Consider the following 55614-nt stretch of genomic DNA (forward strand, 5'->3'; position numbering starts at 1 on the left):
TGGTGCGGCTGCGGGATGGATCGGCCGAGATCGGCTATGCCATTGGCGAGGCGCTCGACATCGTCGAACTGCCCGAAACCGTTGTACCGGCGCATGATGCCGGGCCAATCGCTGGCGTCGTGGCCATCGATGGCGATCAAATCGAAGTGATCGATCTGCACTGGCTGTTTGCGAGCCACGCCGATGCTGGCACCGTCAGCGACGCGCCGCTGTGCCTGTTCGATGGCCCCGAAACCGCCTGGATGACAACGTTCCTGAAACCCGTGCTGGAAGGGGCGGGATATCGCGTCGCGACCGCATTGCGACCGGGCGAGATGCCGCGCGTCGTGGTGCGCATGAGCGACGACCCCACCGGCAGTGCCGCGACGGTTCCCGTGGTCCGTCTGCGCCGCGACGCCGACGGCGACGACGACAGCATTTTCCGCTATGATCGGCCGGCGTTGCTGGCGGCGGTCGCGCGCTCGACGGGAGGTCGATAATGGCGTTGTTCCTGATAGCACAAATCGCGGGGCGGCCGGTGGCGATCGAATCCAGCCAGGTGGAGTCGGTCGTCGACATCGGCACCGTCATTCCGGTCCCCCGCGCAGAGCGTCAGGTGCGTGGCCTCGCCGCATTGCGCAGCCGCGTCGTGACGGTCATCGACACGCGCGCCGCGCTGGGGTTGGACGCTGCGGAGGTCGATGCGGGCCGCGCGATCATCACCATCGTCGAAGGCCATTATTACGCAATTCTCGTCGATGCGCTCGATGATGTCGCCCCCTTCGAACTCGCCCCGCTATCGGCCGGAATCCTGCTCGACAAAGGATGGCTGAAGGTCGGGCGCGGGATTGTCGAACGCGAGGGCGAGCCGATCCTGGCGATCGCGCTCGATGGGCTAATTCCGGGGGCGCTGGCGCTGGCAGCGTGAAAACCTTCAGATTAACGCGACGCTTACGCATTTCGGGCAGGGTCGTCCCAAGCGGACTTTAATAGGGTGAATTCATGAAGACGTGCCTCGTCGTCGACGATTCGAAAGTGATCCGCAAGGTCGCGCGCCATATCCTGGAAACGCTCAACTTTCGCGTCAGCGAAGCGGGCGACGGGCGCGAAGCGCTGGACGCGTGCCTGGTGTCGGCACCCGATGTGGTCCTGCTCGATTGGAACATGCCCGTCATGAGCGGCATGGACTTCCTGCGTGCATTGCGTGACAGCGCCATCCCGACGCGGCCCAAGGTGGTGTTCTGCACCACCGAGAACGGCATGGCCCACATCCGCGCGGCGATCGAAGCCGGAGCGGACGAGTATGTCATGAAACCGTTCGACCGCGAGACACTGGAAAGCAAACTTCAGATCGTGGGTATGGCCTGACAGGTCTGTCCCCATGCGCACCCGCCCCGAACTAAAGCCGAAACCTCCAAGGATGGGCGACGCACGCCCGCTGGTCCTGATCGTCGATGATTCGGCGGTGGCCCGCGCGGTGATTGCGCGCGCGGTCGAGACTGACGGGCATTTTCTGGTTGCGGGAGCGGTTTCGAGTGCCGCGGTTGCGTTGGAGTTTCTCAAGCGGACCCGTGTCGACGGCATCGTGCTCGATCTTGAAATGCCGGGTGTCTCCGGCTTGGCAGCCTTGCCGGGGCTGATCGCCGCCGGTCAGGGGGCCAAGGTGCTGATCGTCTCGTCTGCGGCCAGCGAAGGAGCTGCGGCGACGATCGAGGCGCTGGCGCTTGGGGCGGCGGACACGTTGGTCAAGCCCGATATCGGTGAGTTCGCTGGTCGTTTCTCGGTCGCGATCAACGAGAAATTGACCCGCTTGTTAGCGAGCGACGATGCGCAGGCTATGCCCGCTCGGTCGGGCGCTGGAGCCGCAGAAGCGGGCCTTGCTCCGGGTTTTGACATTGTCGCGATCGGGGCATCGACCGGCGGCATTCATGCGCTCAGCCTGTTGCTGCGCGAGGTTCCGAAGGACCTTACCCTGCCAATTTTGATTACGCAGCATTTGCCTGAATCGTTCATGCCGTATTTCGCAGCCCAGATCGCGGTGCTGGCCAATCGCCCGTGTGACGTCGCGACCGATTGTATGCGGATTCGACCCGGGCGGATCATCGTCGCTCCTGGAAACGCCCATATCAGGGTGGTCAGCACTGGCGACGGCGGTGCAATCCGCTTGACCAGCGATCCCGCCAAAAGCGGGTGTATGCCTTCGGTCGATCCGATGTTTGAAAGCCTGGGGGAGGTCTATGGTCCGCGTGTACTGGGCGTCGTGTTGAGCGGTATGGGGCGCGATGGGAGCGATGGCGCACGGACCATTCGGACCCGCGGCGGAACCATCGTGGTGCAGGATCGCGAGAGTTCGGTGGTCTGGGGGATGCCGGGGGCGATTGCCAATGCCGGGGGTGCCAGCGCGGTGTTGCCGCCCGTGGAAATCGGTCGCCTGATTGCCGCGCGGCGGCGTCCGGCATGAGCTTGCCCAACCTCGATCTTGGCACCCCGCGCGGGCTGCTGCCGCGCGCCTCCTCGAAAGGCGCGATGGGCGTGCTGACCGCGATTCTCGAAGCGCGCACCGGTCAGCAACTCGCCGCCAATCGCGAATGGCGAGTGGAGACGGTGTTGAAGCCCGTTCTGCGCGATCTCGGCCTGGAGACGCTCGACGCGCTCGCCAGTGCGGCGCAACAATCACCCGCGATCGGTGACCGCGTCGCCGATGCGCTGCTCAATCAGGAAAGCTCCTTTTTTCGCGATGCCGCCGTGTTCGATATGGTTGCCGATGCGGTCGATAGTATCCGCGCGACCAAGCCGAGCAGACGCCCGCGGATATGGTCGGCGGGCTGCTCCTTTGGGCAGGAGCCGCTATCGCTCGCGATGTTGTTTGCCGAACGCGAACTTGACGTAGACCATTTGCTGCCGGAAATCATCGCATCCGACGTGTCGGAGGCGGCATTGTCGCGGGCGCGCTGCGGTCGCTATTCGCAATTCGAAATCCAGCGTGGCTTGCCGGTCCGGCGCATGGTGCGCTGGTTCGACGGCGATGGGGTCGACTGGGTTGCCAAGACCGAACTGGTTCGGCGAATCAACTACAGACGCCTCAATCTGGTCAGTGATCCTCCGCCGGTGGGCCGCTTTGACGTAATCCTATGTCGCAATGTTCTGCTCTATCTCACGATCGAATTGCGGCGGAAAATTCTCGATCGGCTGGCAACGGTTATGCGACCAGGCGGGTTGCTGGTGCTCGGAGCTGGCGAAACTGTGATCGGCCAGACAGAAGCGTTCCGGCCCAGCGCGCGCTATCGCGGCCTGTACGAACCAGCGGTGAGCGAAGGCTAATCGACGGTCGGGGTTCCTTACGCGCTGCGTCCGTGCTTAAGCGGTATTTCGGCTCGCGGGGAGGGACCATGACCATCATCGATACGCCGTCGCCCAATTTCGACGAGCGCACGTTGCCCGTCTCGATGATTGTGTTGCACTACACGGGCATGCAGACGGCGCAGGCGGCGATTGACCGGTTGCGCGACCCCGAGGCCAAGGTATCGGCGCACTATCTGATCGCCGAGGATGGCACGATCCTGCGGATGGTGGCGGAGGGCAAGCGCGCTTGGCACGCCGGCAAGTCGCGCTGGCGCGGGATCGAGGACGTCAATTCGGCCAGCATCGGGATCGAGATCGTCAACCCCGGCCATGAATTCGGCTATCGTCCGTTCCTGGAGGAGCAGATCGATGCTCTGATCCCGTTGGTGGCCGATATCACCGAGCGCCACGGCATCACGCGCGGCAATGTGGTGGGCCATTCCGACATTGCGCCGACACGCAAGCAGGATCCGGGCGAACTGTTCCCCTGGAACCGGCTCGCCAAATTGCGCCTCGCGCTGCCACGCCCGACCAAGAATTTGATGGATCCTCTGTGGAGCGATGCCGGTTTCCTGATCGCACTCGAACGCTTCGGCTATGATGTCAGCGACAAATTGGCGGCGGTGGTTGCCTTTCAGCGCCGTTTTCGCCCGGAATTGCTTGACGGGGTGATCGATGGCGAATGCCGCAGCATCCTGCTCGCGCTGCTGTTGCCAAAGCCGACCGGGGACGAATGAGTTTGTCTTTCGCGCGAGATTCGCGCTAGGGGCAGCTCCAGCCAGAGGGTCGGGCGGCCGCGGGGTGCGTTAAGCACCGCGAGGAAAGTCCGGGCTCCGCGGAACGACGGTGCCGGGTAACGCCCGGCGGGGGCGACCCCAGGGACAGTGCCACAGAGAGCAGACCGCCGATGTCCTCGTTCGATGAAAATCGGGCAAGGAACAGGCAAGGGTGAAAGGGTGCGGCAAGAGCGCACCGCGCGCCTGGTAACAGGGGCGGCATGGCAAACCCCACCGGGAGCAAGATCGAATAGGGATGGCATATGGGCCTCGTTCCGGCTCGTCATCCGGGTTGATTGCTTGAGGCGGCGTGCAAACGTCGTCCTAGAGGAATGGTCGCCTAACCTCGCAAGAGGGGGACAGAACCCGGCTTACAGACCCTCTGGCGTTTTTTTACGGGTCGCCGTTTTTTCATGGTGGTTTCACAAAAGCGTCATGGCGCTATCGCGCTTCGATGCTTAGATGGCCCGCTATGGCGCGTTCCTCCTCCCGATCAGCCGACTGGGGCTTTCCGCGCTGGCGCGCTTATGGCGAAGCCAGCATGGAAGCGGCGACCGTGCGGCTGTGCGACCGGCATGGCTGCACCGAAAAGGGCGATTGCCCGGCTCCCAAATCCCCCAACAGCCCCGAACGCTGGTATTTCTGCCAGGAACATGCCGGCGAATATAATCGTGGCTGGAACTATTTCGAAGGGCTGAGCGCCGAGGAGGCGGCCGAGCGCGAGCGCGCCGAGACGCAGACCGCCGAGGGCTATACCGCGTCGCGCCACCATCAATGGGCCGGGCCCGGCGACGGCAGCCGTTCGCGCGACGAGATTCGCGCGCTGGAAGTGCTGGAACTCGATGTCGATGCCGATTTCGAGACGGTGCGCGTGGCTTGGCGGCGATTGGCGAAATCGAACCACCCCGATGTCCGCCCCGGCGACAAGGAAGCCGCCGCGCGCTTCCTCGCGATCCAGGCCGCCTATGACGTGCTGAAGGCCGCCGAGGATGCGCGGACGTGGAAGCCGGGCGTTTGAAGACGGTCCGTTCGGACTGGGCCAACACCCTTCTGGTGTGCAAGAAATGTTCGAAGAAGCTGGGCGGCGGGTTCGGCCCCAAGGGGAAGACGCCGCTGGCCAAGGCTTTGCGTTCGGAACTTGGCGTGCGGAAAGGGCGCAAGGGTACGCTTGGCATCGTCGAGGTGAAGTGCCTCGGCATATGCCCGCGTGACAGCGTCACGGTAATCAACGGCGCTGCCCCTGGCGAATGGGCGCTGGTGCGCGCAGGTGTGCCGGTCGCGACCGTGGTGGAGGAACTTGGGCTGAGGCCGGACAGGGGGATGATATGACCTGGCACACTTGGTGGTTGTTCGCAGGCGCGGTGTTTCTGCTGTCGGGGACACCGGGTCCGAACATGCTCCACATCCTTTCGCGCAGCGTCGAAATGGGGATGGCGCGCAGCGTAGCGGCGATGACGGGATGCCTCACGGCGGTTGTGGCGGTGCTTTCGGCATCGGCGGCAGGCCTCACCACGCTGCTGCTCGCGCTGCCGGGTGCGTTCGAGGTGCTGCGTTATGCAGGCGTCGCCTATCTCATCTATCTCGGCATCAAGGCGTGGCGGACCGAGGTTGCTCCGCTGGACGTCGGGGATGGGACGCTCCCGCCCATAGTCTCGCTCGCAGGGCTATTTCGCGGCGGCTTTGCCATCGGCATCAGCAATCCCAAGCTGATCCTGTTTGCGGCGGCCTTTCTGCCGCAGTTCGTAACCCCGACGCAGCCACAGGTTCCGCAATTCGCGATTCTGGTGGCGACTTTCGCGGTCGTGGAGTCGTTCTGGTATGGCGTTTACGCGCTCGGCGGGCGGTCCCTGTCGCGCTATCTTGGTCGCCCGGCGATCAAGCGCGCCTTCAATTGCCTGACCGGCGTGATCTTCGTCGGTTTCGGGCTGGCGTTGCTGAAAACGAAGCCGTCCTGATCTACTCGGCTTGCTGCTCGGTTGCATAACGCGCCGCTGTCTCCTGGATCAGGGCGATCATGTTGGGAATACCCTGGGTGCGGTTGGAGCTGAGTTGCTTGCTCAGGTCGAATGGGGCGAGCGCTTGCGCAATGTTCGTTGCCAGGATTCTGGCGGGCGGCTGGTCCTGCACCGTCAGCAGGACGAGCGCGATGATGCCCTTGGTGATTGCCGCGTTCGAATCCGCCAGGAAATGCAGCGTGCCGTCGCCCTGCACCGTCGGATAGACCCAAACCGAAGCCGAACAGCCACGCACCAGGGTGGCGTCGGTCTTGAGCGGATCCGGCATCGCTTCCAACTCCCGGCCAAGGTCGATCAGCAGACGGTAACGGTCATCCGCTTCGAGGAAGCTGTATTCGGATTCGAGATCGGCGAGGCTTTGCATAATTGGGCTATAGTCTCGCGCAATCGGGTTCGTCACCTCTTCCTTCCCCCCCGGGACAGGCCCGGGGGCTGAGGTCAAAGATCCACGCCCGCAGCAATCGCTTCCAGCTTGCGGATGCGTTCCTTCAGATCGGCGATTTCGATGCGCGCGCTGGCATTGGGCAGCGTCGGCCCGGCATTGGGCTCGGCAAAGGCGTGGAGCTGCTGGTGCTTGAAGGCGAGCCACCCGCGCCAGCCGGTCAGCGCCGTGCCGCTCAGGATGGCGATGCCGGCGAGCCCGGCCGTGGCCATGGTGATGTAGAAGGTCGGGTCGGTCATCATCCCTACTCCTGGAAAGACGGACATTATGGGCGGTCGCGGAGCTTCTCGATCTCGCGATCGAGGCGGGCACCGCTGTCATTGTTGTCGGTGGCGAGGCGTTCGAGGACGGCGAGGCGGTCCTTCATCGCCTTCAGTTCATCGCGCAGGCGCTGGTTCTCGGCCTGGCTGGCGGCATCGTCGCGGAAGTGGACATCCTCGCCATGCTTGGTGCGGACCACGCCGTAGCGCGCCTGGAGCACGCGGCCGATGGTGACAACGACGATGATCGCGACGACCATTTCAAACGGGTTCATGGTAGAAACTCCCTGTTTCTCTTGAGGGGCGGAAGCCTCAGCCCGCGTCTGTGGCGGTTTCGCGAAGGCGGCGGCGGCGCGGGCGGTCGATGCTCTCGGTCGCCCAGCAACATCCCGCCGTGATGACGGCGAGCACGGTGAAGAAGATGATCATGATAGCCTCGAGTAAGAAGATTGGGGGAGGAAAGGGGTGACGTTCAGTTGAGCGGTGCGTCGCGGAGTTGTTCGATTTCGTGCGAGAGATCGACACCGCGATCGGTGATGATGCGTTCCAGCACGCGGACGCGCTGTTCGAGCCGTTCGGTCTGCGCGGCATATTGCGCGGTTTTTTCTGCGACCATCGTCGCTTCGACCTGCATCCGGCGTTCCTTGTGGGCGAGCCAGGGGCGGACGATGGTGCCACCGATGACGGCGGCGAGGGCAACGGAGATCCCCAGGATCGGGATAAGAAAGACAAACTGGAAGCCCATAGCGGTATCCTCCGTTGGAGCAGCGGGATCAGTTGGTTTCGATCCGCAATTGTTCGATTTCGCGTGCGGTGCGGACGGCGGGATCAATCGTGATCCGTTCGAGCACCGCGAGACGCTGCCGCAGGGCGTCGAGTTCTAGCATGCGGCGGTCGTCCTCTTCGCGCTGGAGCGTCTTGTTCCGCGCGATATCCGGGTCGGCTGCCGAGAGGGCTTGCCGGACCTTGCTGCGGGCGAAGGCCTGGATGGCGAGGATGCCGGTCACGCCTAGGATCAGGCCGAAGAAGAAAGCGGGTACGGATGGCATGGCCTGTTCTCCTCGGTTCAGCGCAGCGCGTCGATTTCGCGCGAGACACGCTCGGCGGGATCGGTGGCGATGCGTTCGAGGACGGCGAGGCGTTCCTCCAGGCGGCTGATCTGGCCGTGCAGCTTTTCGTTTTCGGCGACAAGCAATTCGGTCTGGCGGGTGGTGCTGAGTTCGCCGTCGCGGCTGATCAACTGCCCCTTCTTGGTTTCGATCGGGTAGCCGTGCTTGGCGCGAACCCAGTTGGTAAAGGCCCAGGCGATCGGCCCGACGGTGATCGCCGCGAGCGGGATCAGAAGTCCGAGAGAATTGCTCATGATAGTGTCCCCTGTTGTGCCCGGATCCGATCAGCGCAGGCTGTCGATCTCGTCGGCGAGGCGGCTGTTGCGGCTGGTGTACATCATCTCGATGTCGGCCAGGCGGCGGTCGATGTCGCGGAACTTGCTGCGGACTTCGGCGGTCGAGCGAGTCGGGTTGGTGCGCACACCCTGCCAGAACTTCGCGTCCTCGGCGCTGTCATAGAGGCCAAGCGGCTTCTTTTCGGCGACACAGGCGATGACGATGTAGGCGAGCAGCGTCCATCCGCTGGTGGCGAAGGTCAACAGGGCGGTGCCAACGCGAACCCAGGTGACATCGATGCCGGTGTAATCGGCGATCCCGGAGCAAACGCCCAGCCATTTGCTGTTCTGTTTGTCGAGGTAGAATTTGGTGCGGCTGGCGGACATTTCAGTTCCTCCGGGTGATGTCGTAATTGGGGGGTGTCGGCTCGGCGAGTGGCATGCTTGCGCGCCATTCGGGATGATCGGCGGCGATGATCCGTTCGACCGTACCGAGGCGATCTTCGAGGCGGCGGGCGAGCGAGTAGAGCTCATCGAGCAGCTTCTCGTCTTCATTGGTGATCTTGGGGGCCTGCTTCCACTTGGTGATGTAGTGCAGGATGATCCACGGCATCCCGATGAAGATCGCGGGAATGACGATGATGGGGACCAGTATGTCGCTCATCTCAGACATCCTTGCCGAAGCGGGCCTTCATCGCGGCGAGTTCGGCTTCCACCTTGTCGCTCGATTTCAGCTCGGCGATCTCCTCCTCGAGCGTCTTGGGCGGCTGGCCCATGCCCATCACATCGGCGCGGCCCTCGGCCAGATCCACGCGGCGCTCCATGATTTCGAAGCGGCTGAATGCGTCCTGGATCTTGGGGCCAGCATACATTTCGCGCAGCTTGAAACGGTTCTGCGCGCTTTCGAGGCGGGTTGCGATCGAGTTCTGGCGGGTGCGCGCTTCACGCAGCTTGCCGGTCAGCTTGGCGATGTCTTCCTCCGAGGCATGCAACGCTTCGTCGAGTACTGCGATTTCGCGACCCAGCTGGTCGGCCATGTCGGCGGCTTTCTGCTTTTCGACCAGGGCGGCCTTGGCAAGGTCCTCGCGGCCCTTGGACAGCGCCAGTTCGGCCTTTTCGGTCCAGCTTTCCTGCAAGGCACCGAGCTTGCTGATGTGGCGGCGCATTTCCTTCTGGTCGGCGATGGTGCGCGCAGCGGAGGCGCGGACCTCGACCAGCGTTTCCTCCATTTCCAGGATGATCATGCGGATCATCTTGGCGGGGTCTTCGGCCTTGTCGAGCAGGTCGGTGAAGTTGGCGGCGATGATATCGCGGGTTCGGCTGAAGATGCCCATGATGTAACTCCTTCGAGGGGTACGCTGTACTGGTGTGAAGAGGGTGTGCCGGGGCGGATGTGAGGGCACCACCCCGGCATCGCCTTACCCGTGGGGCTGGGCGGCGATCTGGGTGGGGGCGGCGGTGGCGGGGCCAACGGTGCCGACCAGGGTGACCGAACCGATCAGAACCGTCGCGACCAGGGCGACGAGGATCTGGGGAAGCGAGTTGCCCGATTTGTATTCGCTGTTCATTGAAAGTCTCCTGAAGCTTGAAATCGTGGTGCCCGGTGGGGCGATGCCAATAGCTTTGCAGGGAGCGTGCCAGTTTCAAAAATGGCGGATTTCCGCGCCTTTCTGGGAGATGAACGAAAATCGGACTTGCCAAGGCTTGGGATTTTACGCCAAGCCTTGGGAATGGAACGGACAACGCACGTCATTGGTCAATCGGGCGCGTTCCTGGATGCGCTGGAACTCGCCAGCCGCGCCGCGGCGCTCGACCGCCCGGTGCTGGTGATCGGCGAGCGCGGCACCGGTAAGGAGTTGGTCGCCGAGCGCCTCCACCGCCTTTCGCCGCGCTGGGACCAGCCGCTCGTCATCATGAATTGTGCGGCACTGCCCGAGACGCTGATCGAGGCAGAACTGTTCGGCCATGAAGCAGGCGCGTTCACGGGTGCCACCAAGGCGCGGGCAGGGCGGTTCGAGGAGGCGCATCGCGGGACCTTGTTTCTCGACGAACTCGGCACGCTGTCGATGGCGGCGCAGGACCGGTTGTTGCGCGCGGTCGAATATGGCGAAGTCACGCGCATCGGATCGTCTCGGCCGATGCGCGTCGATGTGCGGATCGTCGCGGCGACCAACGAACATTTGCCTGACAAGGTCGCGCGGCATCAGTTCCGCGCCGATCTGCTCGACCGGCTAAGTTTTGAGGTGGTGACGCTGCCGCCGCTGCGCGCGCGCGTTGGCGACGTGCTGGTGCTGGCCGAGCATTTCGGGCGGCGCATGGCCTCCGAACTCGGGCGCGAGGATTGGCCGGGCTTCACCAAGGCGGCGCAGGCGGCTTTGGTCGCCTATCAATGGCCGGGCAATGTCCGCGAATTGCGCAACGTGGTGGAGCGTGCGGTGTATCGCTGGGACGAGGACAGCCCGATCGATGCGATTCAGTTCGACCCGTTCCAGTCGCCGCATCGCCCGCCGACGGTGCAGCCCCCGGCCGAGCCCGTGTCCGATACCCCACCACCCGCTGCGCCGCAGCCTCCAAGTAACCCGGACACGCCGATGGATTACAAGGCACGGCTGGCGCGGTTCGAGCGCGAAATGCTGCAATCGGCCCTGGCCGAGAATCGCTTTAACCAGCGCGCGACAGCCGACGCGCTGGGGCTCAGTTACGACCAGCTCCGCCACGCGCTGAAGCGCCACGGATTGATTTCAGGTGCGAATGCGGAATCGGTTGCGTAACGAGCCGCGCGGACCCATTTGCCGGGCCTGACGTTAGCGTCTCGCGAGCTTTTCAAGGAGAAGACCCATGGCTTTCGAACTTCCCCCATTGCCCTACGCTTATGATGCGCTGGAGCCGACCATCAGCGAAGAGACGATGAAGTATCACCACGACAAGCATCACGCGGCGTATACCGCGAAGCTGAACGAGGGTGTTGCGGCCGATCCGAAGCTTGAAGGCAAGACGATCGAAGAGATTTTCGACATCATCTCGACGCTGCCGCCGCTGGTGCGCAACAATGGTGGTGGCTTCTGGAACCATGATTTCTTCTGGAAGATCATGGCCCCGGCCGGCACCACCCAGCCGTCGGGCGCGCTCGCCGAGGCGATCGAAGCCTATGGCGGCCTCGACAAGCTCAAGGAAGATTTCAACGGCAAGGGTGCGGGCCAGTTCGGTTCGGGCTGGGCGTGGGTGATCAAGGATGCGAGCGGCGCGCTGAAGGTCGTATCGACCCCCAATCAGGACAATCCGCTGATGGACGATGCCAAGGACAAGGGCACGCCGATCCTCGCCAATGACGTGTGGGAACACGCCTATTACCTGACCTACAAGAACGATCGCCCCGGCTATCTGAAGGCGTGGTGGAATGTGGTAAACTGGGACGAAGCGGGCAAGCGGTTCGACGCCGCCTGAATCGCACGTTTCGGATGATGCGATTGCACAATATGCAATCGTAAAATCGTATATTGCAGTTGCGCAAGTGTCTGCTGCACTGCACAAAGAAGGTGCCTTTCAGGCATCCTCTCCTAAAACTTTCCCGGCCGGTCGCGAGACCGGCCTTTTTTTTGTTTGAGCGCCTGCTATACTCGTTCGTGCTGTCGTAGCGCCGTATCAGAACAAAAACGCGGAAGAGGTAGGCCGCCGGAAAGACCGGCACCGGCGACACGATCGTGCGGGGGATTGAGCAGGGTCTGCTCTCCCCCGCGATTGGCACGCCTAACGGCGGTTGCAATTATTCCTGTGGCGGGATTGGTGGTTCGCTGTTCACGCTAAAGCCGTGCTTCATCAGCATCGGCACGTTCGCAAATGCAAAAATCAGCGTCAGCGGAATGACGCCCCACAGCTTGAAACCAAGCCAGAAGGTGTAGCTGAATTCGTGCCGGACGACTTCGTTGAGCACGGCGAGGAACGCGAAAAAGATCGCCCAGTTGATCGTCAGCTTCCGCCAGCCGGTCTCGGTCAGGCCCGGATAGGCGGCCTCAAGGAACAGACTCAGCAATGGTCGCCCGGTTACCAGTCCGAACACGAGGATCGCCGACAGCATCGCATAGATCACGGTCGGCTTGATCTGGATGAAATCCTTATTGTGGAAATACAGCGTCAGCCCGCCGAACACGAGCACCAGCGTGCCGGTCAGCCAAAGCATCGGCGAGATGCGTCCGGCGCGGACCAGAGAATAAATCATGGCGGCGATGCTCGCGATCATGAAGGCTGCGGTGCCGGCGATCAGTTTGACCATGTCCAGCCCTGGCGTCAGGAAATTGACGAGGAAGAAGATCGCGATCGGGCCAATGTCGATGGCGAGGCGCTGGCCCGCGCCGAGCGGGGCTTTTTTGATGGGGGTGGCGGTCATTTGCGGACCCCTTCCACGCCGGCGATGATGCGCGCAACTTCATTCGCATCGAACGGGCGCAGATCGCCCATGCCTTCGCCCACGCCGATCGCGTGGATCGGCAGGCCGTATTTCTCCGCCGCCGCCACCAGCATGCCGCCGCGCGCAGTGCCGTCGAGCTTGGTCATGACGAGGCCGGTGACCCCGGCGCTTTCCTTGAACACCTCGATCTGGTTGAGCGCATTCTGTCCGGTAGTGGCATCGAGCACGAGCAGCACGTCATGCGGGCTATCGACATTGAGGCGACCGAGTACGCGGCGGATCTTGGACAGTTCGTCCATCAGCTCGCGTTTGTTCTGCAGGCGACCGGCGGTGTCGACGATCAGCACGTCGATGCCGGTGGCGGTGGCTTGCTTGACCGCTTCATAGACGATCCCCGCCGCGTCGCCGCCTTCCTTGCCGCTGATGATCGGCACGCCTGCGCGCTCGGCCCAGGTGGCGAGCTGGCCGATCGCGGCGGCGCGGAAGGTGTCGCCCGCCGCCAGCATGACGCCATAATCCTGTTCTTTCAGCCAATGCGCGAGCTTGGCGATCGTGGTGGTCTTGCCCGAGCCGTTGACGCCGATGACGAGGATGACGTGCGGACGCGGGAAGCCGGTGATCTCGAGCGGCGTGGCGACGGTATCGAGCACCTTCTCGATTTCCTCGGCGACGACCAGGCGAATGCCCAGTTCTTCCATGCCGCGCTCGAAGGTGCCCACGGACAAGCGCTGGCGGATGCGGGCGGCGGTTTCGGGGCCGAGATCGGAGGCGATCAGCGCTTCCTCGATCTCGTCGAGCGTCGCTTTGTCGAGTGGCCCGGTGCCGAGTCCGGCAAGATTGCCGATCAGCCGATCCGAGGTGCGTTTGAACCCGCCGAGGAGTTTTTCGTGCCAGGATGTCATGCGGGGATTCCGGTGAGGGTTTTGCCGTCGGTGGCGAGGATATGGATGGCGGATATACTTCCGGCCGTTCGTGCTGCCCCCTCCACCGTTCGTGCTGAGCTTGTCGAAGCACTGCTCGCTGCGGAGAACGTGGCTTGTGGTGAAGGCTGCCCTTCGACAGGCTCAGGGCGAACGGGGGGGAGGGAGAAGCGCACCTCGGCAAAGCCGGGCGTATGCCCGCGATCGCCGGGCCGTTCGACCAGCACGTCTTGCTTCGTGCCGACCAAAGTCTGCAGCCACGCCGCCTTGCGCCGCGCGCCTGCCTCGCGCAGCAGCGCCGCCCGGGCCTTGCGGACCGGCACCGGCACGGCGGGCATCCGTGCAGCGGGGGTGCCGTCGCGCTCGGAATAGGGAAAGATGTGGGCGTGGACGATGTCGCAATCGTCGATCAACGCCAGCGTCTCGGCGAACAGCGCATCATCCTCGGTCGGGAAGCCCGCGATCAGATCGGCCCCGATCGCAATGTCGGGCCGCGCGGCCTTCAACCGCTCGACCAGCCCGACGCTTTGCGCGCGACTATGGCGGCGCTTCATCCGCTTCAGGATCAGGTCGCTGCCCGCCTGGAGCGAGAGGTGGACATGCGGCATCATCCGCTTTTCCTGCGTCAGCAGCGCGAACAGCCGGTCGTCGATCTCGATCCCGTCGAGCGACGACAGCCGCAGCCGTTCGAGCGCGGGGACACGGTGCAGGATGCGCTCGACCAATTGCCCGAGCGTGGGCGCACCGGGCAAATCGGGACCATAGCTGGTGAGGTCGACTCCGGTCAGCACCACTTCGCGATGCCCTGCCTCGGCCAAAGCGGCGATGCGATCGATCGCAGCTCCGGCGGGGACCGAGCGGCTGTTGCCGCGCCCCTGGGGGATCACGCAGAAGGTGCAGCGATGGTCGCAGCCATTCTGCACCTCGACAAAGGCGCGGGCGTGCGCGCTGAAGGCGGGGGCGAGGTGGGGTGCGGTTTCGCGGACCCGTGCAATATCGCCGACCAGCACCGGTTCTGGCGCGGCCCAGGCGTCTCCTGAAAGCTTTTCGGCATTGCCGAGCACACGGTCGACCTCGGGCATCGCAGCAAAGGCGGTAGGGTCGATCTGCGCCGCGCACCCGGTGACGACGATCTCGGCACCCGGTCGGTCGGCGCGGGCGCGGCGGATCGCTTTGCGCGTTTCGGCAACGGCGGTATTGGTGACCGCGCAACTGTTGATGACGACCAGGTCCCGCCCAGCCGTGAGCGCGCGGATCGCTTCGCTCTCGGCGATGTTCAGGCGGCAGCCAAGGCTGATGATCTGGGGACCGGGCATTGCGGGCGATCTAGGAGCGGATGCGGGCGAAGTCCATGCACCGCCCCGCTCGACGATGGTGACAACGTCAGCTCGCCCGGCGGTGTTCCTCTGCCGGTTGGAAGGCCGGATCGGTCGTCACCACCTGCAACAGCCGCCGCTCGGCCAACAGCCGCCGGGTAACGGCGATGCTGGTCGGACGGCCGTAGAAATACCCCTGGCCCTTGGCGCAGCCCAGCGCGCGCAGCCGTTCCTCGATGCTCGCATCCTCTATGCCCTCGGCGGTGATCGGCAGGTTGAGGCTCTCGCCCAGCCGCGTGATTGCGGTGACGATCGCCGCGCTTTCGCTATTCTCGTTGATCGACATGATGAAGCTCTTGTCGATCTTGATCTGGTCGAAGGGCAGCGCGCGCAGATGCGCGAGCGAGGAATAGCCCGTGCCGAAATCATCAAGTGCGAGGCGCACGCCCTGGTTCTTGAGGCTCCCCACGATCGATTGCGCCAGCGCGAGGTTATGAAACAATGACGTCTCGGTGATCTCGATTTCCAGCCGACTGGCCGGGAAGCCGGTTTCGGTCAGCACCTTGATGATCTTCTGTGCGAGCCACGCATCCTTCAACTGCCACGGCGAAATGTTCACCGACAGCGACAGGCTGGCGTCCCAGTCCTTGGCGGCGAGGAAGGCCTGGCGCATCACCGACAGCGACAGATCGGCGATCATGCCGGTTTCCTCGGCAATCGGGATAAAGGCGTCGGGGCCGATCAGCCCGCGCGTCGGATGGTCCCAGCGCGCCAGCACTTCGAAACCGCTCAGTCGTCCGGTCGCCAGGTGAATCTGCTGCTCGAAATAGGGCACGATTTCAGCGCGCGGGATGGCGCTGCGCAGGCCCACTTCCAGATCGTTGCGGACCTGCAACTCGCGCTCCATCGACTGGTCGAACCAGGCGAAGCGATTGCGCCCGGAATTCTTGGCCGAATACATCGCGATGTCGGCGGCGCGCATCAGCGCATCGATGCTGGTGCAATCGAAGTCCGAACGCGCGATGCCCACCGATACCGAGATGTGCAGCTGCAATCCGCCGGCCTGGAACGGCTGCGCCAGACGGCTGACGAGCTTTTCGGCGATGCGTTCGACGGTGGATGGGTCGGTGGGGTCGAATAGGAAGGCGCAGGCGAATTCGTCGCCGCCGAAGCGCGCGGTCAGCGCAACGCTGGGCATCGCTTCGGCAATTTGCACGGCGACTTGCTGAAGGAGGGCATCGCCCGTTGCGTGGCCGTGCATGTCGTTGACGGTCTTGAAATGGTCGAGGTCGAGCATCAGCAACGCCATCGCTTTATGGCGGGCCTGTGCCCGGACGAACATGGCCGCCCCTTCCTCGGCCAGGCTGCGGCGGTTGAGGAAGCCCGTCAGCGGATCCTTGGAGGCGAGCAATTGCGCACGTTCCTCAGCAGCGGTCCGTATCGCCACTTCATGCGCCAACTCGCGGTGGCGACGCCACCCGAACAGGATCAGCGCGACGTTGAGCAGCAAGGCGATGACGAGTGTCTGGTCGGGGCCGGGGCCATCGTTGAAATAGCGTTGGATCGTCGACGATAGCGCTGCACTGCCGGTGCCGACGAACAACAGAATCGCCGCCACCGTGATCGCGCCGTTCAAGATGTCGTGGCGTTCGGCGGGCACCCGTGTGCCCTGCTCGCTCGTTTCGCCAACCCTCGACTCGGCCATCATGCTGTCTTTCGCCCCAACGCTTTCCCGGTTCGTGTCCATCCCACGCTACCCGTGTAGATCGTGTTAAGCCGGATGGTTGCGCAATTGCTTGTGTTGCGGTAGGGGCAACCTCAATCGCTCCTGTTCAGGTGCGTGAAGGCTGCCCCACGGGGCTACGCCGGCCGACGAGGTTTCGTCCGCCGGCGTTCTTTGCGTTACTGGGCAAAAGCGACTTTTGAGAAGGGTTTTTTCGGATGTTCGAGAGCCTGAGCGACCGTCTTGGCGGTGTGTTCGATCGGTTGCGGGGGCGCGGTGCGCTGACCGACGCCGACGTGCGCGCAGCGATGCGCGAAGTGCGCGTGGCCTTGCTCGAAGCCGACGTCGCTTTGCCGGTGGCGCGCGATTTCGTCGATAAGGTCACCGAACAGGCGGTCGGCCAGAACGTGCTGCGCTCGGTCACACCCGGCCAGCAAGTCGTCAAGATCGTCAACGACGCGCTGGTCGAGATGCTCGGGTCCGAAGCGTCGGATCTTGAACTCGACGTCACCCCGCCCGCGATCGTGATGATGGTCGGTCTGCAAGGCTCGGGCAAGACGACGACGACCGCGAAGATCGCGCTGCGGCTCGCCAAGAAACAAGGCAAGAAGGTGTTGATGGCGTCGCTCGACGTCAATCGCCCGAATGCGCAGGAGCAGTTGGCCGTACTCGGCACGCAGGCCGATGTTGCGACCCTGCCGATCGTAGCCGGGCAGCAGCCGGTCGACATCGCACGGCGCGCGCTGCAGGCAGCGAAGCTGCAGGGCTATGACGTCCTGATGCTCGACACGGCAGGGCGTCTGCATGTCGACCAGGCGCTGATGGACGAAATGCGCGCGGTCGCCGAAGTGACCAAGCCGACCGAAATCCTGCTCGTGGTCGATGCGCTGACCGGGCAGGATGCGGTCAACGTCGCCAAGAACTTCTCCGATCAGGTCGCGCTGACCGGCGTCGTGCTGACCCGCATGGACGGCGATGCGCGTGGTGGTGCGGCGCTGTCGATGCGTGCCGTCACCGGCAAGCCGATCAAGTTCGCCGGCATGGGCGAAAAGCTCGAAGCGCTGGAAGCGTTCGACCCCAAGCGCGTTGCCGGGCGGATCCTCGGCATGGGCGACGTGGTCGGCCTGGTCGAGCGTGCGGCCGAAGCGATCCAGGTCGAAGATGCCGAGAAGATGGCGGCCAAGCTCGCCAAGGGCTTGTTCGACATGGACGATCTGCGCGCGCAGCTTGCGCAGATGCAGCGCATGGGCGGCATCGGCGCGCTGGCGGGTATGATCCCCGGCATGAAGAAGGCGCAGGCGCAAGTCGACCAGGTCGGCGGCGAAAAGGTACTGGTGCGGATGGACGCGATCATCACCTCGATGACGCCGAAGGAACGCCGCAAGCCGGAACTGCTCAACGCCAAGCGCAAGATCCGTATCGCCAAGGGTTCCGGCACCACGGTGCAGGACGTCAACAAGCTCATCAAGATGCATCAGGAAATGGCGAATGCCATGAAGAAGATCAAAAAGATGGGCGGCTTGGCCGGCATGGCCAAGATGTTCGGCGGTGGCGGCGGTCTTGGTGGGCTGGGCGGTGCGCTGGGCGGCGGGATCGATCCGGCGAAGATGCTCAGCGGCGGCGGTGGTGGCCTTCCTGGCCTCGGCGGCGGCCAGACCAAGCTTCCGCCCGGCTTCGAGAATTTGCTCAAGAAGAAATAAGTTCAACCCAATCAACGTATTAAAAGAAGAAGGTACAGAAAATGGCAGTCAGCATTCGTCTCTCGCGCGGTGGTTCCAAGAAGCGCCCTTACTATCGCATCGTCGTTGCCGATGCGCGCAACCCGCGCGACGGCAAGTTCATCGAGAAGATCGGCACCTACAACCCACTGCTCGCCAAGGACGACGAGAAGCGCATCGTGCTCGACACCGAGCGTGCGAACTATTGGCTGGGCGTCGGCGCGCAGCCGACCGACCGCGTTGCGCGTTTCCTCGACGTGACCGGCGTGCGCGAGCGTGCAGCCCGCAACAACCCGAACAAGGGCAAGCCCGGCGAAAAGGCGACCGAGCGCCTGGAAGAGCGCCAGAAGAAGCTGGACGATGCCGAGGCCGCCAAGGTCGCCGCTGCTGCCGCTGAGGAAGAGGCCAAGGCCGCTGCCGCAGCTGCTGAAGCCGAAGCTGTCATGGCCGCTGAGGTAGAAGCCGCAACCGAAACCCCGACCCCGGAAGCCGAAGCCGTTGCCGAGGCAACCGCTGAAGAAACCCCGGCGAACGGCTGATGCGACCCGATTCCCCCGTCACGCTCGCCGTCATCATCGGCGCGCACGGTGTGACGGGGGAAGTCCGTCTCAAGGTCTTCACCGAGGACCTGAGCAGCTACAAGGTGTTCAATGGTGGCGCACTGACGCTGAAGTCCGTGCGCCACGGCAGCAATGGCGCGATCGCCCGCATTGCCGAAGTGACCGACCGCAACGCCGCCGAGGCGTTGCGCGGCACAGAACTGACCGTACCGCGCTCGGCGTTGCCGCCGCTGGAGCCGGGCGAATATTATCATGCCGATCTGCTCGGCTTGCCCGTCGTCTCGCTGGAAGGTGAGGCGCTGGGGCAGGTCGTCGCGATCGATGATTTCGGCGCGGGCGACGTGATTGAAGTCGAACGGCCCGACAAGAAGCGCTTCATGGTCCCGATGAACGCCGATGCCGTACCCGATTGGAATGCGGAGCGCCTCGTCGTTGACACTGCCTTCGTGGTCTAGTATATACGTAACGTGTATACGGAGGCTGCGATGCCGGACGACGAATATAAGGGTACCACATTCAAGTCGGGCAATTCGGTCGCGTTGCGGCTGCCCAAGGGGATGGGCATTCCCGAAGGCACCGAAGTGCGTATGGTCAAGGAGGCGCCGATGTCGTTTCGCGTAGAACCCGTCGACGCGCCCCGGCGGACGATCGACATTAGCGGTTTCGCGGGCAAGGCACCCGGCGCACGCTTAATTCCGCATGGCGATTTCGATGAACGGCCCAGCACGATCGCAAAGCGACTTGCAGCGCGCGACGCGTGACGCGCTATCTCATTGATGCCGACATGGCGATCTACACGATGTCGGAGCGATTTTCGGCAGTGAACGATCGCTTGGCGACGTGCTTTCCGGGCGAGGTGGCGATCTCCGCGATCAGTTTCGCGGAGATCGCCGTCGGCACCTTTGTTGGAAAGCCGCCGTCACCGGAAGTTCTGGCGAGTTTTGTCGCGGTGATCCCGATTCTTTCCTTCGACGACGCTGCGGCGCGCGAATATGCGCGGCTGCCCTTCAAACGCGCCCGTTTCGACCGTTTGCTCGCCGCGCATGCGCTGAGCCTGGGCGCGACCATCGTCACCAATAACGAAGCCGATTTCGCCGATGTGCCGGGCCTGCGCGTCGAGAACTGGTCGGTCAGCGCCTGATCGGGCGGCGTTCGTCGAGCAGGTTGCGAATGGTGGTTGCGGCGACACCGGCTTCGCCCATGGCATGGCTGATTTGATCGAGCCCTTTCACCACATCGCCCGCGGCGAACAAGCCCGGGATCGAGGTGCGTTGATGATCGTCGACTTCGAGGCAGCCATCGGCGGTCGCCCGCGCGCCGGCCGCAACGGCGAGGCTGGAGCGGATCGTCGACCCCAGTGCCGGATAGACGCTGTCGAAGCGTAGCGCACCGCCCGGCGTGGTGACCTCGATCGCGTCCCCGGCAATGCGGATTGGTGTGCAGGGGCCATCGACATGAACGATGCCCGCGTCTTCCAGTTTGGCGCGGCACGTCGCGTCGAGTTCATGCGCGGCACCGGGCGCAATCAGGGTAACATCGCGGGTGAAGCCGCGCAGGAACAGCGCTTCCTTCATTCCGTGGTCGCCAGTGCCGATCACGCCGACGCGCTTGTCGGTGACTTCATAGACATCGCAGATCGGACAATAGCGCAGCAGCCCGCGCGCCAGCGCTTCGTCATGCACATCCCCCGCCATGTCGGGTCGGTGGTTGACCACGCCGGTAGCCAGCAGGACCGAGCGGGCCGGATACCGGTGATCGCCCACGCGCACGTCGAACGTGTCGCCTGTCGGAACGATTTCGGTGACTTCCGCCTGTTCGCGCGTCGCGCCGAATTCCTCGGCTTGCTCCAGCATCAAGCGCAGTAACTCCGTGCCTTTCACCCCGCCGGGATAACCGGCATGGTTGTGCGTGCGCGGGATCAGCGCGGCTCGGCTGCTGCCGCAATCGAACAAGCGGATGCGCAAATGGAAGCGCGCGAGATAGATGGCGGCGGTGAGCCCGGCCGGGCCAGCGCCGATGATGATGCAGTCGTCCACGCGTCTTGCCTTTCGGAGGCGGGCGGGGGAAGGAGCCCAATGTCCTTCGCCGCCACCGTCTTAACGCTTTACCCCGAGATGTTTCCCGGGCCGCTTGGCATTTCTCTTGCCGGTCGCGCGCTGGCCGAGGGGCGCTGGAGCCTCGACGCGCGCAACATCCGCGATTTCGCCACCGACAAGCACAGCACCGTCGACGGAACTCCGGCGGGGGGCGGGGCGGGGATGGTGTTGCGCCCCGATGTGCTGGCGGCGGCGATCGACAGCGTGCCCGCGGGGCGTCCGCTGCTCGCCATGACGCCGCGTGGCGCCCCGCTCACCCAGGCGCGCGTGCGTAGCCTGGCGGAAGGGCCGGGCGTCACCATCCTGTGCGGCCGCTTCGAGGGGTTTGACGAGCGCATCTTCGCCGCGCGCGAAATCGAGGAAGTGTCGATTGGCGACTATATCCTGTCGGGCGGCGAGATGGGGGCGCTGGTGCTGCTCGACGCTTGCATTCGGCTGCTCCCCGGCGTAATGGGCGCGGCTTATAGCGGCGTGGACGAGAGCTTCGAAACGGGGCTCCTCGAATATCCGCAATATACCCGACCATTTGAATGGGAAGGGCGCACGATCCCCGAAGTGTTGCGATCGGGGGATCATGCGAGGATTTCGGCATGGCGCAAGCACATGGCCGAGACCGAAACACGGCTAAGGCGGCCGGACCTGTGGGAGCGTCATGAGGGTGCTCGGGTCCAGTCGCCCTCTGGCGCGCGACAGACAGACAAGGACGCATGAGATGAATCTCATCCAGACGATCGAAGCCGAGAACATTGCCAAGTTTCTCGAGACCAAGAAGATCCCCGAATTCCGCCCTGGCGATACGCTCAAGGTCGGCGTGAAGGTGGTCGAAGGCGAGCGCACCCGCGTTCAGAATTATGAAGGCGTGTGCATCGCGCGTTCCAACAAGGGCATGGGCTCGAACTTCACCGTGCGGAAGATTTCGTTCGGTGAAGGCGTAGAGCGCGTTTTCCCGCTCTATTCGCCCAACGTCGACAGCATCGAAGTCGTCCGCAAGGGCGCAGTGCGTCGTGCGAAGCTCTATTATCTGCGTGGTCGTACCGGCAAGTCGGCACGTATCGCCGAGCGCCGCGACACCCGTCCGGCCAAGGGCGGCGCTGCCGAGTAATCGGACGGCTGGCCGTGAGGCTAACAGGAGGGCGCGGGGGCTTTGGTCCCCGTGCCCTTTTTGTTTGTGCCAGAGCGGCTTGCTATGAACCGATGGTAAAACGCACGGGTACGGCGGGTGCGAACAGCATCGGCAAGGGGGCACCGGCTTGTACCACAATTTGGTCGAGCGGGACGGCATCCGGCGGGGCATCTGCGGCAAAAACCTGGATCAGCCGACGCCCCGAGGTCGGCAGCAGCTCTTTCGGGATTGCGAGTGGCGTGCCACCCATTTCAACCAGCCATTGGGGGCGGCCATAGCGATACGCTCTGGCCGGATGGACCACCTGCAGGTCAACCGCACCAGCATAGCGCCCGAGAATGAGCGGGTTGTTGCCTTCCAAGAAGACGCTCGGTCGGTTCCCGATGCGCGCTGAGGCAGCGGCGTATGCAGTGCGTTCGCGAGGGGACAGATCGGTTAAGGTCGTCTGGTCAATGGTAAGGGGATCGATGCCGGTCAGCCGTTTCAGGCGGCTCGCCATCCAGTCGATCTTGCCGCTATGGGACTGAAGCGGGGCTTCCGCGACGTGACTATATCCCACGTAAACCAGCGTTTTCGCGGTCGGTTGAGCCGCAAGCACCGCTGCCAAATTCTCGGCTTGCGCTTTCTCTCGCGGAGCAATGCCACCCTCTTTCGGGCGCTGTTTGCTGGTTTCTTCATAGCCCACGGGGCGATACCCTAACGCCAAAGCCTCGCGCACAAAGCCCGCAAATACCGGGTCTCGCGTGTAATAACCGGTGCTGATCCGGACAAAACCGTCCTGCCTGAGTTTGTCGATCATCGAGGCGTGGCCGGGTTCAGCAGGCTCGCTATCAAACGTCTCTGCGGCCAGGGTCGAGTACCCAAGGGGTTTTAACGCACGTGCCACTTGCAAAGCAAAGGCACGGTCGCGCGGGCTATCATGGGCTTCATTCAAGATAACGATGCTGGTGTCGCGCGCGCGCCGGACGATCTCTTCAATCGCATCGTGTGGAGTGGCCGCCGCCACGCGCGTCGCCCAACTGGGGTCGGGGGGCGAGCCAGGCTCTGCACGGGCCAGCACGGCTGGGTCGAGTTCATTGGTGAGCATTGGGCTGACCTGTTCCCACATCTGGAACGCGTCTTCGTCACGCACTTTGCCGTCAGGGCCGAAGGCTGCGGCGGCCAAGGCGTCACTGGCCTCGAGATAGCGCCCCTTAGCCAAAGCGGTATCTGCCACATCGGCAGCGGGCGATTGCGGTGGACTCTGCGCGCCGAGGAGCAATGGGGACAAGGCTATAAAAACGAACCGCTTTCCTACCATTATCCGCTCCCAACCTCGGCGATCGAGACTGACGATGTTGCGAGACCAGTCAAGAGAGTGCGCGAATATCGTGGCGGCAAGGCTCAACCGAAGCCATAAATCTTCACGGTGTCGGGTAGGGGCAAAGCCGCCGCATCGGGGTGGTCCAGATGTGCCACGATCGTTTCCAGGATTGAAGCAATCAGCGCGCCATCAGGGTGATGGTCGGCCCCCTGGATCACCACGCTGAAACCAGTGCGTTTGGCGGCGTGTGCGGCCTTGTGGAGTTCTTGCCCCATCGCAGCGGGGATGGTCTGATCGGCGAGGCCGTGGATCAGGAAATAGGGCTCGTCCAGCGTCGGCACCGTGGCAAGATTGTCGTAGCGGTCGCTGACGAACGCGCGCCCGATCTTCGGTACCATCGCGGTCAGGCTGGTGAAGGTGCCAATCGTCACCAGCGCATCCAGCTTTTGCCGTGACGCCAGCCCGAAGGCCACGCCGCCGCCAAGGCTGTGGCCAACGACGATCAGCCGCCCGCCCCCGGCCCGCCGCCGTGCCTCGGCATAAAAGGCGTCGGCATCGCGCGCGAGCCCGGGCTCGTCGGCGCGGCCTGGATTGCCCGAATAGCCGCGATATTCCGCTGCTACGACGCCATAGCCCTTGGCGATGGCGGGCGCGAACCAGGCGAGCGTGCTCATCGCGCTGGAGCCGTTGCCGTGGAACACCAGCAGCGTCGGTTTGCCCGGCGCGGCCGCGACCGCAGCTCCGGTGATCGACAGCGCGTCGCTAGTTTGGACCGTGACGCGCTCGGCCCCTGCAGGGAGGACTGCGGTCGCGATTGGTGCGGTTGGCGCGGGATAAATACGGTCGTGGATCGACTGGCTCAGCACCGGGGTTGCCCCGGCAAGAAGCAGGACCGTTAAAACAAGTGCCGCGAAGGCCTTTTGCGCCGACCCGATCCGCCGCATTCGCTACCCCCCCCGCATCCGTTCTCGACCAACGTGTCATGTTTGCACGATACACCGCGATTCGCTATGGTCGGCTGCCGACTATTCCGGGGGGAAATATGTCCGACGTCACCATGACCACCGCCGCCGAACCCGATGGCGCGCCGCGCATCGCGGTGCTGGACATCCTGCGCGGGGTGGCGATCCTCGGCATCCTGTTCATGAACATCAACGACATGGGGCAGTCGATTTACGCGTCGTTCGACGATATCCGGCATCTCGGCTGGTCGCAGACCGACCGGATCGCCTGGTGGCTGCGCGAAGTGTTCGCCAATGGCACCGCCCGCTGCATGCTGGAAATGCTGTTCGGCGCGGGGATGGTGATCCTGACCGATCGTGTGGCCGATAAAGCCAATGGCTGGGTGGTGATGCGGCGCTATTATGTACGCAATCTCATCCTGTTCGCATTCGGGCTGGTGCATGTCTTCATCCTGTTGTGGCCCGGGGACATCCTCCACACCTATGGGCTGGCCGCGCTGGTCGCGTTCCTGTTCCGGCGGTTGCGCCCGCAATGGCTGATCATGATCGGCCTGACGCTGGCGTTGTTCCAATTGGGGGGCGGGGGCTATTTCGGCTATTACCTGACGCTGCAGACGCGCGCGCAAGTGGCGGCGATCGAGGCCAAGGTGGCCGCCGGAACCAAGCCGACTGCGGAAGAACGCAAGGTCCTGAAGGACAAGGCCGAGCGGGACAAAAAGCGCGCCGAGGCCCGCGCCAAATCGCACAACGACATCGCCGCCGAAGACAAAGCGCGCAAGGGCACTTTCATCACCTGGGCGCACGCACAATGGGGCTCCTTCCTCGATATCGAGTCGCAGTTCCTCGAGATATTGTTCGTATGGGAAGCGGCGAGCGTCATGCTGATCGGTGCCGCGCTTTATAAGCTCGGCATCCTGCAGGGGCGGCGCTCGCGGCGCTTTTACGTCTGGACCGCACTGATCGCTTATGCCGTCGGCATCACGCTGCGGGTCATCGGCGCGTCCGAACAGATGGAATTCGGCAATGGTCCCTATACCTTCTGGGCGAGCTATGAGTTTGCGCGGCAGGCGATGACGCTGGGGCATGTCGCGCTGATCAACCTGCTCGTCAGCAGCGCCGTCGGGGCGCGGCTGTTGCGCCCGTTCGTCGCGGCCGGGCGGACGGCGCTGTCGATCTATATCGCGCAGACGCTGATCTGCCTGTGGGTGCTGTACCCGCCATTCATGCTCGGCCTGTACGGCAAGATGACATGGGGACCGCTGATGGTAACGGCCTTCCTCATCAATGCGGCGTTGCTGATCGGCGCCAATGTGTGGGTGCGGCATTTCGACATTGCGCCGGTCGAATGGGCGTGGCGTTCGCTGGTGGAGCGCCGCGTGCTGCCATGGCGCAAGCGGGCGCGGGTGGGGCCGCAGGTGGAGGGAAGCCCGGCGCTCGCTTGAGCGAGGCGGATCGCGTCGTGGCCAGCAGGGCATGCCGGACTGCGTCCGCCACGCCCTGCCGTTTTTGGATCAGGTCGTCGAGATCGTGCCGATCAAGCCAACCACGCCACCGCGCGCGTCATTCACGGTCGAGGTAAAGCGATACCCGCCCTCGGCGAAATCGACCCGCACCTTGCGCGTATCGTACATCTCGCGGAACAGCGTTTCGAGATTGGGTTTCTGCCCGGTCATCAAGCGCATGTTGGTGCCGTTATCGTTGACATACGGCACGGCGTAGAGATGCGCGGCGGAGAAAGGGCTGTTCAGCGATGTGAACAGCATTACCCCCTCGCTGCCGCGCAGGCCGAAATTGCGATCGGCGAAATAGATCCCGCCGAACACGACATTGTCGGGATCGTTCGGTTCGAAGAAGAAGCGTTGGCGGATCTGCACGATTGGTGAATCGAGATCGCCGCTGGCGTGATCCTGCATGAAATTCTCCATGTGCCCGTGCGCGACATAGAGGTTCCCGCCCGTGCCGCCCTCGACCCCGGCGCGCCAATTGGTGACGACGAGATCTTCCGCCGTGTCGTTGAACACCAGCGCCAGCACCTTTTTCGGGTTTTCGAGGAACAGATAGAGCAGGAATGCGACCAGCACGATCACGATGATGGTGATCGCGGTCTTCATGCCCAGCGTGGTGATGCCGGTGCGCAGCGCGTTGAGGAAGGTCGCCCCGCCGCGCCAGGCGGTCCAGGTCAATTTGGCCATCGCCACGCCGATGCTGAACAGGCTGCTCGCGCCGATTTCGATGGCGAGCTGGCCCGGCGTCTTGGCGTTTTGCATCGCTTCGAGCCGTTTGGACAGACCGTACACATAGTCGGTCACTTCCTGCCCGCGATAGCCGCGGACAATTTCGAAATTATGCTGGGTCAGGCTGATATTCGGTTCGATCTCGGTGGGCTCTTCGGCCAAAGCGGCGGTGATCAGCGTGTTGTCGTCATGCGACGCGAGCTCGATGCCCTCAGCACGGTGATACTCATCGATTCCCGCGAGCGTCGCCTCCAACAGTTTTGCGATCATCTTGCGACGGCGTTGCTCGACGGTGAGTGCTTCGTTGCCGGCGATTCCGGCCAGGTCGATGCCCAGTCGCGCCTTGAAACCGTCCATGATTTCAAGCGCGGCATCGCGCGGGGACAAGCTGCGTGTTTCCAAAGGCATTGCTATTCTCCTGAAAAGGGGAAAGTCGAGGTGTCTCTCGTTTTGTTGCAGCGCGCGTTGCCAGGTCAGCTTAGCGGGCGACGCGCAAAGTGCAGGCCGAAGTTGATCCGTAACGACGGCAAGGCGGGGTTCGGCGCGGGTCGACGCATCCGCAGCCGAGCAAATTCTCGTTGCAATCCGGACGCGATGCCGCACCGCGCGCTTGCCCTCTTTACGCAGTCCCCGCGCACCGCGATAAGCGCCGACGCCGCCTGCGTTCGTCGGGCGAGGAACCATGCGGGATTGGAGATGCAGGATGCGGGCGAGTTGGGCTTTTGCGGGCGTGATGCTCGCCTGTGCGGCGGTGCCCGTGATGGCGGCTGACGCGCCGACCAAGCTGACGCTGTCGCGCGTGTTCGGCAGCCCCGATCTGTCGGGCGTGCAACCGCGCGGCGTGCGCCTGTCGCCGGACGGGACGCTGCTCACCTCGCTGCGCCCGCGCGCCGATGAGAAGGAACGTTTCGACCTGTGGGCGCTCGATACGCGCACCGGTGAGGAGCGGATGCTGGTCGATTCAAAGAAGGTCGGCAGTGGCGCGGAATTGTCCGAGGCCGAAAAGATGCAGCGCGAGCGCGCCCGCATCGCCGGGTCAAAGGGGATCGTCTCCTATGATTGGGCTCCCGACGGTAAGACGATCCTCGTGCCGCTCGATGGCGACCTGTATCTGGCGACACTCGACGGCACGACGCGGCGGCTGACCAATTCGCCCGACGGCGCGCTGAACCCCGCCATCAGCCCCAAGGGCGGGTTCGTCAGCTTCGTGCGCGGGCAGAATTTGTTCGTTCAGTCGCTTGGCGGTGGCGAAGCGCGCCAGGTCAGCCAGGACGGTGCGGGCACGGTGCATTGGGGCGAGGCCGAGTTCGTCGCGCAGGAAGAAATGGATCGCCGGACCGGCTATTGGTGGTCGCCGCAGGACACGTACATCGCGGTCGAGCGTTTTGATGAGGCTCCCGTCGGCATTGTTACCCGCGCGGCGATCGGGGCGACCGGCACGAAGGTCTATGAGCAACGCTATCCCGCCGCAGGCACGCCCAATGTCGCGGTCGAACTGTATGTGATGAAGGCCGATGGCACCGGCAAGGTGAAGGTCGATCTTGGCCAGAATCCCGACATCTATCTCGCCCGCGTCGACTGGACGCCCGATGGCAAGACGCTGCTGGTGCAGCGCGAAAGCCGCGATCAGAAGACGCTCGACATGCTCACGGTCGACCCGGAAACGGGCAAGAGCAGCATCTTGTTCACCGAGAAATCGGGCACGCGCAGCTGGCTCAACCTGACCGAAGCGTATCGCCCGCTGAAGGACGGCAGCCTGATCTGGCGCTCAGAGCGGACCGGCTATGGCCACCTTTATCGCTTTGCAAAGGGCAAGTGGACTGCGCTGACCAAGGGCGACTGGGTCGTCCAGCAACTGATCGGCGTTGACGAAGCCAAGGGGCGGCTGTTCTTCACGGGTAACAAGGATGGCGTGCTCGAACAGCATGTCTATTCGGTCGATATCGCGCATCCGGGCGTGGTGACGCGGCTGACCGAGACCGGCTGGTGGAATGGTGCCAGCATGGATCAAGCGGCGACGCGGATGATCGTGGGGCGCTCCAACCCGACCCAGCCGACGCAAGTCTATCTGGCCGATGCGACCGGCAAGCGGCTGTCGTGGATCAACGAAAATGCGGTGAAGCCGGGCCACCCATATTACCCCTATCTGGCGAGCCACCAGCAAACGACGTTCGGCACGATCAAGGCCGAAGACGGCACCGATCTCTATTATGAGATGATCACGCCGCCGCTGGAGCCGGGCAAGAAGTATCCCGTGTTCTTCCAGCATTATGGCGGCCCGGGCACCGGGCAGCAGGTGACGCGCGGCTGGGGCGGGGCGTTGCCGCAATATCTGGTGCAGCACGGCTACATCTTCTTCCAGATCGACAATCGCGGATCGTACAATCGCGGCAAGGCGTTCGAGGACCATATCTACCGCGCGATGGGCACGGTCGAAGTGGCGGACCAATTGGCGGGCGCGAAATTCATCAAGAGCCAGCCGTTCGTCGATCCCGACAAGGTGGCGATCTATGGCTGGTCCTATGGCGGCTATATGACGTTGAAAATGCTGGAGGCGAACCAGGGCGTCTATGCAGCGGGCGTTTCGGGCGCGCCGGTGACACAGTGGAACCTGTACGACACGCATTATACCGAGCGCTATATGGGCTCGCCGGTCAGTGACGCCAAAGCCTATGCCGCCTCGGGTGCGCTCGAGAATGCCCCCAAGATCAAGGATCCGCTGCTGCTGATCCACGGCATGGCGGATGACAATGTGGTGTTCACCAACTCGACCGCGCTCGCCGCGCGGATGCAGGCGACCGACACACCGTTCGAGATGATGTTCTACCCCGGCTACACCCACCGCGTCGGCGGGCCGGGGATCAGCGAGCATCTGTGGGGGACGATTTTGACGTTCCTCGACCGGAACGTGAAGGACAAACGCTAGGGTTCGGTCATCCGCAATACGCTTTCCGTCACCCCGGCCTCGTGCCGGGGTCCACCGGGCGGCTAAAGCGAGGCGTGAGGAATGAGATCACGGTAGACCCCGGGACAAGCCCGGGGTGACGGGTAGTTTAGTGCCGTCTTGCCGCCGCCCTCTAGCCCCAGCCGTGTCGCTGCCATAAAGCGCGGCGTCATGCGCTTCCTCACCACCTTCCATCTGTGGCCGTTCCTGGACACGGTTGTCAGTTACCTTGCGGCGTTCCTGCTCGGCACGCTGATCGGGGCCGAGCGGCAGTATCGCCAGCGCACTGCCGGCCTGCGCACCAACGCGCTGGTCGCGCTGGGCTCGGCGGCGTTTGTCGACCTTGGGCAGCGGCTTGGCGGCGATGTCGAGTCGATCCGGATCATCGCTTATGTCGTGTCGGGGATCGGTTTCCTCGGCGCGGGCGTGATCATGAAAGAGGGGATGAACGTCCGCGGGCTCAACACTGCGGCGACCTTGTGGTGCTCGGCGGCGGTGGGCGCGATTGCGGGGAGCGACCTCATCGCGGAGGCGGTGCTGCTGACCGGCTTCGTCATTCTCGCCAACACGATGCTGCGGCCGCTCGTCGATGCGATCAATCGCATCCCGCTCGAAGGCCACAATGTCGAGGCCACCTACACGGTGACGATCACCACCGACGTGGAGGAGGCGGGGCCGATGGGCGACTTGCTGACCGAGCATCTGGAAGCCGCGCAGCTCCCGGTGGCCGAGCTCGATGTGGTCGCGCGCGGGGAAGATCGCGTGGAGATTGTAGCCAAGCTGGTGCGTACCAATATTGCAGGCAGCGAGCTCGACGCGCTTACCGATCATCTCGCTACCGTGCATGGAATTTCCCATGCGACGTGGCAAGCGCGCACGCACGATTAGCAAAGCGATTGGACGTCCGCGCGTAATGTCGCTACGGGCGCGGTCCGAATTGGAGGATTACATGGGTTACAGGATCGTGGTCGCGGGCGCGACGGGCAATGTCGGGCGCGAGATGCTCAATATTCTGGCGGAGCGCGAATTCCCGCTGGCGGACATTGCGGTGGTGGCATCGTCGCGCAGCCAGGGTGACGAGGTCGATTTCGGCGAGACCGGGCGCAAGCTCAAGGTGCAGAATATCGACAATTTCGATCCCACCGGCTGGGACATGGCGCTGTTCGCAATCGGTTCGGACGCGACCAAGATCCACGCGCCGCGCTTTGCCGCTGCCGGTTGCACGGTGATCGACAATTCGTCGCTCTACCGCATGGACCCGGACGTGCCGCTGATCGTGCCGGAAGTGAACCCCGATGCGATCGCTGGCTATACCAAGCGCAACATCATCGCCAACCCGAACTGCTCGACCGCGCAGATGGTCGTCGCGCTGAAGCCGCTGCATGATTTCGCCAAGATCAAGCGCGTCGTCGTCGCGACCTATCAGTCGGTGTCGGGCGCGGGCAAGGCGGGCATGGACGAGCTGTTCGAGCAATCGCGCAACATCTTCGTCGGAGATTCGGCTGAGGCCAAGAAGTTCACCAAGCAGATCGCCTTCAACGTGATCCCGCACATCGACAGCTTCCTCGACGACGGGTCGACCAAGGAAGAGTGGAAGATGGTGGTCGAGACCAAGAAGATCCTCGATCCGAAGATCAAGGTCACCGCCACGTGCGTGCGCGTGCCGGTGTTCGTTGGCCACTCGGAAGCAATCAACATCGAGTTCGAGAATGAAATCTCGGCCGACCAAGCGCAGAAGATCCTGCGCGAGGCCCCTGGCGTGATGCTCGTCGACAAGCGCGAGGACGGCGGATACGTGACGCCGGTTGAATGCGTGGGCGAATATGCGACCTTCATCAGCCGCGTGCGCGAGGATTCGACCGTCGAGAACGGCCTGTCCTTGTGGTGCGTTTCGGACAATCTCCGCAAGGGCGCGGCGCTCAACGCGGTGCAGATCGCGGAATTGCTGGGCCGCCGGTATTTGAAGAAGGCGGATTGAGCGGCTTCTGAACGCCTGTTAGCCTCCAGTCGAACGCGGTCATCAGCCGATAAGGCATGACCGCGTAGACAGGGAGGCAGGGATGACCGAAACCGTCACCGGCGGCTGCCAATGCGGTCGGATCCGCTACAGCGTCGCGATCGACAATGACGATGCGTATCTGTGCCACTGCCGGATGTGCCAGCGCGCGACCGGGGGCGTGTCGATCGCCTTCAAGGGCGTGAAGATCGCCAATGTCACCTGGGCGCGCGAACCCGATCGTTATCAAAGCTCGCCGATCGCGCAGCGCGGGTTTTGCGCTGCGTGCGGCACGCCGCTGACCTTTGAATATCTCGAGCCCGGCGAGACTATGGACCTCAGCGTCGGCAGTTTCGATGATCCGTATCGCTTTCGCCCGACGCATCATTTCTCGCCCGAGACTTGGCATGAGGCGTGGCTCGACATTAAGGACCTGCCGACGACGCGGGTGGCGGACAATCCGTCGACGGTCGAGCGCTGGATGAAAGCTATTGGCAAACTCCCCGACTGAACCGCAGTTCTTCGACAGCTTCGATGGCACCCGCCTGGCGTGGCGGGAGATCGGGGAGGGACGCCCTGTCGTCCTGATCCACGGCTATTTCTCCAACGCGACGATCAACTGGATCAAATACGGCCATGCTGCGCGCATCGCCGAGTCAGGTTTTCGGGTGATCATGCCCGACCTGCGCGCGCACGGCGACAGCGCCAAGCCGCACGAGGCCGCCGCCTATCCGCCCGACGTGCTGATGCGCGACGGCTTTGCGCTGATCGCGCATCTCGGCCTCACCGATTATGATCTCGCCGGCTATTCGCTCGGCGGGCGCACCTCGATGCGGATGCTCGCCAATGGCGCGACGCCACGCCGCGCGGTCATCTCTGGCATGGGGTTGCAGGGCATCGTCGATACCGCCGGGCGTGGCAGCTATTTCCACAATGTGCTGACCAACCTCGGCAGTTTCACACGCGGCACCAGCGAATGGCTGACCGAAGCGTTCCTCAAGACGACTGCGGGCGATCCGGTCGCGCTGCTGCACATTCTCGACACCTTCGTCGACACGCCGCGCGATGCGCTCGACCATATCACCACGCCGACGCTGATCCTGACCGGCGAGGACGATGACGACAACGGCTCGGCGCAGGACCTCGCGGCGGCGCTGCCCGATGCGCGCTATCAGGCGATCCCCGGCAACCATATGAGCGCGGTGCTCAAACCCGAATTGGGCACGGCGATCGCGGCGTTTCTGGCGGCTTGACCCTGCGCGCGGTGGCGCACAGGTTGCGCCATCTTTGCAAATGGGGACTCACATGATCCGCACTGGAATTTCGTCGCTCGCCCTGATTCTGTCGCTGGCGTCGGCACCCGCTTTCGCCAACCCGGCAGCCGCACCCGCCGCCGCTGCCGCAGCACCGACCGTCGCCGAGGCAGATGCGTTCGTAGCGCGCGCGGAAAAGGAACTGGCCGATTTCTCCACCCCGGCGCAGCAGGCGGCGTGGATCAACGCAACCTACATCACCGACGACACCGACGCGATCGCCGCGAAGTTCGGTGCGGAGGGGACCGAGATGGGGGTCCGCTTCGCGCTCGAGGCGGCGAAATATGCGGGTGTGCCCGGCCTGTCGTTCGATACCAAACGCAAGATCGATCTGCTGCGCAACGGCCTGACGCTGCCTGCGCCGACCACGCCCGGTGCCGCATCCGAGCTTTCGACGATCGTGACGAAGCTCGGATCGGACTATGGCAAGGGCAAGGGCACGCTTGACGGCAAGCCGATCAACGGCAGCGACATCGAGGCGGCGATGGGCACGGTGCGCGATCCCGCCAAGTCGAAGGAGATGTGGGTCAGCTGGCACGACGCTGTCGGCGCGCCGATGCGCAAGGATTTCGCACGCGAAGTGGTGATCGCCAACCAAGGTGCCAAGGGCCTCGGCTATGCCGATGTCGGCGCGCTGTGGCGTTCGGGCTATGACATGACCCCGGCGCAGTTTGAGGCCACCACCGATACGCTGTGGAAGCAGGTCGAGCCGCTCTACAAGGCGCTCCACACCTATGTCCGCTGGAAGCTGAACGGCCCAATATGGCGATGCGGTGCAGCCCAAGACAGGGCCGATCCGCGCCGATCTGCTGGGCAATATGTGGGCGCAGGAATGGGGCAACATCTATGATGTGGTAGCCCCGGCGGGCGCGGGCGATGTCGGCTATGATGTCGGCGATCTGCTCAAGGCCAAGGGCTATGACCCGATCAAGATGTTCAAGACCGGCGAGGGCTTCTACTCCTCGCTCGGGTTCAAGCCGCTGCCCGACACCTTCTGGGCGCGCTCGCAAATCGTGAAGCCGGCCGACCGCGAAGTGGTCTGCCATGCCTCGGCCTGGGACATTGACAGCAAGGATGACGTGCGCATCAAGATGTGCACCAAGGTCAATGGCGACGATTTCGTCACCATCCATCACGAGATGGGCCACAATTATTACCAGCGCGCCTACAAAAATCAGCCCTTCCTCTATGAGAATGGCGCGAATGACGGCTTCCACGAAGCGATCGGCGATTTCGTCGCTTTGTCGATCACGCCTGATTATCTGGTGAAGATCGGCCTGCTCGATCCGGCCAAGGTGCCGAGCCCCGACAAGGATATCGGCCTGCTGCTCAAGCAGGCGATGGACAAGGTTGCCTTCCTGCCGTTTGGTCTGCTGGTCGACAAATGGCGCTGGGGTGTCTTTTCGGGCGCGACGCCGGAGGGGCAGTATGAAAAGAGCTGGAACGACCTGCGGCTGAAATATCAGGGGATCGTACCCCCGGTCGCGCGCGACGAGACGCGCTTCGATCCCGGCGCGAAATACCATGTTGCGGCCAGCGTGCCGTATGCGCGCTATTTCCTCGCCCGGCTCTATCAGTTCCAATTCTATCAGGCGGCGTGCAAGCAGTCGGGCTGGACCGGGCCGCTGCATCGTTGCTCCTTTTACGGCAATAAGGAGGTCGGCGCGAAGCTGAACGCCATGCTGGAAATGGGGCAGTCGAAGCCGTGGCCCGAGGCACTGGCCGTGTTTACGGGCACCCGCGAGATTTCGGGCCAGGCGATGGTCGATTATTTCGCACCGCTAAAGGCGTGGCTGGATAAGCAGAATGAGGGCAAGCCGCAGGGGTGGTGATGCTTGGGGGGGAAGGTCGGTCGGCCTCCCCCCAAACTTCTGGTTCCGCCGGGCGCAAGGCCGGGCGATAGGTCGCCTCAGTTGGGGATCGTCCCTTCATCGGCGATGCCCGCTTGGAAGGAAGCGCTGGAATCGCTGCCATCGGCCTGATGTGCATGTTCGCCGGGGTTCAGCGGCTCGACCTTTGGTGCGCTGCTGCGGAGCGTGAATAGCGCTGCCGCCGCTGCGCCCGCTGCCGCAATGCCACCAATGATTGCGGCCAGACCCCAGCGGTTGCGCGGTTGGGTCGCGGTGCTTTTCGTCGCCGGAGCCTTTTTCGCGGTCGTCTTGCGCGGAGCAGCAGCCTTGCGGGGTGTCGCGGGCTTGCGCGGGCTCGCGGGCTTGGTCGCGGTGTCGGTCGGCTTTTTCGGCGGCGTGGCCATGAGAGGCTCCCTTGTTCGTTGAGCAGACGTAACGCGCGAGCGCCGCGCAGTTTCCCGAGGATCTTAGCGGAACGGTGGTTCGTTGAAGGCGCGCAGCTTGCGGCTGTGCAGCTTCTTGCCTTCGCGGCGCAGCTCCTCGCACGCCTCGATGCCGATCCGCATATGCTCGCTGATCGCGCGTTCGTAGAAGCGATTGGCTTGGCCCGGCAGCTTCAATTCGCCGTGCAGCGGTTTGTCCGAAACGCATAGCAAGGTGCCGTAGGGCACGCGGAAGCGGTAGCCCTGCGCCGCGATCGTCGCCGATTCCATGTCGATGCCGACCGCGCGGCTGAGCGAGAAGCGCAGCGCCGAGCGTGAATATTGCAGTTCCCAGTTGCGATCGTCGGTGGTGACGATCGTGCCGGTGCGCAGCCGACGCTTGAGTTCGTCGCCCGACTGGCCCGAAATCGTCTCGGCGGCGCGGGCGAGCGCCAATTGCACTTCGGCAATGGCGGGCACCGGGATCGCCGGGGGCAGCACATCGTCGAGCACATGGTCGTCACGCAGATAGGCGTGGGCGAGGACATAGTCGCCGATCCGCTGGCTAGGGCGGAGGCCGCCGCAATGGCCGATCATCAACCACGCCTCGGGGCGCAGGACGGCCAGATGATCGCAAATCGTCTTGGCATTGGCCGGTCCCACGCCGATATTGACCAGCGTGATGCCGGTGCCGTCTTCGGCCATCAAATGATAGGCCGGCATCTGGTGCCGCCGCCACGCGCTGGTATCGGCCAGCATCGCCTCGACATCGTCGCCTGCGCGCATCACCACGCCGCCGGCACCGGAAACGCCGGTGTAGCGGCTTGGCTTGCCGTCTTCACCGGGCTCCAGTTGCGCGCACGCCCAGCGGACGAACTCGTCAACGTAGCGGTGGTAATTGGTGAACAGCACATAGCGCTGAACATGTTCGGGCGGCGTACCGGTGTAGTGCCGTAACCGTGCGAGCGAGAAATCCGTGCGCAAACCATCGAACAGCGCCAGCGGGCGCGCGCCGTCGGTGACGGTATACAGCCCGTCGGCGATCTCGTCCCCAATATGGGCCAGGTCGGTCGCTGGAAAATGACGCGCCAGTTCCAGCGCTGAGACCTGATCCAGGCTCAGGGCATGGCCGGGATCGATCACATAGGGGAAGGGGATTTCCTGGCGGCCTTCGACCGCTTCGACCGTGACGTCATAATCTTCGATCAGCAGCGTCAATTGCTCGGTCAGATAATCGGCGAAAATCGCTGGCTTGGTGACGCTGATCGCATAATCACCCTCGGTTACCAGCCGCCCAAACGAACGCCGCGGGGTCGGCCGATCGCTCCCTCCGCGATAGTGCAGCCGAATCTCGGGGTAGGCGAAACTCCCGTCTGTGCGCGTATGCGGCGCAGGCGGGGTTCCAGTGGTGAGATAGGTGGTCAGCGCCGCCTGCAGGCGATCGACCGAAGCGCGATAAAGCCGGTCGAGTTCAGCGACGATGGCGGCGGCGGGGCTGGAAGCGTGCGTCATGGATAGCCGCTACGCCGCTATCGTTACGCGCGCAAGACCAAGGGGCGTATTGCGGATACGCCCCTTGGGGCGATCAAGCCTTTTTCGGCGTGGTCGCGGTCGCGTCATCCTTCGACAGGATCTTGCTGGCACCGAAGGCGGCACCCGCCACTGCGGCTGCTGCTCCGGCCGCAATGCCGACGGCGGCGAGCGGGTGCTCCTTCACCGCCTCGACGGTCGCCTCGAACGCATCGTTCAGCGCGCCCTTGGCTTGCTCGAACAAGCCCTCGGCCTGCTCGATGATCGTGTCGTTAGCCGGGGGAGTGGTCGAATCGCGGGTCGTATCGGTCATGGCTTGGCCCTTTTCTGGAACGTCCTCTTGCAACCGATCGGCAGCACGGCGGGTTCCACGCTTTCCGACGCCAATCGCAATAATCGTTCGGCCCGGCGTGAGCCAGGCCGACAGGATCAGATCTCGCTTAGCAGATGTTCGGCCGAGGACACTTCAAAGGCACCCGGCGCTTCGACGTTAAGCTGTTCCACCACGCCGTCATTGACCAGCATCGAATACCGCTGGCTGCGCTCGCCCATGCCGAACTTCGAACCGTCGAAGGTCAGGCCGACCGCCTTGGCGAAGTCGGCATTGCCGTCGGCGAGCATGGTGATGGCGTCGGCATTGCTTGCCTTGCCCCATGCGCCCATCACAAAGGCGTCGTTGACCGAGGTGAAGGCGATCTCGTCCACGCCCTTGGCCTTGATCTCATCGGCCTTGTCGACAAACCCAGGCAGATGGCGTGCCGAGCAGGTCGGGGTGAAGGCACCGGGAACCGCGACCAGCGCGACCTTGCGGCCTTTAAAGAACTCGTCCGAGCTGACCTGATTGGGGCCATCGGCGGTGACTTTGGTGAGCGTGATCGTGGGGATGCGGTCGCCGACGCTGATCGTCATGGGAATCTCTCCTGATGGGGCCGCCCGACTAGAAGGTGCGGCGCGGTGTACCTCGTGCAAGCGCGCTCGAATTTCAAGCGTGGCGAGGGACGCCGTCCGCGGTTATGCTGTCCGCATGGACTCCGCCCGCAATCTCACTGGCCAATTCCTGCTCGCAATGCCCGGCATTGGCGACCCGCGCTTCGATCGCGCGGTGATTGCGATGTGCGCGCATGATGCGGAGGGCGCGCTCGGCATTGGCATTGGCGCGACGATCGCCGGGGTCGGGTTGCACACGGTGCTGCAGCAGTTGGAGATCGAGCTTGGCGTCGCACCCGATGTTCCGGTGCATTTCGGCGGGCCGGTCGAGCCTCGGCGCGGTTTCGTCGTCCATGCCCTCGATTGGGCTGGTCAGGATACGATCGAAGTGGTCGGGCATGCGGGCGCGCTCTGGGCGCTGTCGGGGACGACCGATGTGCTGAAGGCGATTGCCGCTGGCTGCGGCCCGTCGCGCTGGCTGGTCGCTTTGGGCTATGCCGGTTGGGGCGAGGGGCAACTCGACGGCGAGATGACGCGGCACGGTTGGCTGAACGTGCCGGGTGACCTCGATTTGCTGTACGGCTGCGATGCCGAAGGACGTTGGGAGGCGGGGTTCGCCAGCGCAGGCATCGATTCGCGGCTGCTCGCGAACGAGACGGGCTGGGCTTAAGGTCCCCTCGATTACCTTGTCGTTGGATAACGACTTAAGAATAAGTCACTTTAAGATGCTGGGCGGCGTGCTCGCCTGCGATTTATCTCGATAATCGCCCTGCTTTGCTTGTGCACATTTGTCGCACGCAGTCGCGATGTGTTGCATTTGAAAGAAAAATATTATCTCCTCCGTTTGTACGAAGAATCGGGGGAGGCGAAATATGTTCGGGTCTGTCGTTCTTGAAGTTTCTTTGGGCGTAATGCTGACATTCAGCTTTTTCAGTATTATCATGACATCGGTCCGCGAGGGGATTGAGGCGCTGCTCAAGACGCGGGCAAAGCTTCTGGAAAAAACGATCAAGGAAATGCTTGGGCGCGACCCGGACGCCCTCAGCGCTTTCTACAAAAATCCCGCTATTAACGCTCTCTTTCCAGGGGATTATGTTGCAAAGGGGCGAAATCTTCCATCCTATATTCCGGCAGCCAATTTCGCTGCCGCTATGGTCGACCTTGTTAAGGTGCCGGCATCGCTGCCACAGCCAGTCCAATCTGCGCTCGCACCGTTCATCGCGGGAGCAAATGACGAGGCTGATGCTGTTCGCAGCAGGCTTGAGGCATGGTTCAACAGCGCGATGGACCGCGTGAGCGGGAGCTATAAGCGACAGTCGCAGCTCTGGTTTATCGTGCTCGGTTTCCTCGCCGCAGCCGTCATGAACATCAATCCGCTCCTGATCGGCAATCGCCTTGCGAGCGACCAGCAGCTGCGTGCCGATGTCGTCGCGTTTGCTCCCCATATGAATCAAACAGGCACGCTTGATCCGGACGCGGTGAACGCCATCACCGGTCAGTTCAAGGCTGTCGGGCTGCCGATCGGATGGAGCAGCGATTGTAAACCAGCCGAGATTTTCGTGTTTTCCACGCCCGACAAGAATAGTTGCTATGATAAGGGGGACGGGCTCGGGAAGAGCCTGGGCGGATGGCTGATTGCGGCATTCGCCGCTATGCTCGGGGCGCCGTTCTGGTTCGATTTGCTGAATCGGATCGTCAATCTGCGGGCGTCGCTCAAACCGACCGAGCCTGATCCTTCGTCTTAGAAGCGGGATTGGCTGAGGCGCGCGCTGCGATGAACATATAAAGACATCTTTATATTTGATTTGCAGGCAAACCCACGGTACGGGCCGCGTCATCAACCAAACCGGAGATACCCGCGTGGCCACCGTTCTTGACCGTCCGACCGACTATGTCGTCGCCGACATCACCCTTGCCGATTTCGGCCGCAAGGAGATCAATATCGCCGAAACCGAAATGCCGGGCCTGATGGCGCTGCGCGAGGAATTCGGTGCGTCGCAACCGCTCAAGGGCGCGCGGATCACCGGTTCGCTGCACATGACGATCCAGACCGCAGTGCTGATCGAAACGCTGACCGCGCTCGGCGCGCAAGTGCGCTGGGCGACCTGCAACATCTTCTCGACTCAGGATCATGCTGCGGCGGCGATTGCGGCGACCGGCGTTCCGGTGTTCGCGATCAAGGGCGAGAGCCTGGCTGAGTATTGGGATTATGTCGGTGATATCTTCAACTGGGGTGCGGGCACCTCGGGCGAAACCGCCAACATCATCCTCGACGACGGCGGCGACGCGACGATGTTCGCGCTCTGGGGTGCCAAGCTCGAAGCCGGTCATACGCTCGGCGAGCCCGAGAATGACGAGGAAGTCGAATTCCAGCGCGCGCTGAAGGCGTTCGTCGCCAAATATCCGGGTTACCTGACCGAGACCGTCAAGAACCTGAAGGGCGTTTCGGAAGAGACCACCACCGGCGTCCACCGCCTGTACGAGATTGCGAAGAAGGGCGAGCTGCCCTTCCCGGCGATCAACGTCAACGACTCGGTGACAAAGTCGAAGTTCGACAACCTTTATGGCTGCAAGGAATCGCTGGTCGACGCGATCCGTCGCGCCACCGACGTGATGCTCGCCGGCAAGGTTGCTGCGGTCGCCGGTTTCGGCGACGTCGGCAAGGGCTCGGCGCAGTCGCTCCGCAATGGCGGTGCGCGCGTGATGGTCACCGAAATCGATCCGATCTGCGCGCTGCAGGCGGCGATGGAGGGCTTCGAAGTCGTGACGATGGAAGAGGCGGTGACCCGCGCCGACATCTTCGTCACCGCAACCGGTAACGCCGACGTGATCACCGCCGATCACATGAAGGCGATGAAGCCGATGTCGATCGTGTGCAACATCGGCCACTTCGACAGCGAAATTCAGATCGCCGCGCTGTCGAACTATGAGTGGAACGAAGTTAAGCCGGGCACCGATCTGGTGACCTTTCCCGACGGCAAGCAGATCATCGTCCTGGCCAAGGGCCGCCTGGTGAACCTGGGTTGCGCGACGGGCCACCCGTCGTTCGTGATGTCGGCCAGCTTCACCAACCAGACGCTCGCGCAGATCGAGCTGTGGACCAAGGGCGAGAACTACAAGAACGAAGTGTACGTCCTGCCGAAGCACCTCGACGAAAAGGTGGCCGCGCTCCACCTGGACAAGCTGGGTGTGAAGCTTTCAAAGCTGACCCCGAAGCAGGCCGGTTACATCGGCGTGCCGGTCGAGGGACCGTTCAAGCCGGATCATTATCGCTACTGATATCGACCACGCCGCGCGAGATCTTCGCGCTCGCAAACCTGGCCGCTTCGGACCAAAAGGCCCGAAGCGGCTTTTTTGATGCAAAATTGCTACACAACTGAAACATTCAGTCGCAATTCAGAAACACTCGCTTGCAACAGCCACGCATTTCCAATCTCTTGGGCCGGTCAGGTGCATCGCACCTTTTCCAATTTTGGGGGCCCAAATGAAATCGCCATATACCGCGCGAGTGTTGCTCGTTCTTTCCGCATCCGTTTCGGCGTTGACCGTCGGGACGTCGGCTTTCGCCCAAGCTGCTCCGCCAGTGGACGCGCAGAGCAGCAAACCCGCGGCTTCCGCAGCCGAGCCGGACACGGACAAAGCTCCGGCCGTGGACATCGTCGTTACCGGGTCGCGCATCGCGCGTCCGAACCTATCGTCGCCCAACCCTGTCACCAGCATTCAGGGCGAGGAATTTTTTCATAGCGGTTCGGTCTCGATCGGCGATCAGCTCAACCAGCTGCCGCAGCTTGCGTCGACCTTCAGCCAGTCGAACTCGACGCGCTTTCTGGGCACCGCCGGTCTCAACCTGATCGACTTGCGCAACCTTGGGACGCAACGCACCCTCGTTCTCGTCAACGGCCGCCGCCACGTGGCAGGCGACATTTTGAACTCGGGCACCTCGGTCGACACCAACACGATCCCGACCGATTTGATCGACCGCGTCGATATCGTCACGGGTGGTGAGTCGGCGATTTATGGTTCCGACGCGATCGCGGGCGTGGTCAACTTTGTTCTGAAGGATCACTTCCAGGGTCTGGAAGCGCGCGCGCAGAGCGGCGTCAGCACCTATGGCGACGGTTCGGCACAGTTCGCGAGCGTGCTTGCGGGCAAGAACTTCAGTGAGGGGCGCGGCAACATCGCGGTCAACGCTGAATATGCGCATCAGAGCCAGTATTTCGGCAGCGGTCGCGATTATCTGAACCAGCAAAGCGCCTTCATCCAGGTTAATCCAAACCCTAGCGCAGGCAATCCGGGATACCGGTATTTCAACGACGTACGTAGCGCATCCTATAGCGAAACCGGCCTTATCCGCTTTGGCGGTACGCCTTCGCTCAACGGCGGCACAGCCCCCAACGGGTCTCTCTATTACGTTCCGTATCAGTTTACGCCGGACGGCAGCCTCGTTCCGCTGACGGGCCAACGCGTTGGTTATGGTCCGAACGGATCCTTCATCGGCGGCAATGGCAGCAACTTCCGCAGTGGTGACGAATTCCAGATCCAGCCGCGGCTGGACCGGGTCAATATCAGCATGGTCGGCCATTACGAGATCTCGCAGGCGCTGGTGCCTTTTGTCGAGGCAACATGGTCGCATACAACGGTGTTCGGGGCAGGTTCGGGAGGCCCGGCCTTTATCAATGGCACGGCACTTGATGGTGATCCGCGCGAGTCGTTGCGGTTGGATAACCCATATCTGACTGCGCAAGCGCGCGGGGTTATCACCGCCAATCTGCTAGCGGCCAAGCCTAGTGCCGTCATCACCGATTCTACAACGTTCCGGGTTCGCGAAGTTCTCGAAGGGCTTGGCAACCGTTCGGAGCTGTCGCACCGTGACACCTATCGGATCGTCGCTGGTATCAAGGGCGATTTCAACGGTAACTGGCATTACGAACTTTCTGGCAACTATGGCGAGTTCCGAGAGAAGACAGAAATTCTCGGCAACCTGAACAAGCAGCGGTTTTTGCTCGCGAACGACCCGGTAAAGAATGCTAGTGGTCAGATTGTATGCCGTTCACAAGTCGATCCTACAGCCGGAGTCGGCTATAGCGGCGTCGTAAGCCCCGTGAACCAAGCTAAAATCCTGGCGAACGACATTTCATCTTGCGTTCCGATCAACGTGTTTGGCGGTCAATTCACCGATGCACAGAGGAATTATCTGCTCCAGAACACAACTGCGATCGGAAAAATTACGCAGCTTGATATCAGCGGGTTCGTTTCCGGCGATTCGCAGCAGCTATTTTCGCTGCCGGGCGGTCCGATTGGTTTCTCGCTCGGTGGTGAATACCGTCGTGAGACAAACCAATATCAACAGGACGTGCTCGTTTCGGCAGGCTACACCTTCTATAATTCGATCCCTGATTTCATCGCTCCGGCCTTGGAGGTTAAGGAGGCATATGGCGAATTACGGGTTCCGCTTCTGAAGGACATTCAGTTCATTCGCGAATTGACCGTTTCGGGTGCTGGTCGTATCTCCAATTACAATAACAAGACCGGGACCGTTTATTCGTATAACGGCTCCGTAATCTGGCGTCCGGTCAATGACTTGACACTGCGGGCCAGCTATGCGCGCGCTGTTCGCGCGCCTAACCTCGGTGAATTGTACACACCCGCCGGGACGAATTTCCAGTTCATTACGGATCCTTGCTCGAAGGATCACCTTGATGAAGGGCCCAATCCCGCCAACCGCAAAGCGAATTGCGCCGCTGCGGGACGCCCGGCTACCTATAACTTCCAGCCCGCGAACTCGCTACGTTATTTAAGCGGCGGCAATCCGAGTTTGAAGGCGGAGACGTCGGATTCCTATACCTTGGGCGGTGTGTTCCAGCCGCATTGGGTACCGGGCCTCGCGATCACGGTCGACTATTACAACATCAGGGTGGACCAGGCGATTTCATCCGTAGATGCGCAGACCATCATCAACCAGTGTTACGATTTGGCCACGTTGAACAACCAATATTGCGGCCTTTTCAAACGGGCGGGTGCCGCCGGTGGCCCGACGGAAGAGCCGTTCCAAATTCTGGAAGGCTCGCTCCTGTCCGCAGGCGTGAACTACGCATCGCTGAAGGCGCGTGGTATCGATGCCGAGGTCAGCTATACGCACCAGATCGGGAATTACGGAAAGCTCTCGGTTCATGGGAATTACACCCATGTTATTCAACGTGACGACTTCACCGATCCGACTGATCCCACCAATATCACACGGTATCTCGGCAACGTGGGAACACCGGTGGACCGTTTCAGGATCGCCAGTGAATTCAAAAGTGGTCCGGTTACGTTTGGTTACACCGTGCGGTGGTATGGTCCGCAATATGTTGGTGACTACACCAACTACAATCCTTTGAACGGCAATCCGCCACAGCAGCCTTATTACGCCGACTATAAGACGTATCCGGCTGTCGCCTATCATGATCTTCGTGTCGCGATGGACGTTGGCACGAAATACAACATGTACCTGGGCGTGACGAACCTTGCCGACAAGCACCCGCCGCTCGACCTGACGGGCCTGGGCGGTGGCAGCGGCCAATATGACGTGATGGGACGCTTCCTGTATGCAGGTGTCGTCGCCAAATTCTGACACGGCTTTAATTTGGGAGTTTGGGGGCGGTATCGCGAGATACCGCCCTTTTTTTGATCAGGCTGCGAGCGGCGGTTGGTTGAAGTCGAATGCAGCCTCGTTCGCGCTTTGACCTTCCTTCCTTGGACCGACTTGGCCTATGCAAGTTATATGGGTCAGGGCTTTGTGCGGTGAGCGAACTTCCAGAACTGAGCGCGGTTCTAATCGGTGCCGCATTCGCCCTATTGATTGGTGGGGCGTCTTGGAATCTGTTTCTCGGCATGCGCGCGCGGCGCGAGGCGAGGGCGACCTTTGCCGCGAATGCCCGGCTTGAAGCCATGCTTGCGTCAGCCCCAGCGCTGGCGCTGACCATACGGAGCGATGGCCGCGTTGATTGCCCACCGCGCCTCGCGGACTGGCTCGGCTTGGCCGCGCTGCCACGCTACCTCGAAGATCTGACCACGAGCGATGCAGGGCTTGCGGCAGAGGACTTCGCCGCCCTTTCGTCAGACGTTGCGGCCGCGCAAAAGTCCGGGCGGCCCTTCTCGCGTGCGCTGCGGGTGAAGGGATCGGCGCGCGCGCTCATGATCCGTGGCGCGCGCGTTCCCAAGGCGTTTCAAGCGCCAGGCGGCGTTATCCTGTGGGTCTTTGACGCGACCGACACGGAAGATGAGATTGCGCAGCTCGGAGTGGCCATCGGCCAGGCGACCGCGCTGTATGAAGATCTCAGCGGTGTCATCCAGGCGGCACCCATGCCGATGTGGTACCGGGGGGCCGACTTGCGGCTGGCCATGGTCAATTCGCAATATGTCGACGCCGTCGAAGCGGCGTCTGCCGAGGACGTAATCGCGCGCGGGCTCGAGCTGGTGGAGGGATCGGGCGTCGGCGGGCCGCTCGGCAACGCCGTGTTGGCGCGCGATGCGAGATCGGTGCAGTCGCAAACGATGCCCGCGACGATCCGCGGTGAGCGACGGATGCTGCGCGTGTATGACGCCCCGCTCTCAACCGGGGGCGTCGCCGGCTTTGCGATTGATATTGAGGATCTGGAGCAAGCCCGCGCACGCTTGAAGCGCTTCGATGATGCGCAGCGCGCGATGTTGGACCGGCTCTCGGCGGGCGTGGTGCAATTTGGGGCCGACCGCTCGCTGGTCTTCTGCAATCAACCGTTTCGGCGCTTGTTCGCCATGAAGGCCGAATGGCTGGCGGATCGCCCCGAATTCGACCGGGTGCTGGAACGGATGCGCGAAGCCAAACGCCTGCCCGAAGTGCGCGACTTTCCCGGCTGGAAGGCCGAGCGGCGCGACTGGTTTCTCGCGGCGGGCGGCGGACAGGAGGAAGAATGGCATCTTCCCGGCGGCGCGCATCTGCGCGTCGTTGCGCAACCCTTGCCCGATGGTGGCCTATTGCTGATCTTCGAGGATCGCACCGAACAGGTGCAATTGGCCAGTGCCCGCGACACCTTGTTGCGCGTGCGCACCGCGACCTTCGAGAATCTCTATGAGGCGTTGGGGGTGTTTGCCGCCGATGGTCGGCTGCAATTGTGGAACAACAAGTTCCGGCTGGTGTGGGGATTCGACGAGGAATTCCTGGCGACGCATCCGCGCGTCGACGTACTCGCCGAAGCCGCGTCGCGCCAGCTTGCCAATCCGGCGCGGGCTTCGTTGATCGCGGACCTTGTTCGTGCCGCGACCGTCGAGCGGCAGCAGCGCGGCGGCCGCGTCGGTTTCGCCGATGGCCGACATTTCGAATTTGCAGCCGTGCCGTTGCCCGATGGCAATGGCCTGTTCACGATGCTGGACATCTCCGACAGTCGCCGGATCGAGCGCGCACTGCGCGATCGCAATGAAGCGCTGGAGGCGGCCGATCGCATCAAAACCTCGTTCGTCGCCACGATGAGCTACGAATTGCGCACGCCACTGACTTCGATCAGCGGTTTCGCCGAGATGCTAAACGAGGGCTATGCCGGGAAGCTGAGCGCCTCCGCGTCGGGATATGTCGAGGCGATTCTCCAATCGGTCGAACGCCTCGGTATGCTGGTCGACGAAGTGCTGGACCTTACGCAAGCCGAGGGCAAGGCCCCTGAACTCGACATGCAGCCGATCGATCTTGGCGCGGTTGCGCAGGCCGCCGCCGATGCGGTGGCACCCCTGGCCAACAAGCGAAAGCTGGATTTCGCCGTGGAGATCCTGCCGTCAACCGGCGCGATAACGGGGGATGCCCGGCGGCTGCAACAGGTGATCGAGCATCTGTTGCGCCATGCCGTCGCGGGTACGCCGGCCGGGGGGCGGGTTCTGCTCCACACTGACGGTACCGATGCCACGGCGCGGATCGTGGTGTCCGACGACGGGGTGGGGATGAGTCCGCAGGCGGTGACGCGTGCCTTCGATCGCTTCGCGCAACCGGGGATCACCCGCGACGGGGAACGCGCTTTGGGATTGGGCCTGCCGCTCGCCAAGCAGTTTGTCGAGGCGCATGGCGGCACGATCGAACTGCTGTCCGAAGCCGGGCAGGGGACGTTGATCACTGCCACCCTGCCGCGCCGGTGAAGGCGGAGCGGGGTCGATATGATGCTGACAGGATGTTGAGATGATTCTGGCCGGTCCTCAAGCGAGCGAATCCTTTGGAGCACGATTGGCCGAGTTGGTCCGCCCTGGCGATGTGGTGACGTTGTCGGGCCCGCTTGGGGCGGGCAAGACCAGCATTGCGCGCGGTCTTCTCGCCGCGCTTGGGTTGCAGGGAGAGGCCCCGAGCCCGAGTTTCGCAATCGTGCAGCCTTACGCCCCCCCTGAGGTGCGGATGCCGGTGTTGCATATCGATCTGTACCGGATCGATGATTCCCACGAGATCGCCGAACTAGGGCTCGACGATGCGGCGGGTGATTCGGTGTTGCTGATCGAATGGCCGGAACGGGCACCGGGCTGGTGGCCCGATGCACTGCCGCTCGTCCTGGAGATGTTGCCGGATGGCACCCGCCGCTTGACAGCCGACGTGCCCGCTGGCTGGAAGGATCGATGGCAGCAGATATGATCCCCCCGGCGGCGGCCGCCGCGTTCCTGGCCGCGAATGGGTGGCGCGATGCCACGATCGAGCCCGTCGCAGGCGATGCGTCCTTCCGGCGCTATTTTCGCGCGGTAAAGGATGGACGGAGCGCGATCCTGATGGACGCGCCGCCGCCCAATGAGGATCCGCGCCCCTTTATCGATATTGCGCGCTGGCTTGGGGAACGCGGTTTCGCGGCACCCGCGATCCACGGGATCGACCTCGACCTGGGCCTGGTGCTGCTCGAGGACTTTGGTGACGTGCGGATGCGCGAGACCGTGGACGGCGATGCTTCGCGTGAACCGGCGCTTTATGGTTCCGCAATCGATCTCCTGGTCCGCTTGCACCGTGAGGATCCCGCGACGCCGGTTGCCTATGATCGGGCGACGCTGCACCGCGAAGCCAATTTGCTGACCGAATGGTATTGTCCGGCGCTGGGGATCGCACCCGATCAGGCGGCTTATGATGCCGCGTGGGACGCCGTGTTCGACCATGCGCTCGCGGGGCCGGCGGTGACTGTCCTGCGCGATTACCATTCGGAAAACCTGATGCTCCTCGGCGGCGATACGCTGGGGTTGCTGGATTTTCAGGATGCGCTGGCGGGCCACCCCGCTTACGATCTTGTGTCGCTGCTGCAGGATGCGCGACGCGACGTCGACGAATATGTCGAAGCGGCGATGGTGGCGCGCTACAAAGCGGCGACGGGCGCGGGCGAAGCGTTCGATATTGCCTACCATGTCCTCGGCGCGCAGCGGAACGCCAAGATCATTGGGATTTTCACGCGGCTGTGGCAGCGCGACGGCAAGACCCGCTATGCCGCTTTGTGTCCGCGGGTGTGGCGCTATCTCAACCGCGATCTGGAGCATCCCGCGCTTGCCCCGGTCAAGGCCTGGTTCGATGCGACCATTCCGTTCGAGTTGCGCGGCGATCCGATGGTGTTGGCGGCATGATGAAGCCCAAGCGCACGCTCAACATCCGGCCGGAGCCGGGTGGTACGGTGCCCAAAACCGCGATGGTGATGGCGGCCGGTCTCGGCAAGCGGATGCGCCCGCTGACCGCCACCCGCCCCAAACCGTTGATCGAAGTGGCAGGCAAGCCCTTGATCGGCCACGTGTTCGATCGGTTGCGCGCAAGCGGTATCGAGCGCGCCGTGGTGAACGTCCACTATCTTGCCGATTCGCTTGAAGCCTATTTGCACAATCGCGAGACGGGCATCGACATTGTCGTTTCCGACGAACGCGGTCGCTTGATGGAAACGGGCGGCGGGCTTGTGCAGGCGCGCGGCTTGCTGGGCGACGAGCCGTTTCTGGTGGTGAACAGCGACAATCTTTGGGTCGACGGGCCCTCGGATGCGATCAAGATGCTGGCGGCGCGCTGGGACGACGCGACGATGGATGCACTGTTGCTGATGGTCCCGCTGGCCCGCGCAAACCATCATGGCGGGCGCGGTGATTTTCGCCTTGCCCCCGATGGGCGTATTCTTGGGCGGCGGCCGCCTGGGCGGCTTGCGCCGTTCGTTTATACGGGCGTGCAAATCCTGTCGCCGCGCGTGATTGCGGATTGGCCCGAAGGTCCGTTCTCGACCATGCTGTTCTGGGAGCGGGCGATTGCGGCCGGGCGCGCTTACGGCCTGGTCCATCAGGGTCTGTGGTTCGACGTTGGCACACCGGGGGCCGTTCCGTTGACGGAGGCGATGCTCGCCGATGGTTGAGGCGAAGGGTCCCAGGCTCTTCACCATCCCGGCGCATCGCGCCTTCGCGGACGCGTTGGCTGCGGGGCTGATCCGGCAATTTGGCGGCGACGATCTTGGTTTGGCGCGCGGGCTGGTGCTGCTGCCCAACAACCGCGCCAAGCGTGCGCTGACCGATGCCTTTGTCCGGGCAAGCGCGGGCGGACTGTTGTTGCCGCGGATGGTCGCGATCGGCGATCCCGCGCTCGACGAGGCGGTGGGCGCGGCGTTCGATCCGGCAGATGATCCGGTGCCGGTCCCGCCCGCAGTCGCGCCGCTGCAACGGCGGATGATCCTCGCGCGGCTGGTCTCGGAGGAGCGCGTGCGCGCAGGCCAAGCGATCGATGCGGCGGAGGCGGTGCGGCTGGCGGGCGAATTGGCGCGCACGCTCGACCAATTGCTGGTCGAGGAAATCGCGCCGCACCGCTTGCGCGACATCGAGCTCAACGAAGCGATGTCGGCGCATTGGCAGCGCGCGCTCGACCTGTTCGCGGTGGTGCTGGATCGCTGGCCGGCCGAGCTGCAGCGGATCGGGCGGATTGACGCCGCCGAACGGCGCGGGCTGTTGTTGCAGCGGCTTGCCGAACGCTGGGATCGTGACCCGCCCGCCGGTTTCGTATGCGCTGCGGGCATCACTGACAGTGCGCCCGCCGTTGCGCGGCTGCTGCGCTGCGTGGCGGACAGCCCGCGCGGGATGGTGGTGCTGGCCGATCTCGCGACGGGGATGGACGAGGTTGAGTGGCAAGCGCTTGGACCGCACGCGCCCGATCCGGCGACCGGTCTCACGCGCCGCTCGATCGAAACGCACCCCCAATTCCATCTGAAGCTGCTGCTCGAACGAATGAGCGTCAACCGCAGCGAAGTGCGGCTGTGGCGCGACGGTAGCGATCATGACGCCACCGTCGCGCGCGGCAAGGCGGTCGCCAATGCGCTGGCTTCGGCGGAATTTACTGCGAAATGGACGACGCTCGGCCCCGAGCAGCGGCGGCTGGGCGGCATTGCAGCCGCCGAACTGGCGACGCCAGGCGAGGAAGCGCAGGCCATCGCGCTGGCGCTCCGCGAGGTGGCGGAGACGCCCGGGCGCACCGGCGCGCTGGTCACGCCCGATCGCGGACTCGCGCGGCGGGTGGCAGCGCATTGCGCGCGCTGGGGGATCGCGATCGATGATTCGGCGGGGCGTCCGTTATCGATCCTGCCCTCGGGCACCTTGCTGACCGCGCTGGCCGAGGCGGCGACGCAGCGTTTTGCGCCGCTCGCGCTGCTGACGTTGCTCAAACATCCGCTGGTGCGCTTTGGCGATGCACGGCGGGAATGGCTCGATGGGGTACGGGCGCTCGACCGCGTGTTGCGCGGGCCACGTCCGGCGGCGGGGCTGGCCGGGATCGACCTACATCTACGCACCGCGCGCCGTGCCGAAGCAGCGGCGGCGTGGTGGGGGGAGGCGCGCGTGCTGCTCGAACCGATCGAACGCGTGTTCGATGGCGGCGCGCGACCGATCGCCGACTTGCTCGCTGCCCTGCGCGAGGCGGCGCAAGCCCTTTGTGGCGATGCCTTGTGGGCGGGCCCTGCCGGGCGCGCCGCTGCCGAGCTGCTGCGCGAGGCGGAGGATCATGCCGCGCATGGCCCGGCCATGATCGAGCCCGCCAGCCTTGGCCCGTTGCTCAAGACGCTGATGGACGAAGTGGCAGTGCGACCGCAGCAAGGCGGGCATCCGCGCCTGGCTATTTATGGCCTGATCGAGGCGCGCTTGCAGACCGCCGACGTCATGATCCTGGGCGGGCTGAACGAAGGAACCTGGCCCGGTCTGCCCGCGCCCGACCCGTGGCTGGCACCGCGAATCCGCACCGAATTGGGGCTGCCGGGGCTCGACCGCGGCGTCGGCATGGCGGCGCATGATCTGGCGCAGGCCTTGGGCGCGCCCGCCGCGCTGATGACGCGTGCACGACGCGGCGGCACGCAACCGGCGATCGCCTCGCGCTTCTGGCTGCGCTTGCAGGCATTGGCGGGCGATCGGTTCGAGCGGGCCACCGCGCTGGAAGGCTGGGCGCGCGCGCTCGACGATCCGGGCGCGCATGTGCCCGCTGCCAAGCCGATGCCAGAGCCCCCCGCCGAACGCCGGCCCAAGGCGATTGCCGTCACCGACGTCGATCGGCTGAAGGCCGATCCCTATGCGTTCTACGCCAAACGCATCCTCGGTCTGACGCAGCTCGACCCGGTCGATGCCGATCCCAGCGCAGCGTGGCGCGGCACGGCGGTGCATGACATCCTCGAACGCTGGGCGCGTGAGGACGCCTGCGCGCTCGACAAACTGCACGAGCGCGCGCGGGCGATGTTCGACGGCGCGCATCCAATGCAGCGTGCGCTGTGGCGACCGCGCCTGATGGAGGCGATCGACTGGATCGTCGCGCAGATGGGCAAGAACGTCGATTCCGGGCGCACCGTGCTGGCGGTCGAACAATCGGGTGAGATCGCGATTGCGGGGGTGACGCTGACGGGCAAGTTCGACCGCATCGACCGGTTGCCCGACGGGGCGCTGGCGGTGATCGACTACAAGACTGGCAAGCCGCCCTCGCCGGCGGCGGTGCGTGAGGGGTTCAGCCTGCAATTGGGGTTGCTCGGGCTGATCGCCGAGCGCGGCGGTTATGCCGGGATTGCGGGCAAGGCGCGCGGCTTCGAATATTGGTCGCTGTCGAAAAAGGGCGATGCGTTCGGTTATGTCACCTCGCCGGTCGATGCCGAGGGCAAGGGCGACAAGGTCGTGCCTGAGGATTTCACCACGCTCGCCGCGCGGCATTTCAGCGATGCCGTGGCGGACTGGTTGACGGGCACGCGTGCGTTCGAAGCGAAGCTGCACCCGGACTATGCGCCTTATGCCGAATATGACCAGTTGATGCGGCGGGACGAATGGTATGGCCGTGAGTGAGTCCGTATGACCGAGGGCCACAGCCGCCGACCGCTCCCGGTCTTGAAGGACGCGCAGGCGCGCGCCAGCGATCCGGGCGGGCATGTCTGGCTGTCCGCCTCGGCCGGGACGGGCAAGACGCAGGTGCTGACCGCGCGCGTCTATCGCTTGTTGCTGCGCGGCGTCGATCCTGGTGCGATCCTGTGCCTGACCTTTACCAAGGCGGGCGCGGCGGAAATGGCCGGGCGCATTGGCGAGCGGCTGGCGGCGTGGGTGCGGATGCCCGAGCCCGATCTGGTGGCCGATCTGGTGGCGCTGGGCGAGGATCCCTCGCCGCAACTCCGCGCCCGCGCACGCACGTTGTTCGCCAAGGTGCTCGACGCGCCGGGGGGCGGCATCCGCATCCAGACGATCCACGGCTTCTGTCAGAGCCTGCTTGCCGCCTTCCCGGTCGAGGCCGGGCTGGTGCCCGGTTTCCGCCCGATCGAGGCGCGCGAAGAAGCGGTAATGGCGCGCGATGCACTGGCCGAAATGCTGGTAACGGCAGAGGCCGAAGGGCGCGATGCCACCGTCACTACTGTTGGCGCGCTGAGCCTGCGCTTGGGCGAGGGCGAGGCCGAGCGCTTCCTGCTGGCGTGCGCGCGGGCACCCGCCGCGATGGCGGAACTGCCGATGGGCGCGGGCATCGGCCCGTTCATCCGCCGCGCGCTCGATTTGCCGGTGGGCGAGATTGAGGCGGAGATCGCCGATGCCTGCGGTGACAATGCCTTCGACGTGGATGCGGTCGCGCGGCTGGCGGCGGCGAACCGGGCGTGGGGCACGGCGACGGGCGGCAACCACGCCGACATCGCCGAATGCTGGATCGAGGCGGCACCCGAGATGCGCGCACGGATGCTGGGTGACCTGATCGGTGTGCCCTTCACCGCCAAGCGCGAGCCGCGCAAATATTCCCCCAAACTGCTCGCCGCCGACCCCGATTATGCCGATCTCGCAATCGAGGTGGGCGAAGCGTGCGCGCATCTGCTGGGTTTGCGCGAGCGCGCGGCCTATGCCGATCTGCTTGCGGCAGCGCTGGCGGTCGGGCGGGAGTATGCGGCGGCGTATGACCAGGCGAAGCGGCGGCTGGGCGCGGTCGATTTCGACGATCTGATCCGCGCGACGATCGCGCTGCTCGGCCAACCCGGCATGGGCGAATGGGTGCGCTACAAGCTCGATCAGGCGACCGAACATGTGCTGATCGACGAGGCGCAGGATACCAACCCCGACCAATGGGCGATCATCCGCGCGCTGGTGGAGGAGTTTTTCGCCGGCGAGGGATCGCATGACGAGCGGGTCCGCACGCTGTTCACCGTCGGCGATTTCAAGCAGGCGATCTTCGGCTTCCAGGGTACCGACCCAAAGTTTTTCGCCGCCGCCGAGCAGCGCATCGGGACGCTCGCACGCGACGCGTGGGCGGCGGACGAGGAACAACGCCGCCAGAGCGGCACGATGCGGGCGCGCCCGTGGCACCGGCTTTCGCTGACACAATCGTTCCGCTCGACCCGGCCCGTGCTCGAATTCGTCGATGCCGCGATCGAGGCTTTGCCCGAGCCGGGGCTGGGCGCGATCGCCGATCGCGAAGTCCATGCCAGCGAAGTGCCGGGGCCGGGCACCGTGACCTTGTGGCCACTGGTCGTTGCCGGGGGTAGCGAGGAGGATGAGGAAAGCTGGATTTCCGATTCCACCCGCGAACTCGCTCGCCGGATCGCGCGGACGATCAAGGGCTGGATCGGCACGCTGATGCTCGAGAGCAAGGGGCGCACGCTCCGGCCAGAGGACATCATGATTCTGGTCAAGCGGCGCGGCGAACTCGCCTCGCTGATCGTCGCGCGGCTCTATGCCGAAGGCGTGCCTGTGGCGGGGGTCGACCGGTTGCGGCTGAATGCGCCGCTGTCGGTGCAGGATCTGCTCGCCGCGATCCGTTTCGTGCTGCAGCCCGACGACGATTTGTCGTTGGCGTCGTTACTGGTATCGCCGCTGATCGGCTGGAGCCAGGAGCGGCTGATGCACGCCGCGCCCAAGCGCGCGGTCAGCCTGTGGCGGCACATTGCCCGCGCCGAACCGCGCGCTGAGATCGCGCCGTTGTTCGCGATGCTCGACCGCGCCGACATCGCTACGCCCTATCAATTTCTGGAGGAACTGCTGTCGGGGCCGCTTGGCGGGCGGCGCAATCTGGTGCGGCGGCTGGGGCAGGAAGCGCGCGACCCGATCGAGGAATTGCTGAGCGCGGCGCTCGATTTCGAAGCGCTCGGCACGCCCTCGCTGCAACGCTTTCTCGACTGGTTCGATCGCGGCGAAGTGGAGATCAAGCGTGACCCCTCCGCCCCGCTCGATGCGGTGCGGGTGATGACGGCGCATGGTGCCAAGGGCTTGCAGGCCCCGCTGGTGATCCTCGCCGACGCCGCAGTCGACCCGACCCGTTCACCGCGCTCGACGCTGAAATGGTGGGCGGGCGATATGGCGGCGGAACTGCCGGTGATCCGCCCGCGCAAGGGTGAAGCCACCGGCCCGCTGGCGGCGCTGGTCGAGGAAACCGCCGCGCGCGATCTCGAAGAGCATTGGCGGCTGTTCTATGTCGCGGCGACGCGCGCCGAGGAGCGGCTGGTGATCGCCGGGTCGGTCGGTCCACGCGCGCAAGGCGAGGCACCCGCACAAAGCTGGTATGCGGCCGCCGCGCGCGCGATGGCCGCGCTGGAGGTGCCGGAAGGCGAAGAGCGCAGCTTCACCGGGCGCGTGCCGCAAAAGCCTGTCGCGCCAGACCGCAAAGCGGCGCGGGCGGCGGTGGTTGCCGAGCCGGTGCCCGACTGGGCACGTCGCGCGGCACCGGTCGAGGCACGACCGCCGCGTCCGCTCGCGCCGTCGTCGCTGGGCGATGACGCGGTCGCCGACGCGCCGCCGACTCCCGCAATGCGCGCGGCGGCCGAGCGCGGGCGGCTGATTCACGCGTTGTTCGAGCGTTTGCCGAGGGTTGCACCTGCGAAACGAGCAGAGGTCGCTGACCGTTGGCTGGCGAGTGCCGGAGCGGTGGCCGACGCGACCGCACGCGCGGAGATTGCCGCGCCAGTGCTGGCAGTGCTCGGCGATCCCGGCCTCATGGACCTGTTCGGGCCGGATGCGCTGGCCGAGGCCCCGATTGCGGCGGTGCTGCCCGATGGCTTCGTCGTGTCGGGCACGGTCGACCGGTTGCTCGTCACGCCCGATCTGGTGAGCGTGGTCGATTTCAAGACCGGGCGCGGCGTGCCCGCCACGCCCGACGCAATCCCGCCGTATCATTTGCGGCAGATGGCCGCCTATGTCGCGGCGCTGGCGGTCATCTTCCCTGAACGGCGCGTCGAGGCGGCGTTGCTCTACACAAGCGCGCCGGTGCTGCACATGCTGTCAGCGCCGCTTCTGGAGGCACACAAGCCGGGCTTTGCCGCCGCAGAGCAAAGCTAGCACGCACCCGCTTGAGTGGACGCGCCCGACACCCTACGTTCTGCGCAACATCAGGAGATTTACCATGGCTACCAAGAAGATCACCGACGCCAGCTGGACCGCCGACGTCACCAATGCGAGTGGCCCTGTGCTGGTCGATTTCTGGGCGGAATGGTGCGGCCCGTGCAAGATGATCGGGCCGAGCCTCGAAGAAATTTCGGAAGAGCTGGGCGAGCAGGTGACCATCGCCAAGCTCAACATCGACGAAAACCCCGATGCGCCGGGCAAATATGGCGTGCGCGGCATTCCGACGATGATCCTGTTCAAGGACGGCGTCCCCGCCGCGACCAAGGTCGGTG

Annotated in this window: 57 protein-coding genes, 1 other RNA gene and 1 pseudogene (2 of these 59 only partly in view); 37 read left to right on the forward strand and 22 right to left on the reverse strand. The window is 63.9% G+C overall.

Features of this window, described 5'->3' with window-relative positions; translation table 11 throughout:
- The 10 genes from EJC47_RS06740 to EJC47_RS06785 all read left to right on the forward strand — a co-directional run.
- Positions 1 to 479, forward strand: partial view of a chemotaxis protein CheA gene (locus tag EJC47_RS06740; RefSeq protein ID WP_126846267.1) — the 3' end only. The gene continues 1810 nt to the left of window position 1, outside the view; 479 of the gene's 2289 nt are visible here — the last part of the coding sequence; its start codon lies beyond the left edge, outside the window; it ends in the stop codon at positions 477 to 479.
- Complete coding sequence (locus EJC47_RS06745; protein WP_033963788.1) at positions 479 to 907, forward strand: chemotaxis protein CheW; 429 nt, start codon at positions 479 to 481, stop codon at positions 905 to 907. The genes EJC47_RS06740 and EJC47_RS06745 overlap by 1 nt, the downstream gene beginning before the upstream one ends.
- Positions 908 to 981: 74 nt before the next feature.
- Positions 982 to 1347, forward strand: a complete 366-nt coding sequence (locus EJC47_RS06750; RefSeq protein ID WP_010402926.1) for a response regulator — start codon at positions 982 to 984, stop codon at positions 1345 to 1347.
- A 52-nt stretch (positions 1348 to 1399) separates the two neighbouring features.
- Positions 1400 to 2440 (forward strand): chemotaxis protein CheB, encoded by a 1041-nt coding sequence (locus tag EJC47_RS06755; protein WP_033963790.1) that lies wholly within the window; start codon positions 1400 to 1402, stop codon positions 2438 to 2440.
- Positions 2441 to 2505: 65 nt separating this feature from the next.
- Entirely contained in the window at positions 2506 to 3300 is a 795-nt protein-coding gene (locus EJC47_RS06760; RefSeq protein WP_033963857.1) for a CheR family methyltransferase, read from the forward strand.
- 68 nt (positions 3301 to 3368) lie between these two features.
- Positions 3369 to 4058, forward strand: coding sequence for an N-acetylmuramoyl-L-alanine amidase (locus tag EJC47_RS06765; protein ID WP_126846269.1), 690 nt, complete (start codon positions 3369 to 3371; stop codon positions 4056 to 4058).
- 41 nt (positions 4059 to 4099) lie between these two features.
- Positions 4100 to 4487, forward strand: an RNA gene (gene rnpB, locus EJC47_RS06770) — RNase P RNA component class A.
- Between the two features lie 82 nt (positions 4488 to 4569).
- Positions 4570 to 5115, forward strand: a complete 546-nt coding sequence (locus EJC47_RS06775; protein ID WP_033963792.1) for a J domain-containing protein — start codon at positions 4570 to 4572, stop codon at positions 5113 to 5115.
- The gene (locus EJC47_RS06780) at positions 5112 to 5426 is read left to right on the forward strand and encodes a hypothetical protein (protein WP_126846272.1); all 315 of its coding nucleotides are present in this window, start codon (positions 5112 to 5114) and stop codon (positions 5424 to 5426) included. The genes EJC47_RS06775 and EJC47_RS06780 overlap by 4 nt, the downstream gene beginning before the upstream one ends.
- Positions 5423 to 6052: a LysE family translocator gene (locus EJC47_RS06785; protein ID WP_126846274.1), complete on the forward strand. Its 630-nt coding sequence runs from the start codon at positions 5423 to 5425 to the stop codon at positions 6050 to 6052. Before EJC47_RS06780 ends, EJC47_RS06785 begins: the two co-directional genes overlap by 4 nt.
- Before the next feature lies 1 nt (position 6053).
- On the opposite strand, the gene EJC47_RS06790 is transcribed toward EJC47_RS06785, so the two are convergent.
- The 10 genes from EJC47_RS06790 to EJC47_RS20985 all read right to left on the reverse strand — a co-directional run bounded on the left by EJC47_RS06790 (position 6054) and on the right by EJC47_RS20985 (position 9766).
- Complete coding sequence (locus EJC47_RS06790) at positions 6054 to 6476, reverse strand: SufE family protein (protein WP_081988609.1); 423 nt, start codon at positions 6474 to 6476, stop codon at positions 6054 to 6056.
- Between the two features lie 74 nt (positions 6477 to 6550).
- Positions 6551 to 6793: a hypothetical protein gene (locus EJC47_RS06795; RefSeq protein WP_126846276.1), complete on the reverse strand. Its 243-nt coding sequence runs from the start codon at positions 6791 to 6793 to the stop codon at positions 6551 to 6553.
- A 26-nt stretch (positions 6794 to 6819) separates the two neighbouring features.
- On the reverse strand, positions 6820 to 7089 hold the full coding sequence (locus EJC47_RS06800; protein ID WP_126846278.1) for a hypothetical protein: 270 nt from the start codon (positions 7087 to 7089) through the stop codon (positions 6820 to 6822).
- A 197-nt stretch (positions 7090 to 7286) separates the two neighbouring features.
- Positions 7287 to 7559, reverse strand: coding sequence for a hypothetical protein (locus EJC47_RS06805; protein WP_126846280.1), 273 nt, complete (start codon positions 7557 to 7559; stop codon positions 7287 to 7289).
- Between the two features lie 28 nt (positions 7560 to 7587).
- Complete coding sequence (locus EJC47_RS06810) at positions 7588 to 7863, reverse strand: hypothetical protein (RefSeq protein WP_126846282.1); 276 nt, start codon at positions 7861 to 7863, stop codon at positions 7588 to 7590.
- A gap of 17 nt (positions 7864 to 7880) precedes the next feature.
- Entirely contained in the window at positions 7881 to 8177 is a 297-nt protein-coding gene (locus tag EJC47_RS06815; protein WP_126846284.1) for a hypothetical protein, read from the reverse strand.
- Between the two features lie 30 nt (positions 8178 to 8207).
- Positions 8208 to 8585: an envelope stress response membrane protein PspC gene (pspC, locus tag EJC47_RS06820; RefSeq protein WP_010402906.1), complete on the reverse strand. Its 378-nt coding sequence runs from the start codon at positions 8583 to 8585 to the stop codon at positions 8208 to 8210.
- Between the two features lies 1 nt (position 8586).
- Positions 8587 to 8862, reverse strand: coding sequence for an envelope stress response membrane protein PspB (pspB, locus tag EJC47_RS06825; RefSeq protein ID WP_033963798.1), 276 nt, complete (start codon positions 8860 to 8862; stop codon positions 8587 to 8589).
- Between the two features lies 1 nt (position 8863).
- Positions 8864 to 9532, reverse strand: a complete 669-nt coding sequence (gene pspA / locus EJC47_RS06830) for a phage shock protein PspA (protein ID WP_185867580.1) — start codon at positions 9530 to 9532, stop codon at positions 8864 to 8866.
- An 84-nt stretch (positions 9533 to 9616) separates the two neighbouring features.
- Complete coding sequence (locus tag EJC47_RS20985) at positions 9617 to 9766, reverse strand: hypothetical protein (RefSeq protein WP_156142953.1); 150 nt, start codon at positions 9764 to 9766, stop codon at positions 9617 to 9619.
- A gap of 162 nt (positions 9767 to 9928) precedes the next feature.
- On the opposite strand from EJC47_RS20985, the gene pspF reads away from it, so the two are divergent.
- Together pspF and EJC47_RS06840 are read left to right on the forward strand one after the other, a co-directional pair.
- Positions 9929 to 10969 carry a phage shock protein operon transcriptional activator gene (gene pspF, locus EJC47_RS06835; protein WP_033963802.1) on the forward strand — a complete coding sequence of 347 codons (1041 nt, stop codon included), beginning with the start codon at positions 9929 to 9931 and terminating at the stop codon, positions 10967 to 10969.
- 67 nt (positions 10970 to 11036) lie between these two features.
- A complete protein-coding gene (locus EJC47_RS06840) occupies positions 11037 to 11642 on the forward strand; it encodes a superoxide dismutase (RefSeq protein ID WP_033963803.1) in 606 nt (201 codons plus the stop codon).
- Positions 11643 to 11961: 319 nt separating this feature from the next.
- On the opposite strand, the gene EJC47_RS06845 is transcribed toward EJC47_RS06840, so the two are convergent.
- The 4 genes from EJC47_RS06845 to EJC47_RS06860 form a co-directional block, all read right to left on the reverse strand.
- Complete coding sequence (locus EJC47_RS06845; RefSeq protein ID WP_126846287.1) at positions 11962 to 12582, reverse strand: inner membrane-spanning protein YciB; 621 nt, start codon at positions 12580 to 12582, stop codon at positions 11962 to 11964.
- Positions 12579 to 13505 (reverse strand): signal recognition particle-docking protein FtsY, encoded by a 927-nt coding sequence (ftsY, locus tag EJC47_RS06850; RefSeq protein WP_033963804.1) that lies wholly within the window; start codon positions 13503 to 13505, stop codon positions 12579 to 12581. Before ftsY ends, EJC47_RS06845 begins: the two co-directional genes overlap by 4 nt.
- The gene (gene mtaB / locus EJC47_RS06855; RefSeq protein WP_126846297.1) at positions 13502 to 14839 is read right to left on the reverse strand and encodes a tRNA (N(6)-L-threonylcarbamoyladenosine(37)-C(2))-methylthiotransferase MtaB; all 1338 of its coding nucleotides are present in this window, start codon (positions 14837 to 14839) and stop codon (positions 13502 to 13504) included. The genes ftsY and mtaB overlap by 4 nt, the downstream gene beginning before the upstream one ends.
- Before the next feature lie 67 nt (positions 14840 to 14906).
- On the reverse strand, positions 14907 to 16547 hold the full coding sequence (locus EJC47_RS06860) for a putative bifunctional diguanylate cyclase/phosphodiesterase (RefSeq protein ID WP_033963865.1): 1641 nt from the start codon (positions 16545 to 16547) through the stop codon (positions 14907 to 14909).
- A 233-nt stretch (positions 16548 to 16780) separates the two neighbouring features.
- Between EJC47_RS06860 and ffh the strand changes: the two genes are divergently transcribed.
- The 5 genes from ffh to EJC47_RS06885 are packed head-to-tail and all read left to right on the forward strand — an operon-like array spanning position 16781 to position 19981.
- Positions 16781 to 18262 carry a signal recognition particle protein gene (gene ffh, locus EJC47_RS06865; protein ID WP_126846299.1) on the forward strand — a complete coding sequence of 494 codons (1482 nt, stop codon included), beginning with the start codon at positions 16781 to 16783 and terminating at the stop codon, positions 18260 to 18262.
- A gap of 41 nt (positions 18263 to 18303) precedes the next feature.
- Positions 18304 to 18819 (forward strand): 30S ribosomal protein S16, encoded by a 516-nt coding sequence (gene rpsP / locus EJC47_RS06870; RefSeq protein WP_010402889.1) that lies wholly within the window; start codon positions 18304 to 18306, stop codon positions 18817 to 18819.
- Positions 18819 to 19295: a ribosome maturation factor RimM gene (gene rimM, locus EJC47_RS06875; RefSeq protein WP_126846301.1), complete on the forward strand. Its 477-nt coding sequence runs from the start codon at positions 18819 to 18821 to the stop codon at positions 19293 to 19295. Before rpsP ends, rimM begins: the two co-directional genes overlap by 1 nt.
- 30 nt (positions 19296 to 19325) lie before the next feature.
- A complete protein-coding gene (locus tag EJC47_RS06880) occupies positions 19326 to 19601 on the forward strand; it encodes an AbrB/MazE/SpoVT family DNA-binding domain-containing protein (protein ID WP_033963866.1) in 276 nt (91 codons plus the stop codon).
- Entirely contained in the window at positions 19598 to 19981 is a 384-nt protein-coding gene (locus EJC47_RS06885) for a type II toxin-antitoxin system VapC family toxin (protein WP_126846303.1), read from the forward strand. The genes EJC47_RS06880 and EJC47_RS06885 overlap by 4 nt, the downstream gene beginning before the upstream one ends.
- On the opposite strand, the gene EJC47_RS06890 is transcribed toward EJC47_RS06885, so the two are convergent.
- A complete protein-coding gene (locus EJC47_RS06890) occupies positions 19971 to 20876 on the reverse strand; it encodes an NAD(P)/FAD-dependent oxidoreductase (RefSeq protein WP_126846304.1) in 906 nt (301 codons plus the stop codon). The two genes, EJC47_RS06885 and EJC47_RS06890, sit on opposite strands and share 11 nt — an antisense overlap.
- Before the next feature lie 39 nt (positions 20877 to 20915).
- Between EJC47_RS06890 and trmD the strand changes: the two genes are divergently transcribed.
- Both trmD and rplS read left to right on the forward strand, forming a co-directional pair.
- A complete protein-coding gene (trmD, locus tag EJC47_RS06895; RefSeq protein ID WP_126846305.1) occupies positions 20916 to 21647 on the forward strand; it encodes a tRNA (guanosine(37)-N1)-methyltransferase TrmD in 732 nt (243 codons plus the stop codon).
- A gap of 1 nt (position 21648) precedes the next feature.
- A complete protein-coding gene (rplS, locus tag EJC47_RS06900; protein WP_010402880.1) occupies positions 21649 to 22038 on the forward strand; it encodes a 50S ribosomal protein L19 in 390 nt (129 codons plus the stop codon).
- 82 nt (positions 22039 to 22120) lie between these two features.
- Here rplS and EJC47_RS06905 read toward each other — a convergent pair whose 3' ends face one another.
- Together EJC47_RS06905 and EJC47_RS06910 are read right to left on the reverse strand one after the other, a co-directional pair.
- Positions 22121 to 23446, reverse strand: a complete 1326-nt coding sequence (locus EJC47_RS06905) for a hypothetical protein (protein WP_126846306.1) — start codon at positions 23444 to 23446, stop codon at positions 22121 to 22123.
- Complete coding sequence (locus tag EJC47_RS06910; protein ID WP_126846308.1) at positions 23443 to 24306, reverse strand: alpha/beta hydrolase; 864 nt, start codon at positions 24304 to 24306, stop codon at positions 23443 to 23445. The genes EJC47_RS06905 and EJC47_RS06910 overlap by 4 nt, the downstream gene beginning before the upstream one ends.
- A 98-nt stretch (positions 24307 to 24404) precedes the next feature.
- On the opposite strand from EJC47_RS06910, the gene EJC47_RS06915 reads away from it, so the two are divergent.
- On the forward strand, positions 24405 to 25766 hold the full coding sequence (locus EJC47_RS06915; protein WP_126846310.1) for a DUF418 domain-containing protein: 1362 nt from the start codon (positions 24405 to 24407) through the stop codon (positions 25764 to 25766).
- A 69-nt stretch (positions 25767 to 25835) separates the two neighbouring features.
- On the opposite strand, the gene EJC47_RS06920 is transcribed toward EJC47_RS06915, so the two are convergent.
- Entirely contained in the window at positions 25836 to 26966 is a 1131-nt protein-coding gene (locus tag EJC47_RS06920; protein ID WP_221885160.1) for a hypothetical protein, read from the reverse strand.
- A gap of 295 nt (positions 26967 to 27261) precedes the next feature.
- Here EJC47_RS06920 and EJC47_RS06925 point away from each other — a divergent pair, with 295 nt between their 5' ends.
- The 6 genes and pseudogenes from EJC47_RS06925 to EJC47_RS06950 all read left to right on the forward strand — a co-directional run bounded on the left by EJC47_RS06925 (position 27262) and on the right by EJC47_RS06950 (position 34643).
- Positions 27262 to 29484: a S9 family peptidase gene (locus EJC47_RS06925; protein WP_126846312.1), complete on the forward strand. Its 2223-nt coding sequence runs from the start codon at positions 27262 to 27264 to the stop codon at positions 29482 to 29484.
- Positions 29485 to 29673: 189 nt separating this feature from the next.
- Positions 29674 to 30390, forward strand: coding sequence for an MgtC/SapB family protein (locus EJC47_RS06930; RefSeq protein ID WP_126846314.1), 717 nt, complete (start codon positions 29674 to 29676; stop codon positions 30388 to 30390).
- Between the two features lie 61 nt (positions 30391 to 30451).
- On the forward strand, positions 30452 to 31480 hold the full coding sequence (locus tag EJC47_RS06935; protein WP_033963869.1) for an aspartate-semialdehyde dehydrogenase: 1029 nt from the start codon (positions 30452 to 30454) through the stop codon (positions 31478 to 31480).
- 82 nt (positions 31481 to 31562) lie between these two features.
- Positions 31563 to 32009 (forward strand): GFA family protein, encoded by a 447-nt coding sequence (locus EJC47_RS06940; RefSeq protein WP_126846316.1) that lies wholly within the window; start codon positions 31563 to 31565, stop codon positions 32007 to 32009.
- The gene (locus EJC47_RS06945) at positions 31990 to 32751 is read left to right on the forward strand and encodes an alpha/beta fold hydrolase (RefSeq protein WP_033963818.1); all 762 of its coding nucleotides are present in this window, start codon (positions 31990 to 31992) and stop codon (positions 32749 to 32751) included. Before EJC47_RS06940 ends, EJC47_RS06945 begins: the two co-directional genes overlap by 20 nt.
- 52 nt (positions 32752 to 32803) lie before the next feature.
- A pseudogene (locus tag EJC47_RS06950) lies at positions 32804 to 34643 on the forward strand (M2 family metallopeptidase).
- Between the two features lie 77 nt (positions 34644 to 34720).
- Here the strand turns inward: EJC47_RS06950 and EJC47_RS06955 are convergent.
- From EJC47_RS06955 to EJC47_RS06970, 4 genes are all read right to left on the reverse strand, one after another.
- On the reverse strand, positions 34721 to 35065 hold the full coding sequence (locus tag EJC47_RS06955) for a hypothetical protein (protein WP_126846318.1): 345 nt from the start codon (positions 35063 to 35065) through the stop codon (positions 34721 to 34723).
- 63 nt (positions 35066 to 35128) lie between these two features.
- Complete coding sequence (locus EJC47_RS06960; RefSeq protein WP_126846320.1) at positions 35129 to 36595, reverse strand: AMP nucleosidase; 1467 nt, start codon at positions 36593 to 36595, stop codon at positions 35129 to 35131.
- Positions 36596 to 36668: 73 nt separating this feature from the next.
- Positions 36669 to 36926, reverse strand: a complete 258-nt coding sequence (locus tag EJC47_RS06965) for a hypothetical protein (protein WP_126846322.1) — start codon at positions 36924 to 36926, stop codon at positions 36669 to 36671.
- Positions 36927 to 37042: 116 nt separating this feature from the next.
- Positions 37043 to 37522, reverse strand: coding sequence for a peroxiredoxin (locus tag EJC47_RS06970; protein ID WP_126846324.1), 480 nt, complete (start codon positions 37520 to 37522; stop codon positions 37043 to 37045).
- Between the two features lie 115 nt (positions 37523 to 37637).
- Between EJC47_RS06970 and EJC47_RS06975 the strand changes: the two genes are divergently transcribed.
- The 11 genes from EJC47_RS06975 to trxA form a co-directional block, all read left to right on the forward strand.
- Complete coding sequence (locus EJC47_RS06975; protein ID WP_126846326.1) at positions 37638 to 38210, forward strand: YqgE/AlgH family protein; 573 nt, start codon at positions 37638 to 37640, stop codon at positions 38208 to 38210.
- A 202-nt stretch (positions 38211 to 38412) separates the two neighbouring features.
- Positions 38413 to 39285, forward strand: a complete 873-nt coding sequence (locus EJC47_RS06980) for a hypothetical protein (RefSeq protein WP_126846328.1) — start codon at positions 38413 to 38415, stop codon at positions 39283 to 39285.
- Between the two features lie 115 nt (positions 39286 to 39400).
- Entirely contained in the window at positions 39401 to 40819 is a 1419-nt protein-coding gene (gene ahcY, locus EJC47_RS06985; RefSeq protein WP_126846330.1) for an adenosylhomocysteinase, read from the forward strand.
- A gap of 205 nt (positions 40820 to 41024) precedes the next feature.
- Complete coding sequence (locus EJC47_RS06990) at positions 41025 to 44153, forward strand: TonB-dependent receptor domain-containing protein (protein ID WP_260591498.1); 3129 nt, start codon at positions 41025 to 41027, stop codon at positions 44151 to 44153.
- A 260-nt stretch (positions 44154 to 44413) separates the two neighbouring features.
- Complete coding sequence (locus tag EJC47_RS06995; RefSeq protein WP_260591503.1) at positions 44414 to 46678, forward strand: sensor histidine kinase; 2265 nt, start codon at positions 44414 to 44416, stop codon at positions 46676 to 46678.
- A 40-nt stretch (positions 46679 to 46718) separates the two neighbouring features.
- Positions 46719 to 47159, forward strand: a complete 441-nt coding sequence (gene tsaE, locus EJC47_RS07000) for a tRNA (adenosine(37)-N6)-threonylcarbamoyltransferase complex ATPase subunit type 1 TsaE (protein WP_126846334.1) — start codon at positions 46719 to 46721, stop codon at positions 47157 to 47159.
- A complete protein-coding gene (locus tag EJC47_RS07005) occupies positions 47156 to 48121 on the forward strand; it encodes an aminoglycoside phosphotransferase family protein (RefSeq protein ID WP_126846518.1) in 966 nt (321 codons plus the stop codon). Before tsaE ends, EJC47_RS07005 begins: the two co-directional genes overlap by 4 nt.
- The gene (locus EJC47_RS07010; RefSeq protein WP_126846336.1) at positions 48118 to 48882 is read left to right on the forward strand and encodes a nucleotidyltransferase family protein; all 765 of its coding nucleotides are present in this window, start codon (positions 48118 to 48120) and stop codon (positions 48880 to 48882) included. The genes EJC47_RS07005 and EJC47_RS07010 overlap by 4 nt, the downstream gene beginning before the upstream one ends.
- A complete protein-coding gene (addB, locus tag EJC47_RS07015; protein WP_126846338.1) occupies positions 48875 to 51823 on the forward strand; it encodes a double-strand break repair protein AddB in 2949 nt (982 codons plus the stop codon). The genes EJC47_RS07010 and addB overlap by 8 nt, the downstream gene beginning before the upstream one ends.
- A gap of 6 nt (positions 51824 to 51829) precedes the next feature.
- The gene (gene addA, locus EJC47_RS07020) at positions 51830 to 55276 is read left to right on the forward strand and encodes a double-strand break repair helicase AddA (protein WP_126846340.1); all 3447 of its coding nucleotides are present in this window, start codon (positions 51830 to 51832) and stop codon (positions 55274 to 55276) included.
- A 64-nt stretch (positions 55277 to 55340) separates the two neighbouring features.
- On the forward strand, positions 55341 to 55614 hold the 5' portion of the coding sequence (gene trxA / locus EJC47_RS07025) for a thioredoxin (RefSeq protein WP_126846342.1). The gene runs 50 nt beyond the window's last position; 274 of the gene's 324 nt are visible here — the first part of the coding sequence; it begins with the start codon at positions 55341 to 55343; the stop codon falls past the right edge of the window.

The organism is Sphingomonas sp. TF3 (assembly GCF_003985085.1).
Taxonomy (GTDB): domain Bacteria; phylum Pseudomonadota; class Alphaproteobacteria; order Sphingomonadales; family Sphingomonadaceae; genus Sphingomonas.

Excerpts from the sequence above, each read along its gene's own strand:
- EJC47_RS06965 (WP_126846322.1), bottom strand. The coding sequence starts at position 36,926 with ATGACCGATACGACCCGCGATTCGACCACTCCCCCGGCTAACGACACG.
- rimM (WP_126846301.1), top strand. The coding sequence starts at position 18,819 with ATGCGACCCGATTCCCCCGTCACGCTCGCCGTCATCATCGGCGCGCAC.
- EJC47_RS06755 (WP_033963790.1), top strand. The coding sequence starts at position 1,400 with ATGGGCGACGCACGCCCGCTGGTCCTGATCGTCGATGATTCGGCGGTG.
- EJC47_RS06815 (WP_126846284.1), bottom strand. The coding sequence starts at position 8,177 with ATGAGCAATTCTCTCGGACTTCTGATCCCGCTCGCGGCGATCACCGTC.
- EJC47_RS06925 (WP_126846312.1), top strand. The coding sequence starts at position 27,262 with ATGCGGGCGAGTTGGGCTTTTGCGGGCGTGATGCTCGCCTGTGCGGCG.
- EJC47_RS06955 (WP_126846318.1), bottom strand. The coding sequence starts at position 35,065 with ATGGCCACGCCGCCGAAAAAGCCGACCGACACCGCGACCAAGCCCGCG.
- EJC47_RS06750 (WP_010402926.1), top strand. The coding sequence starts at position 982 with ATGAAGACGTGCCTCGTCGTCGACGATTCGAAAGTGATCCGCAAGGTC.
- EJC47_RS06995 (WP_260591503.1), top strand. The coding sequence starts at position 44,414 with ATGCGCGCGCGGCGCGAGGCGAGGGCGACCTTTGCCGCGAATGCCCGG.
- tsaE (WP_126846334.1), top strand. The coding sequence starts at position 46,719 with ATGATTCTGGCCGGTCCTCAAGCGAGCGAATCCTTTGGAGCACGATTG.
- EJC47_RS06760 (WP_033963857.1), top strand. The coding sequence starts at position 2,506 with ATGGGCGTGCTGACCGCGATTCTCGAAGCGCGCACCGGTCAGCAACTC.
- EJC47_RS06915 (WP_126846310.1), top strand. The coding sequence starts at position 24,405 with ATGTCCGACGTCACCATGACCACCGCCGCCGAACCCGATGGCGCGCCG.
- EJC47_RS06860 (WP_033963865.1), bottom strand. The coding sequence starts at position 16,547 with ATGATGGCCGAGTCGAGGGTTGGCGAAACGAGCGAGCAGGGCACACGG.
- EJC47_RS06975 (WP_126846326.1), top strand. The coding sequence starts at position 37,638 with ATGGACTCCGCCCGCAATCTCACTGGCCAATTCCTGCTCGCAATGCCC.
- mtaB (WP_126846297.1), bottom strand. The coding sequence starts at position 14,839 with ATGCCCGGTCCCCAGATCATCAGCCTTGGCTGCCGCCTGAACATCGCC.
- EJC47_RS06775 (WP_033963792.1), top strand. The coding sequence starts at position 4,570 with ATGGCGCGTTCCTCCTCCCGATCAGCCGACTGGGGCTTTCCGCGCTGG.
- EJC47_RS06990 (WP_260591498.1), top strand. The coding sequence starts at position 41,025 with ATGAAATCGCCATATACCGCGCGAGTGTTGCTCGTTCTTTCCGCATCC.
- EJC47_RS06980 (WP_126846328.1), top strand. The coding sequence starts at position 38,413 with ATGTTCGGGTCTGTCGTTCTTGAAGTTTCTTTGGGCGTAATGCTGACA.
- trmD (WP_126846305.1), top strand. The coding sequence starts at position 20,916 with ATGTCCTTCGCCGCCACCGTCTTAACGCTTTACCCCGAGATGTTTCCC.
- EJC47_RS06765 (WP_126846269.1), top strand. The coding sequence starts at position 3,369 with ATGACCATCATCGATACGCCGTCGCCCAATTTCGACGAGCGCACGTTG.
- EJC47_RS06800 (WP_126846278.1), bottom strand. The coding sequence starts at position 7,089 with ATGAACCCGTTTGAAATGGTCGTCGCGATCATCGTCGTTGTCACCATC.
- EJC47_RS06930 (WP_126846314.1), top strand. The coding sequence starts at position 29,674 with ATGCGCTTCCTCACCACCTTCCATCTGTGGCCGTTCCTGGACACGGTT.
- ftsY (WP_033963804.1), bottom strand. The coding sequence starts at position 13,505 with ATGACATCCTGGCACGAAAAACTCCTCGGCGGGTTCAAACGCACCTCG.
- rpsP (WP_010402889.1), top strand. The coding sequence starts at position 18,304 with ATGGCAGTCAGCATTCGTCTCTCGCGCGGTGGTTCCAAGAAGCGCCCT.
- pspA (WP_185867580.1), bottom strand. The coding sequence starts at position 9,532 with ATGGGCATCTTCAGCCGAACCCGCGATATCATCGCCGCCAACTTCACC.
- EJC47_RS06910 (WP_126846308.1), bottom strand. The coding sequence starts at position 24,306 with ATGCGGCGGATCGGGTCGGCGCAAAAGGCCTTCGCGGCACTTGTTTTA.
- EJC47_RS06935 (WP_033963869.1), top strand. The coding sequence starts at position 30,452 with ATGGGTTACAGGATCGTGGTCGCGGGCGCGACGGGCAATGTCGGGCGC.
- rplS (WP_010402880.1), top strand. The coding sequence starts at position 21,649 with ATGAATCTCATCCAGACGATCGAAGCCGAGAACATTGCCAAGTTTCTC.
- EJC47_RS06940 (WP_126846316.1), top strand. The coding sequence starts at position 31,563 with ATGACCGAAACCGTCACCGGCGGCTGCCAATGCGGTCGGATCCGCTAC.
- EJC47_RS06880 (WP_033963866.1), top strand. The coding sequence starts at position 19,326 with ATGCCGGACGACGAATATAAGGGTACCACATTCAAGTCGGGCAATTCG.
- EJC47_RS06845 (WP_126846287.1), bottom strand. The coding sequence starts at position 12,582 with ATGACCGCCACCCCCATCAAAAAAGCCCCGCTCGGCGCGGGCCAGCGC.
- EJC47_RS06840 (WP_033963803.1), top strand. The coding sequence starts at position 11,037 with ATGGCTTTCGAACTTCCCCCATTGCCCTACGCTTATGATGCGCTGGAG.
- pspC (WP_010402906.1), bottom strand. The coding sequence starts at position 8,585 with ATGTCCGCCAGCCGCACCAAATTCTACCTCGACAAACAGAACAGCAAA.
- EJC47_RS06810 (WP_126846282.1), bottom strand. The coding sequence starts at position 7,863 with ATGCCATCCGTACCCGCTTTCTTCTTCGGCCTGATCCTAGGCGTGACC.
- addA (WP_126846340.1), top strand. The coding sequence starts at position 51,830 with ATGACCGAGGGCCACAGCCGCCGACCGCTCCCGGTCTTGAAGGACGCG.
- EJC47_RS06790 (WP_081988609.1), bottom strand. The coding sequence starts at position 6,476 with ATGCAAAGCCTCGCCGATCTCGAATCCGAATACAGCTTCCTCGAAGCG.
- pspB (WP_033963798.1), bottom strand. The coding sequence starts at position 8,862 with ATGAGCGACATACTGGTCCCCATCATCGTCATTCCCGCGATCTTCATC.
- EJC47_RS06785 (WP_126846274.1), top strand. The coding sequence starts at position 5,423 with ATGACCTGGCACACTTGGTGGTTGTTCGCAGGCGCGGTGTTTCTGCTG.
- EJC47_RS06805 (WP_126846280.1), bottom strand. The coding sequence starts at position 7,559 with ATGGGCTTCCAGTTTGTCTTTCTTATCCCGATCCTGGGGATCTCCGTT.
- EJC47_RS06795 (WP_126846276.1), bottom strand. The coding sequence starts at position 6,793 with ATGACCGACCCGACCTTCTACATCACCATGGCCACGGCCGGGCTCGCC.
- EJC47_RS06745 (WP_033963788.1), top strand. The coding sequence starts at position 479 with ATGGCGTTGTTCCTGATAGCACAAATCGCGGGGCGGCCGGTGGCGATC.
- EJC47_RS06970 (WP_126846324.1), bottom strand. The coding sequence starts at position 37,522 with ATGACGATCAGCGTCGGCGACCGCATCCCCACGATCACGCTCACCAAA.
- EJC47_RS06960 (WP_126846320.1), bottom strand. The coding sequence starts at position 36,595 with ATGACGCACGCTTCCAGCCCCGCCGCCGCCATCGTCGCTGAACTCGAC.
- ffh (WP_126846299.1), top strand. The coding sequence starts at position 16,781 with ATGTTCGAGAGCCTGAGCGACCGTCTTGGCGGTGTGTTCGATCGGTTG.
- EJC47_RS07010 (WP_126846336.1), top strand. The coding sequence starts at position 48,118 with ATGATGAAGCCCAAGCGCACGCTCAACATCCGGCCGGAGCCGGGTGGT.
- EJC47_RS06920 (WP_221885160.1), bottom strand. The coding sequence starts at position 26,966 with ATGCCTTTGGAAACACGCAGCTTGTCCCCGCGCGATGCCGCGCTTGAA.
- EJC47_RS07005 (WP_126846518.1), top strand. The coding sequence starts at position 47,156 with ATGATCCCCCCGGCGGCGGCCGCCGCGTTCCTGGCCGCGAATGGGTGG.
- pspF (WP_033963802.1), top strand. The coding sequence starts at position 9,929 with ATGGAACGGACAACGCACGTCATTGGTCAATCGGGCGCGTTCCTGGAT.
- EJC47_RS20985 (WP_156142953.1), bottom strand. The coding sequence starts at position 9,766 with ATGAACAGCGAATACAAATCGGGCAACTCGCTTCCCCAGATCCTCGTC.
- addB (WP_126846338.1), top strand. The coding sequence starts at position 48,875 with ATGGTTGAGGCGAAGGGTCCCAGGCTCTTCACCATCCCGGCGCATCGC.